Raw genomic sequence first — 57,671 nt, 5'->3', positions numbered from 1 at the left:
AAAAAAGCAATTTGGCTGTTTCCATTGTATTTATTGTTATTTAATCTGTTTGTTATTTTTATTGCTTGGGCAGGAAAATTAACTTTTGGAGATACTCAAAATGCAGAGTATTACTCACTATTAATACCATTAGAAAACGGAAATTCTTTTCTAGCAACACTAGTTTTTTTAGGAGGTTTCTCTGCTGTAATATCCATGGTAATTGTATCTACTTTGGCGTTGTCTACAATGGTGAGTAACAACTTGATTATTCCTTATGGTTTTTTAGATAAGTTTATTAAAAACCAACCAGAACGAAATTCAAAATACATTAAGAACATTCGTCGTATTTCTATTTTCACTATTATAATTTCGGCTTATTTCTTTTATGTTTCTTTTTCAAAAGAATTATCGTTGTACTCCATAGGGTTAATTTCATTTGTCATAATATCACAGTTAGCACCTTCATTTTTTATAGGATTATATTGGAATAGAGGTGCTTCTAAAGCAGCAATTACAGGTATAATTATAGGTTTTTTTATAGCAATTTATACTTTGGTGTTACCCTTTACATTACAGGCTTATACAGGTAAGGATGATTTTACTCAGTTAGGGTTATTCGGTATTTCAGCTTTAAAACCTTATGCTTTATTTGGTATCGATTTTTTAAGTCCACCTGCGCATGCGTTTTTCTGGAGTATGACATTTAATATTATGAGTTATTTAGTGTTTTCATTAACCTCAAAAGGTAATTACCGAGAGCGTAATTATGCAGAGATGTTTGTGGATAGTAATAATTTTACAACGCTTCAGGACAGTGCATTGGTCTGGAAAGGTGAAGCACATGTTGCAGATATTAAAAATGTATTAATTCGTTTTTTAGGTGAAAAAAGAGCCACTCGAGCATTAAATATATTCTTCACAAAATATAAGTTGCCTCAAGACACCCAATTGGCAGATGCAAGATTAATTAATTTTTCAGAAAAACTGTTAACAGGAAGTATTGGTTCGGCTTCAGCTAAAATATTAATTGCAAGTGTGGTAAAAGAAGAACAGATTAGCTTAGTAGAAGTGTTAAAGATTTTGGAAGAGTCTAAAGAAAACATTGTTAGCAACAAGGTACTTCTAGAAAAATCTAACGAATTGTCTCAACTGTCTTCAAAATTAAAAGATGCAAATGAAGAATTAATTAGTAAAGACAAACAAAAAGACGAGTTTTTAGATACAGTTGCACATGAGCTTAAAACACCAATTACAGGTATTAGAGCTGCAACCGAACTATTAATGGATGATGACGATGATATGCCAAAAGACATTAAAGCTCAGTTTTTAAAAAACATCTTGCAAGATACTGATCGTTTAGGACGGTTAATACATAATATATTAGATTTTGAAAAGCTTGAAACTGGTCGTTTACATTTAGACTTACAATATCACGATATTCAAAAAACAATCCACCAAGCTATTAGCAGTATCTCTCAGATTGCAGCCAAAAAAGAGGTTAAAATAATTAATAATAATCCACATACATTTAGTACTAAATATGATGAGGATCGCATCCTTCAGGTTTTAATTAATTTATTATCCAATGCAATTAAATTTTGTAATCCAAAAACAGGAGTTATTGAAATAGACTATAAGTTAGGAAATCAAACTGTAGAAATCTCGGTAACTGATAATGGTAAAGGGATTCCAGAAGAAGACCATAAGTTTATTTTTGATAAATTTTACCAGTCAAAACACCAAAATACTATTAAACCACAGGGTAGCGGATTAGGTTTAGCAATCACAAAACAAATCGTAGAAAAGCATAACGGAAAAATTTGGGCAAAAAAAGACGTTAAAAATGGCGCAACGCTTGTTTTTACCATACCTTTTAAGTAAATTGTTGTCGTAAAGTATGAAGAAGAAAATTTTAATTGTAGACGACGAACCTAATATTGTCATGTCGTTAGAATATACCTTCAAAAAACAAGATTTTGAAGTGTTTATTGCAAGAGATGGAAGTGAGGCTTTAGAGATATTAAAACATCATATTCCTAATGTAGTTTTGTTAGATATTATGATGCCAAATGTAGACGGTTATCAAACATTAACACATATTAAAAATACAGACAGTTTAAAGAATACTAAAGTGGTATTTTTAACTGCTAAAAATAAGGCTTCAGATATTGAAAAAGGTTTAAAACTTGGAGCAGATAAGTATTTAACAAAACCTTTTTCAGTAAAAAAAATAGTTTCAGAAATTATGGAGCTAGTTACTTAAAACAGTTTTTTAAGTTTATTTAAAATTGGTTTTGTGTGCAAACAAACTAAGTTTAATTAAAGTTTAAAGACATGAAATTTCACATCAATCCATTAGCGTCAGATATTATAATTAGTATTTATGTTATCGCTACGCTTTATCTTAGGTTTAAATTTGAAAGTCAAACCTATACAAGTCCAATGCTGTCTATAGTTTTAGGGCTTTGTTTTGTGCTTATAATCTATGCACTTGTCAAGTTAAAAGTACTTAATCCTAATTGGTTTGGCTTATTTAATTCTAAAAAAGCCTAGCTATGTATTATCAAGAATTTTATAAAAAAAGTATAGAGCAACCAAAGCAATTTTGGCAAGAACAAGCCTCACAATTGGATTGGTTTAAAGCACCAAAAAACATATTGTCTAAAGATAAATATGACTATGATCAATGGTTTCAGGATGGAGAACTTAACCTAAGTTATTTGTGTATTGACAAACATATCAAAGAAGGATTTGGAGATCAAAATGCAATTATTTACGATTCGCCAGTTACAAATGCAAAACAGCATATTACCTTTAATCAATTACACCACGAAGTATCAAAACTTGCAGGTGGATTACAAGGTTTAGGATTGCAAAAAGGCGATACGTGTATTATTTACATGCCTATGATTCCGCAAGCGTTATATGCTATGTTGGCATGTGTTAGGATTGGTGTAATACACTCGGTTGTGTTTGGTGGTTTTGCACCACACGAATTAGCAATTAGAATTAATGACTGTAAGCCAAAAGCAATTATTACTGCATCAAACGGAGTCGAAATCCAGAAAATTATTCCTTATAAACCTTTTGTAGATCAAGCAATCGCTAAAGCGGAAGTAAAGCCAGAACATGTTATAGTTTTTGATAGACAATTAGGTGTTGAGATTCCGAAGAAAAACTACGATGTAGATTATCAAACTTTAGTCGAAACATCTCCATCAATCGAAGCGATTTCGGTAAATTCCACACATCCTTCTTATGTATTATATACCTCAGGAACCACAGGAACACCTAAAGGAATTATTAGAGATACAGGTGGTTATGCAACTGCTTTAAAATTCTCTATGAAATATATTTATGGAGTAGATGAAGGTGAAACCTTTTGGGCTGCTAGTGATGTTGGTTGGGTTGTAGGACACAGTTTTATAGCTTACGGACCATTATTAAACAGAAATACAACTATAGTTTTTGAAGGAAAACCTATTAAAACACCAGATGCGTCTACGTTTTGGCGTATTATTAACGAGCATAATGTAAAAGCAATGTTTACTGCTCCAACAGCAATTAGAGCTATTAGAAAAGAAGACCCTAATGGTCAGATGTTAAAACGTTTTGATCTGTCAAGTTTAAAATATTTGTTTTTAGCAGGAGAGCGTTGTGATGTGGCAACCTTAAGTTGGACTGAAGAAAAACTTCAAATTCCTGTAATTGACCACTGGTGGCAAACCGAAAGCGGATGGCCAATGATTGCAAATATGGTTGGTGTTGCTTTACAAGACATAAAACCAGGTTCGGCTGGATTACCTGTATCAGGTTATGATATTAGCATATTAAATGAAGAAGGAGAGGAAGTAGAATCTAGTGTAGAAGGCTACGTTGCTATAAAATTACCATTACCACCAGGAACATTAAGTAACCTTTGGGGAAACCCAGAACGTTTTAAATCGGGCTATTTGGACCGTTTTCCTGGTTATTATTTTTCTGGAGATGGTGGTTACAAAGACGAAGATGGTTATGTGTTTATCACTGGTCGCGTAGACGATATTATAAACGTTGCTGGACATCGATTATCTACTGCCGAAATGGAAGAAATTGTATCCTCACATAAATCTGTAGCAGAATGTGCTGTATTTGGCGTGCATTGCCAACTTAAAGGACAAAAGCCATTAGGCTTAGTGGTTTTAAAAACAGAAACAACTTTAAATAACGATGCTATTCAAAATGAAATTATACAAGATGTGCGTCGTGAAATAGGAGCAGTAGCCTCCTTTAGAGAGGTATTAGTAGTAAACCGATTACCAAAGACTAGAAGTGGAAAAATTCTTCGTAAATTGTTACGTAATATCGCTGATGAGCAACAGTATAATATACCGTCAACCATTGATGATGTTACAATTATAGACGAAATAAAATTAGTATATAAAACCCATAGTATTGGGATTCATAAATAAGTTAATGGTGTAATAATTTTAAAAATATATCATTTAAACTAACGATATCAAAAGAGAACGTCACATCGAGTGATTTTTGAGGTACGATAAAATTGTATCGAGATGTAAAAAGATAAATAGCTATTTGTCACACTGAGCGCAGTCGAAGTGTCTAGAAAATAAAAACTAAATTAATAATATAAATATCCCAATAAACACAAGTAAAGTGTTTAATAAATTAAACTAATTATGAGTAATTATCACATAAAACATTTAGAAGAGTACTACCAAGTTTACCGTAAATCCGTCAGAAACCCAGAGAGTTTTTGGGAAGAAATAGCCGAAGAGCATTTTATGTGGCGTAAAAAATGGGACAACGTTTTAAGCTGGGATTTTGATAAACCTGAAGTCAAATGGTTTGAAGGTGCAAAATTAAATATAACCGAAAACTGTATAGACAGACATTTATATACAAGAGGTGATAAAACAGCTATTATTTTTGAACCTAACAGTCCAGACGAAGAAGCGCTTCATATTACCTACAGAGAATTGCACGATCGCGTTTGTAGATTTGCAAACGTATTAAAAGAAAACGGAGTTGCTAAAGGAGACAGAGTCTGTATTTACTTACCAATGATTCCAGAATTGGCAGTTTCTGTATTAGCATGTGCACGTATAGGCGCAATTCATTCTGTTGTATTTGCAGGATTTTCGGCAACAGCCTTAGCAACTAGAATAAATGATAGTGATTGTAAAATGGTAATTACAAGTGATGGATCTTATCGTGGTGCAAAAACAATAGATTTAAAAGGTATTGTGGACGAAGCACTTCAGGATTGTCCTGGTGTAAATACTGTTTTAGTTGCAAAACGTATTAACTCAGACATTAATATGCAACAAGGTCGTGACCAATGGTTACAACCACTTTTGGACGAAGCCTATCATGACTGCGTACCAGAAATAATGGATGCAGAAGATCCATTATTTATTTTATATACATCAGGATCCACAGGGACACCAAAAGGTATGGTGCACACCACAGGAGGTTATATGGTATATTCGGCATATACGTTTAAAAATGTATTTCAATATAGAGAGCAAGACGTGTATTGGTGTACAGCAGATATTGGTTGGATTACTGGACACAGTTACATTGTTTACGGACCATTATGTAATGGAGCAACAACCGTAATGTTTGAAGGTGTACCAAGCTATCCGGATTTTGGACGCTTTTGGGAAATTGTCGAAAAACATAAAGTCAATCAGTTTTACACAGCACCAACAGCAATACGTGCCTTAGCAAAAGAAGGTGTAGAGCATTTAGAAAAACACGATTTATCGTCACTAAAAGTGTTGGGTACAGTTGGAGAGCCAATTAACGAAGAAGCTTGGCATTGGTACGATGATAACGTTGGTAAACGTAAAGCTCCAATTGTAGATACCTGGTGGCAAACCGAAACTGGAGGGATAATGATTACCCCAATCGCATTTGCAACACCAACAAAACCAACCTATGCTACCTTACCATTTATCGGTATTCAGCCAGCATTAATGGACGAGCATGGAAAAGAAATTAAAGGCAATCAAGTCGATGGTCGTTTGTGTATAAAATTCCCTTGGCCAAGTATGGCAAGAACCATTTGGGGAAACCACCAACGTTATAAAGACACTTATTTCTCTGCCTACGACGGTAAATATTTTACAGGAGATGGCGCATTACGTGATGAGGTTGGGTATTACCGTATCACAGGACGTGTGGATGATGTCATTATCGTATCTGGTCACAACTTAGGTACAGCACCAATAGAAGATGCTATTAACGAGCATCCAGCTGTATCAGAAAGTGCAATTGTTGGCTTTCCACACGATATTAAAGGAAACGCTTTATACGGTTACGTAACCCTTAAAGAAACAGGAGAAAGTAGAGATCAAGACAATTTACGTAAAGAGATTAATCAGTTAATTACTGAGCAAATAGGACCAATCGCTAAGTTAGATAAAATACAGTTTACCAATGGATTACCTAAAACACGAAGTGGTAAAATTATGCGTCGTATTTTACGTAAAATAGCAAGTAATGAGACAGAAAATTTAGGAGATACAAGTACATTATTAAACCCAGAATGTGTGCAAGAAATCATGGATAATGTACTGTAGTATCATTGTAAAAAAGCATGACAAAGCAAACTTAAATAGTAATATATAATTATTTATTTGGGCATTACACTTTTCCGCTTAGGCTACAAAGTGTCGGGCTTTCCGTTATATCTTTTGCAAAAAAAACAAAAGGATGCCACTACAATCCCTAATGCAAAAAACGCAACCTTTTTAGGTTGCGTTTTTTATTAAAAAAGCAATAATTTAGTTTGCATAATTTATTAAAAAGCACTTTTTTGTAACAAAAACAGATTAAAAACGTCTTATTTTTAGGATAAATTAACCGTTAGCCTATATTCAAGTTAATTATTAGCATAAATCAAAACCATTACCAAAATGAAAAAACTAATAGTAATTCTTATCGTATTTATCATCAGCTTTCAAGCTAAATCACAAGACGTTCAAATTCCAGATGAAGTTAAAACATACATTCAATCAAGAGTTAATAATCAAGTTAATGTTGGTATCGTAGTTGGATATATTAATGGTCAAAATATAGACTATTATAGCTTTGGTAATACTGCAATTAAGGATGGAACACCTGTAAATAAAAATTCAGTGTTTGAGATTGGATCTATTTCAAAAACATTTACGACCACCATTTTAGCATTAAAGGTTAATAATGGCGAAATGAGTTTAAACGACCCAATTTCAAAATACTTACCAGAAACAGTCACAGTGCCAACAAAAAATGGCAAAGAGATTACATTACAACATTTAGCAACACATACGTCTGCTTTACCACGTATGCCAGATAATATGGCTCCAAAAGACGTAAACAATCCGTTTGCAGATTATACCTATAAACAATTATATAGTTTTATTTCTAATTACGAGCTAACTAGAGATATTGGTGCTATTAGTGAGTATTCAAATTTAGGAATGGGATTATTAGGTCACATTTTAGAGCTTCAAAGTGGTCAAACTTTTGAAGAGTTAGTAATACAACATATTGCTAATCCCTTACAAATGGATGATACCAGAATAGTATTAACTCAGCAAATGAAAAACCGCTTAGCAAAAGGACATGCAGGATTATCAGAAACTAATAATTGGGATATTATCACCTTAGCTGGAGCAGGAGGAATAAGGTCAACTACTAGTGATATGGTAAAATATATCCAAGCAAATTTAAACTGTGCTTCTGGAAACACACCATTAGATAAAGCGATGCAATTAGCACATCAGTCTACTTTTAAAAGTGAAGAACAGCGTATAGAAATGGCATTAGCTTGGCATATTGAAAACGGTAAATTTTTAATGCATAATGGTGCAACAGGTGGTTATTGTGCAATGTCTGCTATTGATAAAGCGGATAAAAAAGGCGTAATAGTTTTGACAAATAGTAATGAAAACGTGGATGCTATTGCTATTAAATTAATGGTACCAACATATCCATTACAACCTGTCAAACCATCAATAGCAAAGGTAATGGCTAAAAAAATTAAAGAGAGTAGTATAGCTGAGGCTGTCATGTTTTATAAAGATGCTAAGGTAAGTCAAGCCGATACTTTTAATTTTGATATAGACCAGCTTAACACTTTAGGTTATCAGTTTTTAGAAGAAGACCAAAATGAAATTGCTTTAGCATTATTTAAATTAAATGTAGCACAATTTCCGGAGGCTTCCAACCCATACGACTCATTAGGTGAAGCATATTTAAAATCAGGAGAACAAACATTAGCTATCACTAACTACAAAAAGTCTTTAGCATTAAATCCAGCAAACGACAATGCAAGAGACGTTTTAAAATCATTAGATGTGGTATTGGAAGAGGTTGTTATATCTCCAGAAATACTAAAAACGTATGTTGGTAAATATCAATTAGCACCAGATTTTTTTATTGCTATTTCAACAAACGATGGACGTTTATTTTTACAAGCAACTAACCAATCACAATTCGAAATTTATCCTTCAGAAGTAAATCAGTTTTATTTAAAAGTTGTGGAGGCTAAAGTGGAGTTTAAAGCAAATAAAGACGGTCAAATAGATGGTATGATTTTATTTCAAAATGGTCAAGTATTACCAGGTCAGCGCGTAGAATAATAAAATTAATTCGCGATATTTGCAGTGTACATGCAAATATGATTAATATTAGAGAATATATAGAAAAAACAGTGGTTATATCTGATCAAGATTGGCAATTGTTTTCATCTAAATTAGAGAATAGAACTTTTAAAAAGAAAAGCACAATACTAGACGTTGGCGATACAGAAAACTATATTTCGTTTATAGAAAAAGGTATCGCTCGTTTTTTAATTCCGAAGGAAGAAAAAGAAATAGATTTGACCTTTGGATTTTGTTTTAAAAATGAGTTTGTAAGTGCTTACGATTCTTTTTTGACCAGAAAACCTTCATTATATAAGTTACAAGCGTTAACGGATATTACCATGTGGAGCATATCTTATGACGATCTACAGGAAGTGTACGAAAAAAGTTTTGCAGGTAATGTAATTGGTCGTTTATCCTCAGAACGTTTGTTTTTAATTAAATCAAAACGTGAGCAATCGCTTTTAAATGAAACTGCTGAAGAGCGTTATTTAAATTTGTTTACAGAGCGACCAAACTTAATAAAGGAGATTCCGTTAAAATATATAGCATCTTACATTGGTGTTACTCCTCAGGCTTTAAGTAGGATTAGAAAGCGAATTTCTTAACTTAGGTTCATTGTATGAGCATAATAGTATGTAGACCTTTGTAAATAAAGTAAAGTCTATGGCTATTTTAATATTTATCATAATTTTATGGTATACAGGTTTGTTCTTTCAGACCTTCTTTTTACATCGTTACGCAGCACATCAAACCTTTACAATGTCCAAAGTGACAGAGCGTATTTGCTTTGTATTAACATGGGTTTTTCAAGGATCAAATTATTTAAGTGCCTATGGTTACGGAGTAATGCATAGGATGCATCATGCTTATGCAGATACTGAAAAAGATCCGCACTCACCTAAATACGATAGTAATTTATTTACTATGATGTGGCGCACAAAAAATATTTATCAGGATATTAATAAAAAACGTATTGCAGTAGCAGATAAGTTTACTAAAAATGTACCACAATGGAAGGCATTTGATAAGATAGCAAGTTCTAGAATTTCAAGATTATCATGGGCTGCAGCCTATATTGTGTTTTTTAGTGTCTTTGCAACTGCTTGGTGGCAATGGTTATTACTACCTATCGCATTTTTTATGGCACCAATCCACGGAGTTATTATAAACTGGTTTGCGCATATTTATGGTTATCGTAACTTTAAAGTTAGTGACACGTCTAAAAATTTACTGCCTGTAGATATTTTGATGATGGGAGAAGGATACCATAATAACCACCACTCGCATAGTGGACGTGCTAATTTTGGTGTACGTTGGTTTGAAATTGATTTTACATACTGCATAATGTATGTTTTAGATAAACTACATATTATAAAAATTAAAAAAACTGCTAATTAATTAGCAGTTTTTTTTTGCATAAATATTTAATCCAAAATGATTAATTTTTATATAAAGCTGTTTTTTAATGTTTTACAAATGGCTTGGGTTTAGCTAAATAAAAAGTAAAATAGGCTATTTAACTTTAGTGACTAAAAAGTAAATTTAGTACTTAAATAACTAAATATAAGTTTCTATTTTAGAGGTATGAAAACCAACCTAAAATTATTTCTTCTTATATATATAAGCGTTACTTGTCTTTTTAGTAATAAGGCTTTTTCACAGCATCAAACAGATAGCTTATCATACTACACAAATGCTATAGAGAAAGTAACCTCTGAAGAAACGCTAGCTAAGGCGTATCAATATTTAATTGAGCATTTAGAAATTAAAAAGAAAAAAAACAGCAAATTAGGTATAGCTTATGATTTATATTTTTTAGCAAGAATAGACTACAAAGTAGGTTTTTATGATGATAGTGAAGTAAGTGCTGTTGAAGCTTTAAAGATATTAGATGGTCTAAAAGTTAATGATTATAATACTAAACTAACAACAGGAGTTTTAAACCTTTTGGGACAAGTCTATAATCAAAAAAACATGTTTGATAAAGCTAATGAGACGTATTTAAAAGCGTTATCTATTACTGCAACTTCAAGAGATAGTTTGGTATTGTATAACAACATTTCTAATATTTATAAAAATCAAAAATTATATAATAACGCTCAGAGCACATTAATAAAAGCAACTAATTTATTTAATAGGGTAGAAGACTCAATAGAAAAGGCTAGAGTTATTGATAATTTAGGGTTTATAAAATTTAAATTAAATAATCAAGGTGCATTTGACGATTTTAGGACAGCTTATACCATACGTCAAAATGTTGATAATTTAGCCGAGTTATATCCAAGTTATAAAAATTTATCCGAATATTACTTAAGTAAAAAGGATACAGCCCAAGCTTTATCCTTTGCAATAAAAGCCTATGACGTTGCTAATAAGGTAAACAGTTTGTCCTACAAATTAGATGCAGTTAAAACAAGGTATAACTTAGGAGATAATACGGTATTTAAGGAGTATTCATTTTTAAACGATAGCTTATTAAAAGCGACAAAACTGAGTCAAAATAAGTTTGCTTTACTAAAATATAACGTTAGTAAAAGTCAATTACAGTCTCAAATAGAGAAAGCTCAAAAACAAATCTACCAACTATTAGCAGTTGTAATATTGATTTTAGCTTTGGGTTTACTCTATTTTTTTAGAGCTAAACATAAAAAAGAAAAATTAAAAGAGGTTTATACAACAGAAACTAGAATATCTAAAAAAGTACATGATGAGGTAGCAAATGATGTCTATCAAATAATGACAAAATTACAGAGTAAAGCCACTATAAATGAAGACTTTTTAGACGATCTGGAAAAAATTTACATTAAAACTAGAGATATTTCTAAAGAAAATAGCACAATAAATGTTAATCAAGATTTTGAAATCCTACTTACAGATTTATTAGCTAATTATAGTAGTAATCAGGTTAATGTGATTACAAAGGACATTGCAAAGGTAGATTGGAAAAAGGTGTCAGATGTTAAAAAGACTGCACTTTACAGAGTGTTACAGGAGTTAATGACCAATATGAAAAAACATAGTCAAGCTAATATTGTAGTCGTAGTTTTTAGTCAAAACAATAAAAAAGTGACTATTAATTACAACGATAATGGTGTAGGAACACTATTAAAAAAGAATAATGGTTTGCAAAATGTGGAAAACCGTATTCAATCTGTTAATGGAACAATTACTTTTACATCCACAGTTAATAAAGGGTTTAAAGCAAACATTATATTATAAAGTATGTTTAGTAAAGTAATTATATCAGATGATTTAGGTAGTATTAGTCAAGGCGTTTTATCTGTTTTGAGTAATTTATCCATAACTAATGTCACACAAGTACAATATTGTGATGATGCTTATCTTAAAATATCTAAAGCAATTCTAGACCAACAACCATTTGAGTTGTTAATTACAGATTTATCGTTTATTGCAGATCATAGAGACCAGAAATATAAATCAGGAGAAGAGCTTGTTGCTGCTTTAAAGCAACAGAATCCTGATTTAAAAATCATTGTTTATTCGGTAGAAGATAGATTACAAAAAGTAAGAATCTTGGTTAATAAACATAACATTGATGGTTATGTTTGTAAAGGTAGACGTGGTTTGATAGAACTTGATCAGGCTATTGTAACGACATATCAAAATGGTCAATATTTATCACCTCAAGTGCAACAGGCTTTAAGTCCAAAGTCTAATTTAGAGATTGATGATTATGACATTTTATTAATTAAACTACTATCTAATGGTTTGTCGCAAGAACAAATTAGAGAACAACTAAAAATAGATAATATTTCGCCTAATAGCTTGAGTACTATCGAAAAAAAGCTAAACAAACTACGTATACAATTTAAAGCTAACAATGCCATACATCTTGTCGCAATCGTAAAAGATTTAGGATTAATTTAAAAAAAAACAAGTCTTTACGGGAAACCGTAAAATACATAAGCTAACAAGTCTTAAAATTGTATGCTAATTAATTAATAATGTTTTTTCTAAGGGAAAAAACTTTAGGCAATCCTTAGTGATTGCCTTTTTTATGATTTGCTTTAACCAAGTAAATTGATTAGAGTTTACAGAAATAATTTTAGCTAATTGTCATGATGTATTCTCGATTAAAGCCTTGCAAATTTATTGTAGGGCTTTTTTATTTTGTATTAATCTTGTAATCAAAAATAAAATTCAATTAATTGTTTTAATTTTAATTTGTATGCTACTTTTCATTACATTTAATTAATATGTAATTCATTATTAAAAACAATAATTATGGCTAAATCACAAGACGCAAAAAAAAATGTAAAAAAGGAAGCGACCTTATCGCCTAAAGAAAAAAAGGCTGCTAAACTAGCTAAAAAAGCAACACGAAAATAATAGCTTATCTATAGACTGTTAAAACCACTCAAAAATGAGTGGTTTTTTAATTTAAAGCTATTACCTTTAGCTACGTTATAAATTTCAACTTAGCACTTATGGATATAAAATTAGCAGTACTTATTGATGGAGACAATATTCCCTCAGCATATGTAAAGGAGATGATGGAAGAAATTGCTAAATATGGTAATCCAACAATTAAACGTATTTATGGAGATTGGACCAAACCAAATCTTAATAAATGGAAAAGTTTACTATTAGAAAATGCAATAACTCCAATCCAACAATATGGCTATACTACTGGTAAAAATGCCACAGATTCTGCTATGATTATTGATGCAATGGATATTTTATATTCAGAGAAAGTAGATGGCTTTTGCTTAGTATCTAGTGATAGCGATTTTACACGTCTTGCAACGCGTTTACGTGAAGCTGGAATGAAAGTCTATGGTATTGGAGAAAAGAAAACGCCAAACCCTTTTATAGTCGCTTGTGATAAGTTTATTTACATAGAAATACTTAAAAACCTAACGGAAGACAGTACATTAGAACCCTCAACCAAATCTTCTAAGTCCAAAAATAATTACGACACCATCACACAAAAAGAAATTAAGCTTATTGCTACAACTATTGACGATGTTGCAGATGATGATGGTTGGGCATTTTTAGGTGATGTTGGAAGTTTATTACAAAAAAAGCAACCTAATTTTGATTCTAGAAATTATGGTTTTCAAAAACTAACACCTTTAATTAACAGTATTCCAGCGTTTGAAATAGATAGTCGTGAGGACACTAGAGGTCGCATGAAGCTAATTTATGTCAGAATTAAAGAGGTAAAACCTAAAGGCCGAAAGCGATAATTAATCACACAATTATTACTACTATAATTTAAGGTAATTGCGACACTTTATATCGTGCAGCTAATAAATCTTGTACTTCTTTAATAGGTTTAAAGCAACCTTTAAGTTTTAACTTGTTATTTTTACTAAGGTTTTTTACGTCAATAAACTGACCAGAATCATTATTTTTCAATCCTTGTTTTGTTCTAAAGCGTAGTAATACTCTAAATGCGTTTATGCACGAGTCAAACAAATCTTTGTGCTGAGGTTCGATTTCAACCAGTTTTTGGTAGCGTGCTATAGTATTGTTTACATCCTTAATATCATGCGACAAAATTAAAACACGTGCAGCATCAACAAGTGGCATAATAGCTCTGGATTTAATATCAAATTGATCTTTATGTTCTCCAGAATGCTCTACTAAAAAGCTTCTAAAAAAGCTTAAAGGTGCAGGTTTTTTTAAAGCATTTCTACCCATAAAAGTTAAGAAGATTTCATGACTATGTATGGCTCTAAAAATATTGTCAGACATACCACTAACTAGACTTTGGTTTCCATAAACAAAGTTATAATCAAAAAAAATGTTGCATAACATCATTTTATCTTCGTCAGAGTGGGTAATCCAATTGGTAAATTGAGATTTCCAATCAGAGACGGTTAAACACCATTTTGGGTTACTTGCCATCATGTTATCAGGACAAAACTTAAAGCCAACAATAGCTAGTTTTTTATTTACAGCAGTTGCTAATTTTAAAAAGTAAGCTTTTGTTTTATAGTCTTCTGTACTGTCTTCATACACTAAAGCATTGTCTTGATCTGTATATAATAGTTGCTCTTTCCTTCCTTGACTTCCAATAGCTAACCAAGCAAAAGATACAGGTGGTTCTTGGTTAAACTCTGCAATAGTTAACTCTAAAATACGCGATGTAATAGCATTATTTATTGCAGAAATTATTTTGGTTATAAAACTAATTGGGATACTTTGTTTAAGATACCCTTTTAATAAATCTTGCGCTTTTTCTCTAATATATTTTAACGACTCAGCAGAATTTGCTCGTTTTATTTCTTTAATTAAAACCGAAGGATTATTACCATAAATTACAATAATATCATGCTCTGATAGGATACCAATTAACTCAGAATATGGTGTCCCATCTTTGGTAATACATAGGTGTGAAATATCATTTTTAAGCATTGCAATTTGTGCTTCGGCAACAGATATACTGTCAGGAAACGTGATAACTGGAGAAGACATAATGGCTTCCACAGTGTCTGTTATGGTGTGTAATCCAGTAGCCACTTTATTACGCAAATCTTTGTCTGTAATAATACCAATTGGCTGTTTGTTATTAGTTATTACAATAGATCCCACTTTATTAGTGCTCATTATTTGCGAAGCTTCTTGTATGCTAATTAATGGATTGCATACCACAGGGTTTTTAGAAAACTTTGCCGATTGCATTTCGGTAAAACTAGAGGCTTCAGGTTTTAAAACACCAATGTTAGCAAATAATGTACCCTTGTCTTCATCACTATAAGGATTACGTGTATTAGTAGCAAAACTGGCAATTAAAAACTGATTGGCTTTTGGGTTATTTATTATAATATCTTCAATAACCTTAGCAGGAATACTATAAATAATACTTTGCTCAATAGCTCTTGCATCCAATAAATAATGATCTTTACGTATTAATGCTCGTAATCCAAAAATATCTCCAGCATCACATTTATCAACTAATTTATCATCTTTAAAAATACCAATTGCACCTGCCTTTACCACGTAAAATACTTCTTGTAAAGCTTCATTTTGTTTAAAAATAAAATTATCCTTTTCAATGTAAATTACCTCAATCTCAGACGCAATAGCTAACAATTGCTCATGACTTAAAGCATCAAAAGGAGGAAAGCCTTTTATGAAATCTAAAATACGTTCTGTAATGGCGTTTTTCATCTTACTAATTTATGCAAAATTAATAGGTTAAAATTGGACTATTACTATCATTTTGTTAAAATAATTAGCAAGATAAAAAGACATTTTATTTGATTAACTTAGTCTTCTAATTATCAAGTTTATGAAAACCAAACTATTTATTTTAAGTGTCTTGTCTTTATTATGTTTTAATTGTAAAAAGATAGAAGAAACAAAAAAGGTTGAGACTACTAATACTGCAGAAAATTATTTAAAACCCAATACTGAAGATCAATTTTTAGGAGGTATAAAAATGATACCAATTACAACACCTAAAGGCGAATTTAAGGTTTGGACTAAACGCGTTGGAAATAACCCAACAATGAAGGTGCTTTTATTACATGGTGGTCCAGGAATGACACATTAAATTTATGAATGTTTTGATGGTTACTTTCCGCAAGAAAATATAGAGTATTATTACTACGATCAATTAGGATCGTATTACAGCGATCAACCCAAAGATTTAAGTTTATGGGATTTAGATAGATTTGTAGAAGAGGTGGAACAGGTCAGAATTGCTTTAGGTTTAAATAAAGATAATTTTTACTTGTATGGTCAATCTTGGGGAGGAATTTTGGGTATGCAATATGCCTTAAAATATCAAGATAATTTAAAAGGATTAATTATATCTAACATGGTAGCTTCAATACCTGACTATCAAAAATATTCGGACCAGGTGTTAGCACCAAAATTAGATCCTGAAGTTTTAAAAGAAATTATGAGCTATGAGGATAAAGAAGATTATACAAACCAAAGATATTTAGATTTAATTGTCGAAAATTATTACACCAAGCATGTTATTAGAATGCCAGTCAAAGATTGGCCAGAACCAATTAACAGAGGCTTTAAGCATTTAAATCCTGATGTGTATGTAACAATGCAAGGACCAAGTGAGTTTGGTATTAAAGGTAATGCTACGCTTAAAAATTGGGATGTAAAAGACCGTTTAAAAGAAATAAAAACACCAACCCTTACCATTGGAGCAACGCATGATACTATGGATCCAGAACACATGAAATGGATTAGTACCGAAGTCCAAAATGGACGTTTTTTGCTTTGCCCAAATGGCAGTCATTTATCTCAATTTGATGATCAAAAGGTGTTTTTTAAAGGGTTAATTAGTTTTATTAAAGATGTAGATTCTGGTGCGTTTTAATACGTGTCAGGTACATCAGTTAAGGTTTTTAGATAAGCTATAATGGCTTGCTGCTCGGTTTCTGTAAGGTTTAAATTGTCAAAAGGAAGCGTTTGATGGTCCAAATCAAAACCTAATCCACCACCTCCACCAAGGTTGTAAAAATTAAGGACTTCCTCTAAAGTTGTATAGATGCCATTATGCATATATGGACCTGTTATAGCTACGTTTCTAACCGTTGGCGTTTTAAACATACCTTTATGTAAGGCTTCTTTATATTTATAATAAAAACCAGAATCGTCATCTAGTTTTTTATTTTGGGCTGTTTTTGGAACACCAATAACTTCTTTTTCTGTTTCAGTAAAAAAAGGCGGTACAGTTCCGCTAGTTAAAGGCATAAAATGGCATGTGGCACATAAGGCTTTTCCCATAAATAGGTTATAACCTAAGGTTTCTTCATCTGTAAAATTATTAAGTTCTCCTCTAATATTTTTATCAAATTTAGAGTCAAAACCGTTTAAAGTAGAAATATAAGCAGACAATGCTTTAATAACATTGGTATTATTTTTTGGAACTTGTCCATAGGCTTCTTTAAATAATGTAACGTAAGTTGAATCTTGTAAAATAGCTTCAGAAAAGGTGTGAACGTTAGTATTAAATTCTTTATCATTTAAAAACACAGATGAAATTTGTTCAATCATCGTTTCTGATTTACCATCCCAAAAAAAGCTTTTTTGAAAGGCACTATTTATTAAAGTTGGTGTGTTGCGCTGTAATGGCTTACCGTTATTATCTAAGTTAACAGTCATAGCATCTGCATACCCTAAAGCAGGACTATGACAGGTAACGCAAGCCATACTGTTGTTAGCAGAAAGTTGTGTGTCAAAAAACAATTTTTCGCCCAAAGCTATTTGTTTGTCTCTTGGGTTACGGTTAGTAGTTGGTGTAAAATAGTTTAAGTTGAAACTGTTACTTTCAAAAAAAGTAGGTGCATCAAAATTAAAAGCTTCTGTATTAGTAGGTTCCCAAATGTTAGCTGTTTTCCTGATAGAAACCCATTGACGCGTGATTGGATTTAAGTAATCTCTGGTAAACGTAAACCTATCAAAAGCATCAAAATCCTGATGTTGATTAATGTAATTTATTGCTTTTAAAATCGAGTTGTTAAACGCATCATCTAAGGATTTGTCTTTGTTTATAATAGAAGATTTTAAGGTGTTATTATATACGTTTTGAAGACTTTTTAATGAAACAGCACTTTCTTTTATACCTAAATGACTAACAGGAGTATCAAATCCTGACATACCCAAACTTACAATGCGCAAAAGCTGTTGGTGTGTAGCTATAAAAAACCGTTGTGGTGTTAACGCTCTGTTTTCCATATTTGCTTTTAATATAGCAAACAACCCTTGTGTAACATAGATTTCTTGATTAAAATCTGTGACAGACGTCTCTTGCTCATAAATACTTTCTTCTATTTTTTGAAGACCAATAGGTTTTAATATTTTGCCAGTATCTTCTTTATACACAGGAAGTGCAGGACCATTAGCTCTGTGTCCTACTTCAGGGTTTAAATATGAGGCATAAGGCTCTGCTTTTTTAAAAGCCTCTCGTGCTAATGTAAAATAGTGTTTGGTGCTTTTACCAGTAAGACCTTCGGTTTTTAAACTATCTAAGTATTTAGAAGCAAGGTCTATATTGTTTATATAGTACTTTTGTGCAATGTCCCAATTTATGACGTCTATGGTTTCGGTTTTATCCGATTTGCAAGCTGATAATGTTACTAATAATACTATTGTAATTAAAAATGAATGGTATGATTTCATGTTAAGATTGTAATAAACAAAATGAATCTCCATTGTACAATGGAGATTCATTATTAATAATAAAAGATGTCGTTTTATCTAGGTAATCCTTGTAGTAATACGATTTGTCCACCTTGGTTGTGTGGTAAGTTTGTAGATATAAAATCGTCACTTTTCCAGTAGTGTGGCTGTAAGTTTAGAATAAATGTGTCTGGCACACCAACTTTGTCAGAAATGTCAATTAAAGCACCAAACTCTCCAGATAAAGAAGAGCTTCCAGTAGGAGATAAGTTGCTTTCAATTTTTAAATCTAATACGTCTGTTGGATTATTTCCGTTTAAGTCTGTTTGGTAGATTCTAGCTGCATGACCTCTATCAAAAGAGTTAGGATCTTCTTGAATGTACACATAGTTTTCTGTTACACAAATATTATCTGGACTTTGTAAGCTAGATAAGTTACCATCTTGGTTGTTTGTGTCTGTGTTACCACTTACAATTTGTGTTAATTGACCTTGTAATGGGTTGTTGGCATCTAGGTTTAATTTGTAAATGGTTCCCCAATCATTATAAGTTCCTGCTCCAGGACCTCTTCCTGTAACTGCAAAATAAACGTTTCTAGCGTTTTCATCACTTCCTTTTTGGTAGTCAACATCTTCAACACGCATAAACTGTGAAGCAAAAACACCAGTACAAGCTATTTCCATTTCGTTTTTGGTCATGGCTGCACCATTTTCTATTTCAACAAATTCAACATTATAGGTGGCTCCAAAATCTAAGCTTCCTTCATTATAAACTGTATTTGCTGCAACATTTTGGATACCATTGGCACCATCAGATACTTCTTTTAAACGTAATACATATATTTTACCGTTAGTTAAATCTGCATCTCCATTTTCTGATAAATACATGATTACTTGACCTTCAGAGCCACTAGAATCGTCATCTCCACCAATAATCACTGTTTTTCCTGCATATGAATTTTGAGGTAATGGTACTGCGTTTTCCCAAGAAAATTCACCCAAAGCGTCCAAACCAAAGTCAGCATTTGGAGTAGGTGTTTCTATCCAAGGATCTATTGCTTTAACATCGTATGCGATACTTTCTGAAGCAGATAAAAAGAAATCTTGAGAGCCACCATGTATTGCAGCTTCCCACATTGTACCAGAACATTGTCTTGCAAAATCAGCAACTCCAGCGTTTAACAACCATTCACCTTTTATAGGTCTCATGTTTTCGTCAAATCTAATTCTAGAGACACTATAATCGTCTTCTGCATTGACAACATAAATATATTCGTTACCATCTTTTAATAAACCTGCACCATCTTGTGCACCAACTAAACGGAATCCATTTGGTAAATAATCTGTCGAGCTAATTAATGAGTAAGCTTTTACATTGTTAAAGTTAGCGCTAATATCTACTAAAGGATCTAAAGCCGATTTGTTACTAAAAAGCTCATCAGTAGGTGTAAAATCTTGACCATCCTGACCGTTAGTTCCGTCTAATCCATTTTCTCCTTCACAGCCTACTAATCCAAATCCTAGACTGGTAATTATGCATAATTGAAAAAAATGTTGTTTAATTAATTTCATTGTATTTGATTGTTTAAGTGGTTAATTTTGAACAAAACTAAGGTCAAGAGTTTTAAAGAGTATTAACTAAAAATGATTGAAGTTTTAAGAAAACTTTACGCTAATGTTACTATGTAAACTTTATGTTAAGTGAAGGTTTTTAGTTGATAATGTCTTGTTTGTTAATGCTTTATAGCTGTTTTGGGTGCTTTTTTTGTTTTACGTTTTATTTAAGATTAGTTAATCTAACGATAACTTTTAAACGTCAAAAAAGAACGGAATTTGCAGAAAAAACAATGGAATTATTTTTAGCAGTATTTGGAGCATTATTTTCAATTATGAATCCTTTAGGAACCGTTCCTGTATTTGTAGGCTTAACAGGAGAGCACAGTAAAAAAGAACGCTCTGTTACAGCCTTTTGGACAGCAATAGATGTTTTGGTTATTTTATTGCTTTCGTTTTTTGCAGGTCAGTATATCTTATCTTTTTTTGGAATTAGTCTTAATGCTTTAAAAATAGCAGGAGGATTAATAATTACATCCTCTGGCTTTGCGTTGTTGACCGGAAAATTTAGAGAACATAAAGGGATGAAACGTAAAAAGGTACAAGAAGATATACATACTAGAGATGGAATAAGTTTAACACCATTAGCAATACCTATGTTAGCTGGTCCTGGGACAATTTCGTTATTAATTACTTATAATCAAGAGTTTACTTTAACTTCCGAAAAATTAACAATAGTTGGTGCTATGCTTTTAGCAGCCATTACTATTTACGTCATTCTTAAAAGTGCGCATTTAATCGTTAAATTTTTGGGAGCTTCTGGGATTAATGCGCTGTCTAGAATTATAGGTTTTATAGTAATAGCTATAGGTGTGGAGTATATAATATCTTCGGTAGTAGATATACTTTCAACAATTAAAATATAGTAATGGTTATAAAATGATATTTCGTTTTCTAGTTCTTTTAATAAATAAAAATAAAATTAGAGACATAAAACCAAAAACCGTAAACCCTATAAATAATGGTAACGCTGTTGTGTCAACAAAACTACCAATGTAATTTGCAATTGGTACAGCCATTATTGTAGATATAAATCCTGTTATAGCAGCTCCAATACCAGCAATATGTCCAATTGGCTCCATAGCAATAGCTCGTAGATTTCCAAAGATAAAGCCTATGGTGAAAAATTGGATAGCCATAAATATTAATATAATTGGTAATGCAGGATTAGTTGTAGCATTCCAAAATAATATGACATACAGTAACGCATTAACGCTAAAAACAATGATAGCTAAATAGGATAAACGCCACATACCAAGACGCATAACAAAGCTTCCGTTTAAAAAAGTGGATAAACCAACACCACATGCCAATCCAGCAAAGATGTATGGAAACTCGTCTATTAAACCATATTGATTTTCAAAAATGACCTGAGAAGCACTTAAATAAACAATAAATGCACCAGAGATAAAACCAGAAATAATGGTAAATCCTATAGTTTCTTTATATTTTAATAATTCTTTTAAACCATCAATAAAAACATGTCTAGTAAACTTTATTTTATATTCAGGCTTTAAGGTTTCAGGCTGACGTTTCCAAAACCAAATAGCAACAACTAAAGCCATTATTAATTGAACATAAAAGATTCCTGTCCAATCGTAATGGTTTAAAATAAATTTACCCATTACAGGTGCAATAACAGGAACCAGAATAAAGAAGGTTGTAACAAACGACATTATTTTGGCCATATAATCTCCTTTAAACATGTCTCTAATAACAGCAATAGCGATAGTTCTTGGAGCTGCTAATCCAACACCTTGGATGATACGACCAACAACCATCATTTCTAAACTATGTGATAAAACACAAACTATACTTCCTATTGCAAACACAGTAAAACCAATATAAACAATGGGTTTTCTACCAAAACTATCCGATAAAGGTCCAAATAATAGTTGTCCAAATCCTAAACCTAGAAAAATCATGGTGATTAGTAATTGGTTGTTACTAGTGTCTAAACTATTAACTGTGATTCCTATTGCTGACATTGCTGGTAAAATAGCATCAATCGCTAAGGCAACAATAGACATTAAAGATGCCATTAGTAATATAAACTCTAACTTAACAGGTGGATTTTTTTGCATGCTGCAAAAGTAGTTTAAAAAAGAATTATCATTGGTTTTATTAGTGTGAAATAGGTGTTAAAATAGACCCAATTAATTTGATAATTATCAAACTTTTATAACAACTTTGCAAAACAATTATATATTGAATAAATAGTTATATTCGTATGTTGTATCTTGTAACAAACCTTTGATTTTCAATGAGAAATAGTGTAATCATTAGCCTGATTTTTGTGATGATTTCTAATCAATTATCAGCGCAACAAATTGCTTCGGATGTAATAAAGGAGCAAATTACTAAGTATAAAAACGATTTACGTGGTCCTTACAAGGATATTCGTTGGTTTTGTACTGATGGTAGCGTAAGGCAACCCAAAGATCCTTGTCCAGATAATGTTGGACCAGGAAATCAACATGCTAGATATAAAGATGAAGTCGAAAAATTAGCCTTAAGTAATCATATTTTTTTAGGTCAAATTTTGTCATTTTCTAAAACTGAAGCGTTTTGGGATGCATCAACTAGCTATTCAAGATTAAAACAATACCAATTAGATAAATATTTAAGAGGCGTTGACAATGGTTGGATTAACAGAAAAAGTCAATTTTATAGAGGTGCCATTCAGTCGGAAGATGAAGAAGCTTGGGGAATTGATTTTTACAAATGGCTGTTATCAAAAGACGATGTTATACAACAAAATTTCTTTTTAGTTAGACAATCCTTAAAGGATATTCCGCATAATGGAGACGATAATTTAGCGCAATTAATGCGTAGTCAATCCAAAGTGCTATCTGATGCTTATTTACCATTTATGGATTTACGTGTAAAAATCCATGCACAACCAGAAATTAACGATATTGAAAAAGTGAAAGCTTTTAGGGCAAAACATGTAACTAAACTGTCTGTTAATCAAATCAAGATGATTGACGATTTAATAGTTACAATGACCACCTTTTTTAAACCCATAGATTTAACTGCTTTATTGCAAAAGGCGACCTTGTTAAAAGAGACTACTTTTGGTAAAGCATTTAAGGATTATGTATCTGTACAGCATGAAACAAGTAATACTTCGGATTTAATCCAAAATACAGCAGAGGTATTAACGCTTTTAAAAACTTCTGTTTTAGAGGAAAAACGTCCTTTGGCACGTTTACAATTACTAGATATATCGTTAAAATTAGAGGAGATAATTTTTAAAAATGCACCTCTTTGGCAACCACAAACCGTAGCACAATTAGTGGATAAAATATGCTATTTAGGTATGGCAACTGCTGCAACTGGTTATATAGAACAGCATGAGTGGGAAGCGCTAAATCTAACATTATCTGGCAACACAACAAACGATACTACTTTAGGCGAATTAACCACTGTTTTACAAAACGGAAGAAGTTTGGTGGAATGGAGTTCTGGAATGGTTAAAGCTACTTATCAAGAAACCGTAAACACCTATACTGCTTTTGAGCCATTAGCATACGGTTTTATTGATGATAAAATTAGAGGATCCATTGCTTTGCATTTAGGTAAAGCGGTTGGAGAATTAGGTGATTTTATAGCCAACGAGTCTGCATTGACAAATAAAGTATTAAGTATTCCAAACCAAAGTACAATACGTGGTTTAAATCCAGGTTATGCGTTTGGTGAGTTAGTAGTAATAGCAGGATCTCCTGATGATATTGAGGTGTCTTCAAATAAAATATATATTTTCCAGCGTCCACCAGCAGATTTAAAACCTGTTGCCGGAATTGCAACAGTATCTGAAGGTAATATGGTGTCTCATGTACAATTATTAGCACGTAATTTAGGCATACCAAATACCGCTTTATCTGATCAAAATCTAGAGGATTTAATTGCCTTTAGCGGTCAAAAAGTATTTTATGCAGTATCTAATAAAGGCAATGTAATTATTAAAGTAGAACAAGACATGTCTGAAGAAGAACGTGCTTTATTTGCTAAAAAAGAACGTCGTGATGAAAAAATAGAAGTCCCTGTTGAAACCATTATTTTAAATGAGCATAACGTTTTAAATCTGCGAAATGTTGATGCTAGTAATTCGGGTAAAATTTGTGGCCCAAAAGCAGCTAATTTAGGACAATTAAAAAAAATGTTTCCAGAGCAAGTTGTAGAAGGTTTAGTAATTCCGTTTGGAATATTTAGAGATCATATGGATCAAGATATGCCAGACCAAAGTAAAACTTACTGGCAGTTTTTAGAAGCAATGTTTAAAGAAGCAATTGCTATGGAATCTAAAGGTATTGCAGAAGAAGAAATTGAACACTACCAGTTAAGACAATTAGAAACATTACGTGCTGCTATTAAAAAAATGCCTTTAAAAACAGAGTTTATAACCCAAATGGAAAATGATTTTAAAACTGTTTTAGGACAAGATTTAGGTGCCATTCCTGTGTTTTTAAGAAGTGATACTAATATGGAAGATTTAAAAGAGTTTACAGGAGCAGGATTAAACCTAACACTATTTAATGTGGTTGATAAATCCAAAATATTAGAGGGTATTAAAGATGTTTGGGCATCACCTTACACAGAACGTAGTTTTAAATGGAGACAAAAATATTTATTAAATCCAGAAAATGTATTTCCATCAATTTTAGTAATTCCTAGTGTGGATGTTGATTACTCTGGAGTGCTAATAACAAAAGGATTAACGTCTGGAAACGATCAAGATTTAACTATTGCTTTTAGTAGAGGAGCAGGTGGAGCTGTAGATGGACAATCGTCTGAAACCTATTTACTAAAGGATGCTGGTGGTTATCAATTTTTAGCACCTTCGCGAGAGCGTTATTACAATAGTTTACCAACCACAGGTGGTACGCTTAAACAGTCTGCAACCTTTGAGCAGCCTATTTTAAACGCTCAAAATATGGCAGATATTAAAGCGCTAGCTAAAACTATTAGACAAACTATGCCAAGTGCTACAGATGCAGACTATCAAGGCGCATATGATGTTGAATTAGGCTTTAAGGATGACAAACTCTGGTTGTTTCAAATTAGACCTTTTGTAGAAAATAAAAAAGCGTTAAGTTCTACGTATTTACAATCCATTACACCAACAGTAAACACTAATAAAGCGATCGCGCTTTCAAAAAAAATATAAATGAAAAAAGTATTAATTGTTCTAGTTTTAGTACTAATATGTTCTGCTTTTACAACAGCAACGTTATATCCAATTGATGGATATGAGTACACAGGTATTAAGCGTTTAAAACGTTTAGAATTAATTAAAAGTGGCGAAATAGTGGAGAAACAAACCTTACCTGAAGGTGCGTTTAAATCCTATTTGGATATTAAATTAAATTTAAAAGAAAAAGCAGCAGATAGTTTGCATTGTTTTTTTAAAGATAATGAAGCTTTTCAAAAGGAGATTAGCAATTTATTTAGAGGATTAGATAAAAGCTACTCGTTAACCGTAATGGATATTACAGACTTAAATAATATTAAATACGCGCATCGTAATGAAACAGCAGGTTACCAACCAGGAAGTGTAGGTAAGCTGGCGGTATTACTAGGTTTATTTGATCAATTATCAAAAATTTATCCTGATAATTTTGAAAAGCGTATCACGTTATTAAAAACTAAAGTAGTTAAAGCAGGAGTTTGGGGTTTAACAGATGAGCATACTATACCTATTTATAACATTGAAACTAAAAAATTAGTAAAACGTCAGGTTATAGCTAGTGATGAGTTTTCTTTATTTGAGTGGGCTGACCATATGTTATCTGTTAGTAATAATGGAGCAGCAAGTATTGTTTGGCGCGAAGTGTTATTAATGCAAGCTTTTGGCGAAAAATACCCAGAATTAACTGAAGCAGATGCCTTAACTTATTTTAAAACCACAGAAAAAAAGGTGCTAACAGACCTTGGTAACGATGTAGTAAATTTACCGTTACGAAACCTTGGAATAACTGCAGACGAATGGCGTTTAGGAAGTTTTTTTACTAGAGGAGCAAATACTTACGTTGGTGATAAAGGAGGAAGTATTGGAACGCCATTTGGTGTTATGAAATTTTTAGTACAATTAGAGCAAGGTAATGTTATTGATGAGCAGTCTAGTCTAGAGATGAAACGTTTGATGTACATGACAGACAGACGTATTAGATATGCACAAGCACCTGCTTTAAAGGAAGCAGCAGTCTATTTTAAATCTGGAAGTTTATATAAATGTGATAGAAGTAATGGACAGGTTTGTGGAAAGTATATGGGTAATATTCAAAATTTTATGAACTCTGTAGCAATTGTAGAGCATCCTGATAACACAACTTATATGGTTGTATTAATGACTAATGTATTGCGTAAAAACTCGGCAACAGACCACATGACTTTAGCAGCAAATATTGATAAATTAATCAGGAAGTAAGGCCTAAAAGACTTTCGGTTTTTGTTCTAATTTTTTTATTAGTTTCATTAATTAACACCAATTCTAATAGCGGTTTAAAGTTGGTGTTATTTGATTTTTCAATAAGATATAAAACAGCAAATTTTAGTTTTACGTCTTTTCGTTTTAAAAGCTCGTTATAGCATTCAATTTCGCTAAAAACTTTAAGGTTTAATTTTTTTAATTTTTCTTCTTGATTAGAATCTAGTAACACTGATTCGGCAACCGGAATTAATTCTTTTTTAAGCTGACTGTTTAGAATATTATCTAAAAACTCGATTGCATGAATGCGCTGCTCTTCTTTACCATGCATGATGGTGTTTAAGATAGGGTCAACATCATTTGGAGGATATTTAATGCCTAAAAATCTAAAAATACGTTGCAGTTGTCTATCCAATCGTTGTTCTAGCAAATGAATAAGTCCGTTTCTGGCTTCGTTTTCATCTTTAGACTCTATGGTTACCGATTTCATTTTATATTGTAACACAATTTGAGTGTGTATAACAGCTAATGTATTTTGATATAATTGACATTCGTCTAAAATTTTATCCACTATAAAGCGATCTTTAATTTTTAGATGTGGATACTTCCATTTTAATCGTTTTAAGGCTTCAATTGCCTCAATTTTAACTGTATGTTCTGTATCACCAGTTAGCAACATTAATGTGTTAATGGCTTTTTGTGATTTAAACTTTTCAATAACCAATATTACATAAGCAGCATCTTCAAAATCTATTGTTTCTTTTATAACCTTTTGATATAGGACGTCTATAACAGGATCGTTATAAAAAAACAAGGCGTCTACAGCAATTTGTCTGGTTTCTTTTATTGATAAATGCGAAATAATATGGTCAATAAATTCAGGATCTAAAGTTTTGGATGCACTGATTATTGCGGTCTTTACAACATCTAAATCTTTGGAAAGTAGTTGCGTTTTAAGCACATTGTAGTAGGTGCTGATTTTTGCGTTACCAATACTTTCTAAAACAGATTTAATAGTATTGTTTTTTAAATTGGCATCAGTAAGTTCTAAATATTTATTTAAAGCAGATTCTATTTTTTGTTCTAAGTTAAAACGATTTTGTAATAGTTGGTTGTTTCTTAACTCCAAAGATAAGCCTACTAAAGCTGCATTAGCAATGGTATTGTCTGTACTATTTATATGGTTTTCAAATAAAACGATTGTATTTTGCTTATAATTTTTTAAAAGATATCTAAAGGCAGACGTTGTAACTTGCTGGTTATCGTCATAAATCATAGCTTCAATTTGTGTTGATAAATTTTCCGTTTTCAAAAAATATAAATTATCAATAGCTAAGGCTTTTACTTTAGGAGAGTCGTGGTTTAATAGTGTTTTAATGGCAGTAAAAAAACGTTCGTCTTTAACTTCAAGTGTTTTTTCAAGCATGTTAATTATTTGGTTTTCTTTACCAGTATTTAAAACGCGTAAAACGGAACCAATGATTGAGGTGACTTTAAGTTCCTCTTTATGGACTTTACTTTTTTTGACTTCAGTGTTATCTAAAAGTTGTTTAAATGCGATGACATATTGCTGTCTTAAAAAATAGATTAAAACCAACCATATAATAATCAAGACGATAATAATAATACTAATAGATGTCGATGAAATATCTAAACCGTTAATAAAAAATATTAAAATAAAACCTGCTATTCCTGTAGCTATACTGTCCACAACAACATCTGTAAAAGTTTTAGTTTTCTTTTTAATATCCATTTGAATAGGTATGGATAACAACTCTGTAGAGGCTTTGTTTACAGACTGTTTTAAACTACCATCCACTACTTTTATAAATACAATAACCCATAACTCCGGAATAAAAAGTAGTAAAATAGAGCCTATTAAAATACCAGCAGGAAGCCATAAAAGGGATTTGCCAACACCAAAAGTACCAACAATACGTTTGGTTAAAAACAGTTGAATTAATAATGAAATAACACTTAAGGTAGAAAACCAAAAACCAAAAAATGACGTTAACTCGTCTTCCGTAGCTATAAATCTAGAGGCATAATCACTATATTGATAATCAATTAACTTGGCAATTAAAACACTCATCCCAATGACTAATGCAATTAAGCTTAATAATTTGGATTGTCTTATTAGTTTAAAAGGTGATTTAGAATTCGTCTCATTTTTAATAGATAACTGAAACTCGTTTAAACTTTTAACCTCATTTTTCCAAATATATCTAGATAATGGTACACATATTGAAACTAGTATTGCAGCTATAAAAAGTAAGTCTTCTGTGTATAAAATTTTAGTTAAAAAGGAAGTAAGGTAACCTCCAAAAATACCACCAGCAATAGCACCTGCACCAATAAATCCAAACACTCGTTTAGCTTCTCTAACATTGTAAACCACATTAGCCAATAACCAAAATTGAGACGCAGTAAGTAATCCGTAAATAGCGACCCATACATACGGAATGTATAAGAAAACGCCTGAAATGACATTAAATTTCAGTAAAATACCAAACGCTATTAATGAGGTAATAGAGGCTATTAATGTCCTATCAATTATGATATTTAAAGTGTATTTTTCTAGAGCTTTGGTATAAAAAAAAGATCCAATTATAGCCATTAACGCTGTTAGTACGTAACCTAAAGGTAAAGCGTTAGAGGTAAGCTCTGATAAAAACAGCGAATTTATTGTAGGCTTAATAACCAACAATGTTGTTATTAAAATAAAGATATTGAGTTGAAGTAGGAGCGTTTTGTTTAACTCTTCTTCTTTAATATCAAATGCTTTTAAAATAAATGTTTTAAGCTTTTTATTAATAGGAAGTTTGATTTTCAAGATGGTGTTTATAGGTCAAAAATTATTGTCAAATAACACTATAAAGGTATTGCTTTTTATGTTTTATATAGGCAATAATTTATCTAATTTAAGGGTAGACTATTGTGTTCTTAAAACTTTTTCAATAGGTTTAATTAAGTCTCTAATAATTTGCTCTCCAGCTGAATCTTCGATTAAAGCGACTAAAATATAGCGTCTATTGTCGTCTTTTCCCCAAACTAAAACAGAGTCTGAATGGTAATTTTTCCATGAGCCAGATTTTCTAAATATTCTAGCTTCAGGAGCAATTTTATCTAAAGTGTTTACAAATTTATGGTGTAACTCTGGGTTTTCCATAATATCTAACATTTGTTTAGATCGTTTTCTGTTTACTAATTTACCATTGGCTAGTAAGTAATAATATCTGCATACTTGTGTAACTGTAGCAGCATGACTAAGGTTTTTTAAAGGCTCTCTGTTAGTATTTCCGCCACCACCATAACGTTTTCCAACCCATAGACCACCTCCAAAGTTTTCGTCATAAAACTTATATTTTGGGCTTCTCATAACCGCTTCAATCTTGTCGTATCCTAAGCGATCAATCATTCTGGTTGTTGCTTGATTGTTGGATTTGCTAATCATTAGTCGCATATCCTTTCTAATATCTTTAGTCTCTATTAGTTCTTTTTTATCAATAGCATCCATTGCAGCAAGTAAAACAGCGATTTTTGGTAAACTTGCAGCATACATCATGTGGTTGCCATTAAGTCGTGCAAATTTTACATTATTAGTGTCTCTTAAGTCCACTAAACCAATTGCCATTTTTTTCTGATTAATTAAGGTTTTCCATAACGGATTAGAATTAATTTCTTTTTCTAATGTTTTTTGAAGATTATTATCAACCAAAGAAGTCAGTAATGCAATTCTGCCATCACTTGTAGGTAAAGGCAACTCATCTTGAGCAAAACTATTGGTTACTAACAAAGTAACTAAGGCAAGAAAAAAAAATTTTGTTTTCATCTTAAAATAACACAGTAAATATAATATAGCAAATGTATATAAATAACTAGTAGTTAAAGTGTTAAATTTTAATATTGAGCATTTTTATATTTATCAGCATTTGCAGTACTTGTCTGATAACTACTATAATTATTTAGTTAATTTATTATAATTTAAGGTGAAAAATAATCTTTACAAGACTTAAATTTTAAATATTTCTTTTAAAGTAATCAATCCATTTTTTATGAATATTAATTTACTTAAATTTGTTTGAAACACGACATCAAAGTTAGATTTTAATGATTTTTAAGCAGTTCAGAATTAATTCTTTTTTTACTTTATTTATAACGTTATTTCTATTTTGTGGTTTTGCAATTGGTCAATCTAAAAAGCAGCAAAATTATTATAGTTTATTAGACTCTGCACAAACATATTTGGATGTCGACCCAAAAATATCAGCTCAGTTTTTAGATAGTATTCCTAATCCAATTACTTCTAATATTACAGGACGGTTAGCATATTATTATCAATTAAAGGGACTTTTAAATGATAAAAATGAAGAACCTATCAAGCAGTTTCAAAATTTTGCTTTAGCTTTAAAACATGCTAAATTAGAGAAGGATTACGATATTGCAGGCATGGTATCTGTTGAGCTTTTTTATAATTCGTATCTAATTAATAAGGACTCTACTGCATTTAAATATCTAGAAGATGCTAAATCATTTTATACTAAAACTAATAATGCAAATGGCTTAGCAGAAGTAAGTCAAATGTACGCTTACATTCCTTTTGATCAAGGTGATTACGCCAAAAGTAACGCCTTATTATTGTCTAATTTACAGCAATATAAAAATATTTTAGAGGATCAATATTATTACATGTATGCCTTATTTATGTTGACCTCTAATTACGCACATTTAGATAATTTAAATACAGCACATTATTATTTTAATTTACTTAAAAATTTAGAAAATAATAGTACAATAGTAAGTGCATTGTACAAATCACATATAGTAACAATTAATAATTGTTTTGCACACATTCAGTTCAAACAAAAAGCAATGGATTCCGTAGCGTTCTATCTTGATGCATCTACTAAAATGCGTCAATCAATGAATAGCTATGATGTTAAAGAGTATTTTAAACTATATGCTGACTATTATGGACAATTGGGTAACGACGTTGCTAAAAATAACTATTTAGATTCTTTAAGTGTATTTAACGACCAGTTGTTACAAAAAGCATCTAACGCAAGTTTAGAACTAAATAATGCGTTGGTTAATACTGACGAAGCATTGCTAGAGGTTACCAAAAAAAGAAATACAAATAGAATATGGATTGAAATACTTATTGGTGCTATAATTGTGTTTGGTACTTTTATAGTATTACGCTACAAGAAAATTAAACTGAAGATTATCGAGTTTACTAAACGCAAAGACGAATATCAGTTTATGCAAACCAATCATGAAAAACTGAAAGTTAAGGTTAGAGGTTTGGAGGATTATATTACTGAACTTAAAAGAGAGTTGAGAACCATTTCTTCTATAGATAATTCTTCTGAACAAAAAGAAAAAACTAAAGCATTATATAAAAACATACACCATCAATCGTCAACATTTTTAGCAAAAGAAGAAAATTATTTAGATCTAATTAATGATGTTAATATCGAGTTTTTTACTCAAATAAAAGCGATGCATTCTAATTTAAATGATTCTGAAATCATCATCTGTTATTATTTGTTTTTAGGTTTTAAAAATAAAGAAATCGCAGCTTTTTTTAATACCTCTACTCGTGCTGTAGAAAGCAAACGCTATCGTATTTCCAAAAAAATTGAGGAATTAGACAGCACACTCACGCTAATTGATTACTTAAATGACACGTTTAAGGATTCTAAAATTAGTGCACTTTAACCTAGTAAAACCTTGATTTTTAGTTTTTTTATGATGTGCGTAGTTAATGCGTAGTTTATAATTTTATTAATGCAATTAGCCTTTAGTTATTTGTAGATATATAAATTATAACTCTAAAATACTAATGAAAAAAATCTACCTAATTTTATTACTATTATCAACGGGATCATTGTTTTCTCAATCTATTGATTATAGTGAAATGATTAATAAAGGAACTTATACAGTCCAAGAAATCCAGATAGCAGCTCAAGCCCATTTTGAAAATAAAGGTAAAGGAAGAGGCACTGGTTACAAACAATATAAACGTTGGGAATATCAAGCTTTAAGATCTATTAAACAAAATGGAGTTTTAAGATCTAATAAATTTTATTATAATGAATTAGAGCGTTATAATAATTATATTAATCAAAAAGCAATTAACAGCAGAAGTGCATCTTCTGACAACGGAAACTGGGAGCAATTAGGACCATATTCTTGGAATGCAACTTCAGGTTGGAATCCTGGAACAGGTAGAATTACTTCTATAGCTTTTGAAACAGGTAATCAAAACCATATTATTGTAGGTTCCGAAACAGGAGGTGTTTGGAAAACAATAGATGGAGGAACCAATTGGACGCCTTTATGCGATAATTTTTCTAACATGAAGGTTTATGCCTTAGCTATGCATCCATCAGACCCTTCAACTTATTTTTGGGGATCAGATAACGGAACAATCTTCAAATCTACAGATGCTGGAGCAACCTGGAATTTAGTAGCTAGTGCAATAGGCAGTGGAGAAGTAAACCGAATTTTGATTGATCCAACTACACCTTCAAAAATGTACTGTAGTATTGAGCATGGTGGACTTTTTAAGTCTACTAACTCTGGTAGTTCTTGGTCATTAATTCATCCTGAAGCAGATTCTAGAGGTTATGATTTCGAGTTTAAACCCTTTGATTCTAATACAATTTATGCTTCTGGAGTCTTTTTATTTAAATCTACAGATGGAGGTGTAACTTTTACCAAAGTTGAACCACCAACAGGCGTACCTAATTATGACACTGAGTATGTAAATGGGACTTTAAATTGGAAATCCATAAATCAAGGTTCGCAACATTTTGGTGTCACGTTAATTACGCCTAAAACAGGTTCTGGATTAGGACTGTTTGAAAAAGGTACATCTGGAGCTACTGGTAATAAGACTAAATTAGTGATACCAGCTTTAAACCTAGGGACAGCAACTAATCCAGTTTTAAAATTCTCATATGCGCAACCGGATTATTTTGGAGATGTTGATGCTTTAAAAGTGTATTACAAAACAACTTCAGCAAGTTCTTGGATTGAGTTAGCTAGTTACACAACCGCTCAAGAAGCATGGTCTGATATTACTTTAAGTTTACCAAATACTTCTGCCGATTACCATATTGCTTTTGAAGGAGCTGTTACAAACGCAGGAGGTGGAGGCGTTACATTAGATGACATTAAGGTGGAAACTTCCAATTTAGGAACGGTGTTTAGTGATGGCTTTGAGTCTGCAACACCTAATGTATTTAGTGTAGGAGCAAAAATGCTTGCAGTTACAAATGCTGATCCATCTGTTGTTTATATGGTAGAGGCAAGTGGGACGTCAGGAGCTTATTTTAAGGCATTATATAAATCTTCTAACAGCGGAAATACGTTTACAACATTAGAGCATTCTGGTAAAAATTATTTTGGCTATAATCTTGTGGCTACAGATTTAAGTGATGCAACAAGTGGTCAAGCACCAAGAGATATGGATATTGCAGTAAGTCATACTAATGCTAACGAAGTGCATATTGCAGGTGTTAATACTTGGCGATCTTTAGATGGTGGTGTTACCTTTAATCCAACAACTAACTGGAATATTTCTGATACGGAATCAAATAATTTAGGTTATTCTCATGCAGATGTCGATTTACTGACGTTTGTTGGAAGTACATTGTATACAACAACTGATGGAGGTGTTTTTAAAGCTACAAACAGTGCAGGACCAATAAGTACAACCTATTTTACAGATATAACAGCGGGATTAGGGATTAGACAATTTTACGCTTTTGGAATTAGCCAAACTAGTCCTGTGGTAGTTACAGGAGGTGCTCAAGATAATGGAAGTGCTACATTAACTTCAACAGGTGTTTGGAGAGATTGGATTGGTGGAGATGGTATGGAAGGTTTTGTAGACAAAACTAACAGTCAAATTATTTATGGTACAGCTCAAGATGGAAGCTTGAATAAATCTATTGATGGTGGTCAAACATTAGCAGCAATCACTATTCCGGATAATAAAACAGGAAATTGGATTACACCTTTTGAGCAAGATCCAATTGCTGTAAACGTTATTTATGCTGGTTACGATCAAGTATATAAATCTTTAGATGGTGGCTTAAATTGGATTGCTATTTCTCAGGTTTTTACTTCTAAATTAAACCATCTTAAAATTTCAGAGTCCACACCAAATACAATGTATGCTGCTTACTTAAATAAGCTTTATAAAACAACAACAGGATCAGGTACTTGGACGGAAGTAACTAGTTACTCTGGAGACTATATCAATTCTATAGCTATACATCCAACTAATCCTAATAAAGTTGCAATAGCAACGGTAGGTACAGAAAAGGTATATGTTACAAATGATGGAGGTACAACATGGACCTCCTACAAATTTGATTTACCAGATTTTAGTGCTTTAGCATTAGTATGGGATAACAATGGTAACGACGGATTATATTTAGGTATGGATTATGGTGTGTATTACATTGATAATACAACAAGTAACTCATGGAAACCTTTTATTAATAATCTACCTAATGTAAAAATTAGCGAGTTAGAAATTAATTATGCTGACAATAAATTATATACAGCTACCTATGGTCGTGGTGTTTGGCGCACGCCTAGATATGATATTACAACATTAGGAATATCAGAAAGCCCAACAGAAACATCTGGTATAAAAATGTATCCTAATCCAGCATCACAAACGTTTAATTTGGTATCTAATTCAAATGAAACAGTAGATGTTAGAGTATTTAATGCTCTAGGGAAATTAATGTTCTTTAAAAAGAATCTTAACCTAATCGAAAATTATAATATTGATATTTCGCAGTATCAAACGGGATTTTATTTTGTTAGAATCAATAACCAAAACGGAATATTTACATATAAGTTGATAGTTAAATAATAGCAATAATTAACTATGTCAGGAATCCTCAAGAGCAGCTGCTTTTGGGGATTTTTTTGTTTAAACTAGAACTGCGTAGTTATTGCGTAGTCTTTCTTAGCGCAACTATATAAAGGATATAGCATATTTGTGTTGTTTTAACCATTAAATAGAAAAACATGAAAAAAACAATTACGTTTTTATTATTGGTCTTCACGATTGTATCCTATGCTCAATCTATAGTCTATAAATCCACACCTTATATAAAAGGGAGCAATTATTATCAAATTATTAAACAAGTCCGAGAGGAATTAGGAGCATTTAATAAAAATGCATCTAAAACCGAAATTAAAAAGCATAAACAATTTGAACGTTGGGCTTATTTTTGGAAAGATAGAGTAGATATTGACGGTAATTTCCCTAACGCTTTCTCAGGGTATTATAATGCAGGTATTATTGATGCCAATGGAAAAGTAGAAAACAACACAAATGTATTTAATCAAAGTAGCAGATCTTTAAATACTGGTCAAACCTGGACTAATATTGGACCACAACAAGTCCCAGATGCTAATGGTTATCCTAATTATCCGCAGCTTGGAAGGTTAACTAATTTTTTAAGATATAAACACGCTACAGACCCAAATCAAAACGTATTGTTTGTAAGTGCTCCAGTTGGTGGTGTTTGGAAATCTACAGATAATGGTACATCATGGTCGCCTAAATTAGATCATTTAGCAGGTATTGGTGTTACTGATGTTAAAAGTAGTGCTACAGATATTAATAATCCTGGAACTATATACATTTCTACAGGAGATTATGACGCTAAGCATATTAAATCAATTGGGATTTATAAATCAACTGATTTTGGCGAAACCTATCAACCAACAAATTTGACATTTAGTTTAGACCAACAAGAGTCAACCTCTAATTTAATAGTTATTGATGCAAATACAGTAATTGTTGGAACTAATAAACACATTAAAAAAACAACAGATGGAGGTATCACTTGGACCAATGTTTATAGTCATAATTATGACGATGCTGTAATAGGTAAGTTTCATAGAAATGGTAATAATATTATGTGTTCGGATAGTTGGGGAGGATTGTTTTTCTCTTCAAATAATGGAAGTACATGGAGTGTTTTAATACCAGAAGGTAACAATAGTCAACATCATGCTATTACATCAGATCAATTAGGTGTATTTTATGTACAAAGCGAAAATGGACAGATTTCTACTTATAATACCACTTTAGCTTCACCAGTATTAACTACTATTGGTGTGCCAGCAGTAGGATATAATACGCAAGGTTCTTATAACCAATGTTTAACTGTAAAAGATGGATTGATTATTAGTGGAGTAGTGGATGGAATAAATTCTGATGACTCAGGTAATACTTGGTATGTAACTTTAAACAACTCATGGTCTGATAATAGTTCTGCAGGTTCTTATGGACATGCAGACATACATGAGATCGGACCTTTAGATGATGGCTATTCTTTTTGGAATGTAAACGATGGTGGTTTAAATTTTGTAACCTATAGCAATATTGCAGATGAAAAACCTACGGTAGAATATAAGTCAAACGGAGTAATAGTAACGCAGCTATATTCAGTAGCAATAACACCACAAACCACATCAGATAACATAATTATGGGAAACCAAGATAATGATGGATACAGTTTAGAGTTAGTTGGAGGTGTACCAACATGGGTAACAGCAGGTGCAGGAGATGGTACTTGTACAGCTGTAGATTATACAAATCCTCAAATTAGATATTTAGGGTCACAAAATGGTGGGTTAACAAGTGCAAATAATGGCTTTTTAGGAGATGTTTGGGGAACAAGTTTAACAACACCAACAGCAGGAGCTCCTTTTGTTTGGACGCTAAAAATGCACTCCACAAATTCTTCAATATTATATGGTGGTTTTGCAGATGTTTATAAATCGGCTAATAAAGGAGACACTTGGACTAACTTAAACTCTGGAGCAGGAGCTATAGAGTATATCGAAACTTTTGGAAATAATTTAATTGTTATTGGCGAAACTTCAGCTAGAAAATCTAATAATGATGGAAGTACATGGACCACAGTTAATCAACCTGAAGCTAGTGCTAAAATGAATTCTGTTTCATTAAATCAAAACAATACTAATATTTTATATGCAACAGTAAATGGTTATGTAGATGGATCAAAGGTTTTTAAGTCTATCGATGGTGGATCGACTTGGACTAATATTTCAGCAGGATTACCAAACATAGTTGCAAAACAAGTGGTTTTAAAACAAAATCAAGGTCAAGAAATTTTATTTTTAGGAACCGAAATTGGCGTGTATTTTAAAACAGGAACGGAAGATTGGTCTAAGTTAGGCGAAGGGTTGCCAAATGTGGTTATTAATGATTTAGAAATTAACTACACACAAGATAAATTGGTAGTTGGAACATATGGAAGAGGACTTTGGGAAATTAGTATTTTTAATGAAACCTTAGGTGTAGAAGAAGTACAATTATCTAATGAAGCTGCACCTGTAGTGTATCCAAATCCAGTAAATGCAGGTCTTTTAAATATTAAATTAAACACTGCTAATAGTAATTATGAGTACCAAATGTACAATGTGATAGGAGGTTTAGTCAAAAAGGGAAGCTTAACAACAGGATTAAATACTTTAGATGTTAGCACAATAGCGTCAGGGATTTATGTAGTAAGAATGACCGATGGTACAACAGTATCTTCTCAAAAAGTGATTATAGAATAAATAATAGCTAGTAATCTCTAATTTTTTAGGGAAACTAAAAAGAGCCTCAATTGAGGCTCTTTTTTTTACTTTATACTTTGTTTGTTCTATAACGGAATATTACCATGTTTTCTGTTTGGTAATACTTCTTCTTTGTGTTCCAGCATTTTAAACGCTTTTATTAATTTACGTCTTGTGTTTTCAGGAAGAATAACTTCATCTATAAAACCACGTTCTGCAGCTTTATAAGGGTTAGCAAACAACTCTGCATATTCGGCTTCTTTTTCTAAAAGTTTTTCTTCAGGATTGTCTGATTCTTTTATTTCTTTTCTAAAAATAATTTCGCTGGCACCTTTAGCTCCCATAACTGCAATCTCAGCACTTGGCCAAGCGTAATTTAAGTCTGCTCCAATGTGTTTAGAGTTCATTACATCATAAGCACCACCATAGGCTTTTCTTGTAATTACAGTTACTTTAGGTACTGTAGCTTCGCTTAAAGCGTATAATAGTTTTGCACCATGTACAATAATTCCGTTCCATTCTTGATCTGTTCCTGGTAAAAAACCTGGAACATCCACTAAAACTAATAACGGAATATTAAACGCATCACAAAAGCGTGTAAAACGTGCTGCTTTACGCGAACTATTTACATCTAAAACACCTGCTAAAAATAATGGTTGGTTGGCTACAATACCAACGCCTTTTCCGCCAATTCTTGCAAATCCTACGATAATATTTTCTGCAAAGTTTTTATGGATTTCAAAAAAGCTATCTGCATCAATTATACCTTTTATAACATTATGCATGTCATATGGTTTATTGGCATTAGTTGGAATAATTGTTTTTAGTTCGTCTCTAATTTCTTCACCTAACTCAAACGGTAAATCTTTTGGTTTTTCTAAGTTACTTTGTGGTAAATAACTAAGTAAACGTTTAACATCTTCAAGACATTCAATATCATTTGATGATGTTACATGGGCTACACCAGATTTAGTTGAGTGCGTACTTGCACCACCAAGTTCTTCACTAGTCACTTCCTCGTTTGTTACTGTTTTAACAACGTTCGGACCAGTTACAAACATGTAACTGGTGTCTTCTACCATCATAGTAAAATCTGTCATTGCAGGACTGTAAACAGCACCTCCAGCACATGGTCCCATAATTGCAGATAGTTGTGGAATGACACCAGATGCTTTTACATTTCTATGAAAAATATCAGCATATCCACCTAAGGATTTTACACCTTCTTGGATACGTGCACCTCCAGAATCGTTAAGGCCAATAAAAGGTGCGCCAACTTTAAGTGCTAAGTCCATAATTTTACAAATTTTCTCGGCATGTGTTTCAGACAAAGCACCTCCAAATACTGTAAAATCTTGTGCAAAAACATACACTAATCTTCCGTTTATTGTTCCGTATCCTGTAATAACACCATCACCATAAAATTTTTGGTTTTGCATTCCAAAATCAACCGTTCTGTGGGTTACTAATGCACCAATTTCTTCAAACGAACCTTCGTCCATTAAATAAGTAACACGTTCTCGGGCTGTTAATTTTTTCTTTTGGTGTTGTTTATCTATTCTTGCTTGACCACCTCCTAATTTGGATAGCTCAAGTTTTTCGTTTAAGGTTTTTATTTTAGATTCCATATCTCTATTTTAATCACGTATAATTGTAAACGCTATACGTTATGTATTTATCTAATTAGTTGGTAGTCTTAATTGCTTTTGATCCTCTAGATACTGTTTTACAGCAAAAAGAGCAGCTAATTTAGCTTCGTGTTCTGCATCTTGTTTTAAAGCTTCTGGAGAATAGTACTTTTTAACAAAATGTGTATCAAAATCACCCGATTTAAAAGCGTCGTGATTAAATACAAACGTCCCAAAAGGCAACGTAGTTTCAATACCTTTAACATCGTAATCCGCTATCGCTTGACGCATCAATTGCATGGCTTCTTCACGTGTTTTACCGTATGTAATTAGCTTAGCCAACATTGGGTCGTAATAGATAGGAATATCCATACCTTGTTCAAAACCATTATCAACTCTAATTCCTTTTCCTTCCGGAAGTTTATACACGTCTAAATGCCCAACGCTAGGTAAAAAATCGTTTAAAGGATCTTCAGCATAAATACGCAATTCTAAAGCGTGACCGTTAATTTTTAAGTCGGATTGTTGTATGTCTAAAGCTTCGCCACGAGCCACTTTTATTTGTAATTCTACTAAATCAACACCTGCTATAATTTCTGATACAGGATGTTCTACTTGAAGTCTTGTATTCATTTCAAGGAAATAGAAATTCTTGTTTTCATCTAATAAAAACTCGACTGTTCCAGCACCAACATAATCACATGCTTTTGCTACTTTAATAGCAGCTTGTCCCATTTCTTCTCTTAATTCTGGCGTTAAAACTACACTTGGTGCTTCTTCGACTACTTTTTGGTGACGACGTTGTATACTACATTCGCGCTCAAAAAGATGAATTACATTACCATGCGTATCTGCCATGACTTGAATTTCGATATGACGAGGAGATCCTACATATTTTTCAATAAAAACAGAACCATCACCAAAAGCATTAACAGCTTCACTGATAGCGCGATTCATTTGAGATTCAAATTCGTCTTCTTTTTCCACAACACGCATTCCTTTTCCGCCACCTCCAGCAGACGCTTTTATTAGAATAGGAAAACCAATAGTTTTGGCTATTTTTTTAGCTTCAGGAATGTCTGTAATCGCTTGATCCGTTCCAGGCACCATTGGTATATCGTAACCTTTAACAGCGTCTTTAGCTGCAAGTTTACTACCCATGACTCTAATAGCATGCGATTTTGGGCCAATAAAAGTAATGTTGTTTTTTTCGCAAAGCTCTGCAAAGTCAGCATTTTCACTTAAAAATCCATAACCTGGATGTATACCATCCACGTTTAAACTTTTGGCAACTTCTATAATTTTATCGCCTAATAAATACGATTGATTAGATGGTGCTTCTCCGATTAAAACAGCCTCGTCAGCAAATTTTACGTGAGGCGCATTACGATCTGCAGTAGAGTAGACTGCTACGGTTTTAATTCCCATTTTTTGGGCTGTACTCATGACTCTTATTGCGATTTCGCCACGATTGGCGACTAGTATTTTTTTCATGTTATTCAAATTCAATTAACAATTCACCTTTATCCACAGTACTTCCTTTTGTTCCCGTAACAGATTTTATGACACCATCTCTAGGTGATACAATGCTGTTTTCCATTTTCATGGCTTCAAGGATAAGTAATGGTGTATCTACAGTAACTTTGTCTCCTGGTTTAACCATAATATCCAATATTAGTCCTGGCATTGGCGCTTTTATGTTATCAATAACTTTGGAAGCACCAACTTCAAATCCCATTGCTTTTATTAAAGCATCTAACTGGTCTTCTATTTGGACTGTATATAGGTTGTTGTTAACTTTTACGGTGTACGCTTTTTTTAGAAAATCGCTGTCTGTGATTTTGACTTTAAAAGGTTTGTTGTTGTCTAAAAGATGAAATGTATTCTGTTTAACTTCAACAGAATCAATGCTTTTTATAACATCAGAGTCTATTTCAAATTGATTAAGACCATTTGTTTTTACATTAAATTTTTGGCTCATTTTGTCTAAAATTATGAACCATAAAGATAAGTAACTATAACGTTTTAGTAAAATTTAAACTTTAAAAATAAAAAATTGGGTTTAAGTTTTAAATACAGAGCTATTTTGATGGTATTTAATAGCTTTTTTAGAAAGAAAAATCCCAATTGCTAGCGATACAAAAGCACCAACCCAAATACCAGGTACAAAGTCTATAAATAAGAAAAAGTCGTAGGCACCATGAAATACAATAGCAAAAAATAAGCCTAATAAGTTTAAGTATAGTTTGTTAGGTGCAAATTTTGCTTTACCCATAAAATAACCCATTAAAATACCAAAAGTAGCGTGAGCAGGCACAGCAGTAAAAGCTCTGGCAATTGCTGTTGCTGGTCCACTTTGCATGACGTACATGATGTTTTCGGTTGCTGCAAATCCCATGGACACCATCACTGCGTATACAATACCGTCAAAGGGTTCATTAAACTCTTTATGGCGTTGCGCAAAAAGTAAAACGATTAAAAACTTACTTAATTCTTCAGAAAAACCAACCACAAAAAAGGCTTGTTTAAACTGTTCCCAAACACTTAGTTTGTCTTCTAATGGCACAAGTATGTTAAAAACAGAATAGAGTAGTGTAGTAATAATGATGCTAACAATAGCACCTAATAAAAACGAAATTATTAATAAGCGTTTAGGTTCTTTCTCGTATTTATCTTTAAGATAAATGTAAAATATGATAATAACAATTGGCGCTAAAGCCATTAATAGTAATTGCATAGGTCTAAATTATAATATTTTTTCAGAAATTTGATTTAGCACGAGTACATAATAATCTTTATTGCTTGCAACAAAATGACCATTTGCGTTACTATTTTCTAGAAGTGATTTAAACTGAGAAATAGTGACTAGCTTAAGTGCTTCAACTTCTTCTAACTGCGGTTTTAGTTTAGATATTGGCACTGTTAAAGGGGTTATATATGTATGATGAAACTCGTAATCTTTCATTCCGTTAGGGTAATTTTGAAAGCACTCAAAAACACCAATTTTTTGTAAATCACAAGAGTTTATTAGTAATCCAATTTCTTCCTTAATTTCTCTAATGGCACCTTTCTCAATAGATTCTCCTGCATCAATGTGGCCAGCAACAGATACATCCCAAAGTAAGGGATAGATTGCTTTTGACGCAGCACGTTGCGCTAATAGTATTTGACCTTGGTTAGTATAAAACCAAATGTGTGCTGTATTGTGGTAAAGCCCTTTGTTATGAATCTCACTTTTTAAAGCAGATTGTCCTGTGGGTTTACCATTTTTAGTGACTATATCTATTAACTCATCCATACTTTATACGATTAAAAAAGCCTCTTTTAATAAAGAGGCTTAATTATTAGTTGCTTATTAGCCAAGTTTGACTAAGCTATTATTTAAAATAAGAAAATGTTTCGCCATCTTCAATTTTAAGTAATGTTTCATAAATTAATTTAATTACGTTTTCTACATCATCTTGATGTACCATTTCTACAGTAGTATGCATGTAGCGTAATGGTAACGATATTAATGCAGACGCAACACCACCATTACTATATGCAAACGCATCAGTATCAGTTCCAGTAGCTCTACTTAAAGCAGCACGTTGGAATGGTATTTTATTATCATCTGCAGTGTCTGTAATTAAATCACGTAATTTTTGTTGTACAGCAGGTGCGTAAGCAACAACAGGACCTTTACCAATTTCTACATGACCTTGTACTTTCATGTCAATCATTGGTGTTGTAGTATCATGTGTTACATCTGTTACTATTGCTACGTTTGGCTTGATAGTTTCTGTAATCATTTGTGCACCACGTAAACCAATTTCTTCTTGAACAGAGTTAGTAATGTAAAGTCCAAATGGTAACGTTTTCTTGTTTTCTTTAAGTAAACGCGCAACTTCAGCAATCATAAAACCACCCATACGGTTATCTAAGGCACGACAAACAAATTTGTCTCCATTTAAAATATGAAACTCATCTGGATAAGTAATAACACAGCCAACATGCACGCCCATTTTTTCTACCTCCTCTTTATCTTTTGCACCAACGTCTATTGTAATGTTGTTTGGTTTTGGAGCTTCTTCCTTAGCTTTATTACGTGTATGTATTGCAGGCCATCCAAAAACACCTTTTACAATACCATTTTTAGTATGAATATTAACAATTTTACTAGGTGCGATTTGATGATCACTACCACCATTTCTTACTACATAAATTAATCCATTATCAGAAATATAGTTAACATACCAAGAGATTTCGTCAGCATGACCTTCAATTACCACTTTAAATTTTGCATCAGGATTTATAACTCCAACAGCAGTTCCGTAGGTGTCTGTAAAAAACGTGTCTACATAAGGTTTTAGGTAATTCATCCATATTTTTTGACCATCCCATTCGTAGCCAGTTGGTGATGCATTGTTTAAATATGTTTCTAAAAAGTCCATAGACTTTTTGTTTAGTATGCTTTTTGTTGCCATTTAATTTAATTTTTGTCTAAAATAACAATATTCACACTTATTTAATAGTTAGCAATACGTTAATTCTTAATTTTACAGTATAAGTTTCCGTTTTGGAATAGTTTTAGTAGTTATTTATTTATGAAATACATCCTTTTTATATTATTATGCATACCTACTTTTCTTGTTGGACAAGAAGATATTATTATAGAGCAAGACTCAACTGAAGTTGAGTATATTATAATAGAAGGCGATTCAATACCCCAAAAATCTATTTATTTAGATGAAGTAATGATTTTGGATAAGCTTTCATTTAAATCTAAAGAAGACAGAAGACGTTACCTTATTTTAGGTCGCAAAACTTTAAAAGTCTATCCTTACGCTAAGTTAGCAGCAGATAGGTTAAATGCTTTAAATACAAGATTGCAGTCTTTAGATAGAAAACGTGATAAGAAAAAGTATGCTAAAAAAGTTCAAAAATATATTGAAGAAGAGTTTTCTGAAGAGCTTAAAAAATTAACTCGAACAGAAGGTCAAATTTTAGTAAAACTAATACATAGACAAACTGGTAAAACGACTTTTGATTTAATTAAAGAATTACGTAGCGGTTGGAGAGCTTTTTGGTTTAATAGTACTGCTTATTTATTTAATATCTCATTAAAACGCGAGTATGACCCAGAAAATGTAGAAGAGGATTATTTAATTGAAGATATATTAATACGCGCTTGGCAAAATGGTCAATTAAAATTAGTAAAATCACCTTTAGATTTTGAATATTTTAAGTTGAATAATAAATGGTCAAAAACAGAATAAAATTTATAAAATGCGAAAACAAACTCCTTTTGAAGAAAAGCTAAACGCACTGACACATGGTATTGGTGCTGTTTTTGGGATTGTAGCTTTAGTATTATTAATTGTTTTTGAAACCAAGAAAACCGAATTTAGTTTATTTAGTGTCGTGGTTTATGGACTATCCATAATAATCTTATTTACAGCATCAACGTTATATCATATTATTACTGACGAAAAAAAGAAACACTATTTTAGAATTGTAGATCATGTTAGTATTTACTTACTAATAGCAGGAACTTACACACCTGTTTTACTAATTACTTTAGAGCAAAGTTTAGGTTGGATGCTGTTTTATATTGTTTGGGGAATCGCTGCTTTTGGAGTGGTATTAAAATTGTTTTTTACTGGACGCTTTAATACTTTTTCAACTTTACTGTACTTAGTAATGGGTTGGTTAGTGGTTTTTGATTTTTCAACACTATCTAGTTTAATGGATGCTAATGGTATTGTTTTACTTATGGCTGGAGGATTATCTTATACCGTAGGAATTGTTTTTTATGCTATCGAAAAAATACCTTATAATCATGTAATATGGCATCTGTTTGTGTTAGCAGGAGCTATCTGCCACTTTTTTATGGTGTTATTTTACGTCATTTAAACTTGTGATGTTTAAAACATGTAATTTAACTTAGTATTGCTTTTTAAAAGCCATAGGTGTTATGCCAGTTTTAGACTTAAAAAATTTAGAAAAATAAGCGTAATCAGAAAATTCTAAAGTATCTGCTATTTCAGTTAAGTTACTTTTAGAGTGTGCAATTAGTCGTTTGGCTTCCAATAATATCCTCTCAGAAATTAATTGACTAGTGGTTTTATTTAAGGTTTGCTTGACTACTCGGTTAAGATGTTTAGTTGTTATGTTTAGTTTATTAGCATAAAAATTAGGTAGTTTTTGCGTGTAAAAATTTTGATTAATTAAGATTTCTAGCTGCTCTAAAATTTTGGAATAGCTAGATGTTATTAAGTTTTCAGGTTTTACATTTGCGGTGTATGCTCTAGTTAAATCAATATAAATACTACTAATTATAGTAATTAGTTTTAATTCTTTTAACAGATTATTGTTAGAATACTCATTGTACAATACCTCAAATTTAGTGTTTAAATCCAAAGTTTGCATTGCGTCTAATTTTAGTGTTGGTGGATTTTGATAGGAGTAATAAAATGGAAAATTTTCCAATGCATGACTTAAAAAATTAAGATCATAAAAATCCTGTGTATGAAAAAAGATATAACCTTCCGGATTAGTGTCAAACTTCCAAGCGTGCGTTTGACCTGGTTTTAAAAAAAACACCTTACCAGGTGAAATACTATAACTATTAAAATCAATTTCATGCGTTCCTGTTCCTTTGGTAAATAAGACACACAAATAAAAATTATGACTATGTGGTTTTGTTATCAAGTCTTTGTTTATCTGTATGTGATTTAAAAAATCATTAACATACAGGTCATTAAAAGTCTTGATTTTCTGAAACTGATTTATTTTTAAAACAGGAATTTTCATATAAAATGTCTTAAAAGTACAAAAAATAGCGTTTTTATTATAGGTTTAAATATATAACATATACTTAATTTTGTGCTATAAATATGTAAGTTTTATGAATACCGTTTTAAATGTAATACAATGTAAATGTCCTAATTGTAAAAAAGGAAAAATGTTTAGCACTCGTGGTAATATATTGTTTTTTAAAATTCCTGAAATGAAAACTAGGTGTGAAGTATGTGATTTTAAATTTGAAAAAGAACCAGGTTTTTTCTTTGGAGCTATGTTTGTTAGTTACGCACTTGCTGTAGGACAAATGATTATCAGTTTAGTAGTATTCTGGCACCTAATAGATTTTTCGCCATTAAAAGTCTTTTTAATAATAGTATTAATCACGTTATTATTAAGCACCTTAAATTATAAAATGTCTAGAGCTATTTGGGTTCATATATTTTATAAAAAACCTTTAGAAAGTACAATTAACAAGGTGGACTAACCTTCAATAACATCCTTATATTCTTCAAAAAAAGCTTCTAGAAGCGACATATGTGTATTAAAAAACACCATAACTTCCTGCCATGTGTTTTTATTATGGATAGATACTTTGTGACCTAAAGGCACATAAATACGTGATATTTCTTTACCATTATCTAATAAAAATTCTTCATCATAAATAGCCTCAGGTAAGTAATCGTCCATTAAAATAGACTTTAAAGCCACTAGTTTTTCCCAATAATTTATGCGGTTTTCTAAGTCGTCTTCTAAGTCAAGCGCTATCAAGGCTTTTTTATTATCAAAATAAAACTTTAAGCTTAAGCCTTTTAGTTTAGTATTATATAAAATCCATTTTCTAGGAAATGACTTCCCAAAACTGGTCCAAAATAGTTCTTTAATTTGTCTGGATTCTTCTTTAGAAAACATAATTTTAATACATTATTGGATGAAATCTTTCTTGATATGATTTCAAATTCTTAAATCAAGAAATTACTAAAACATTAAATTAAATAAGCAATGACAATACCCAAAATAATGGTACTTAGTTTGGCTAAATTAAATTTATGACCTTCGCTACTTTCAAATAAAATGGTAGTACTAATATGTAAAAATATACCAATAACTAAGGCAGAAACTTCATAATAATAGTTTTCAAAAAACTGAAATTGTGTTGATAAAAACACACCTAAAGGCGTCATTAAAGCAAACAATAATAAAAATAAAATAATTTTATTTCGACTTAAATTAGACGCTAAAAAAAAGGTTGATAATATTATAGCAACAGGCAATTTGTGGATAATAATTCCGTAAATTAAATGCTCATGAGCTTCTATTGGAATGCCTTCTAAAACACTATGGATACTTAAACTAATAAATAATAACCACGGAAACTCTACACTGTTTTTATTAATATGCACATGACCATGCTCTGCACCTTTAGAGAAAAATTCTAAAATTATTTGCAACAAAATACCAATCATAATAAACAAACCAATAGGCTTGCCTTGACTATTATAAACTTCTGGTAAAAAATGAAATACAGTTATAGATAATAAAAAAGAACCACTAAACGCTAGTAGTAATTTAAGATTACGGTTATGTTTTGGTTTAAAAATTAGGACAATTAAAAAGCCTAAAACAACAGCGATAATTGGTAATAAAAAATTTTTCATGTCCTTTATTATTTAAAAATCATGATTAAACGTTCGGACGTTTTTTTATGAAACTTACTAAGCTTATAATCTCCAAAAACATCTAATAAATAAACACCAGCTTGCTCAAATAAAGCTTCAAAATCTGCTAGACTAAACGCTTTAACACGTTCTTGAAATTGGTAGTCTTCACCTTCAAAGCTAAAGCTTATGTCTTTAATTATGTAGCCATTTTCTACACGTCTTTTTTGTAAAAAGTCAATCCCTTCAACCGTTTTAGTATTCTCAGGCACTAAGTTTTCAATAATATATTCGGTATTCATAAAGTCAATAACACCAAAACCAAAATCGTTTAAATTAGCTTTAATCGCTTTTATCGTTGCTAAATTATCTGATTCGTTTTCAAAATATCCAAAACTGGTAAATAAGTTAAACACAGCATCAAAAGTTTCGCCAAAAGGCTGACACATATTATGTACGTTAAAGTGCAAGCTATCGTTTTCAAATTGTTTTGCGTAATTGATACTGTTTTCAGACAAATCTGCACCTGTAACATTGTAACCAATCGAGTTTAAATACACAGCATGACGACCTTTTCCGCAAGCCAAATCTAAAATTTTTCCTTGTTCCGGAATATTCAAATAATCCGTTAAATTGGACATAAAAGCCTCAGCTTCAGTATGATCTCTGTCCTTGTAAAGTATGTGGTAAAATGGACTATCAAACCAAGATGCGTACCATTTATTTTCGTTTTTATTCATATATTATTTTTGGGGTTTAAACTTCCGCTTAAGCTCCAGTTTAACAGGCTCTCGCAACTCGCTCTCTGCGAGGAGCTCAAACAAATTGCTCCATCCTTAACCCATTTATTTATAAAGGTTATATTTCCGACAAAAATAGAGTATTTTTGCAAGGTAATAGACGAAAAGAATGGAAGAAAATTTCAATATGGTTGCCAAAACTTTATTTGGCTTTGAAGAGTTACTATCAAAAGAGCTTAGACAACTTGGCGCACAGAACATTAAAATAGGTGTGCGTAATGTTAGTTTTTCTGGTGACAAAGGGTTTATGTATAAAGCAAATTTAGCTTTACGTACAGCCACTAAAATATTAAAACCAATACATAGCTTTAGGATAAAAACTGAGCAAGATTTATACGATCAAGTTTACAAAATGGACTGGACGCCTTATTTAAAGCCTACAGGTACTTTAGCAGTAGATGCAACAATAAACTCGACCGTTTTTACACACTCATTATATATTGCTCAAAAAACTAAAGATGCTATTGTAGATAGGTTTAGAGACGATACAGGAGAGCGTCCAAGTGTGGATTTAAAATTTCCGGATGTAAAAATTAATGTTCATATAGATAGAGAACAATGTAATATCTCGTTAGATTCTTCTGGAGATTCCCTACACAAACGTGGTTACAAATTAGCAACTAACATTGCGCCAATTAACGAAGTTTTAGCAGCAGGAATTATTATGTTGTCAGGTTGGGATGGACAATCAGATTTAATAGATCCTATGTGTGGTAGTGGTACCATTTTAGCCGAAGCAGCAATGATTGCATGTAACATACCACCAAATTTAATGCGAAAAGAGTTTGCTTTTGAGCGTTGGAACGATTGGGATGTTGATTTATTTGAAAAAATAGAGGAATCGTTAATTAAAAAAACTAGAGATTTTCATCATAAAATAATTGGTTACGATAAGTCTCCAAGTGCAGTAGCTAAAGCTAAAGAAAACATTGCAAATGCACATTTAGAAGATTTTATAACCATACAACACGAGGACTTTTTTAAGACCCAAAGGGGAGGAGAGGCTAAACTGCATATGGTATTTAATCCGCCTTACGGAGAACGTTTAGATATAGAAATGGAAAGTTTTTATAAAAACATTGGAGATACTTTAAAACAAAATTATCCTAATACCAATGCTTGGTTTATTACTTCAAATTTAGATGCCTTAAAACATGTTGGATTACGACCGTCTAGAAAAATTCATTTAATGAATGCAATGCTAGACTCGCGATTAGTTAAATACGAAATTTACGCAGGTAGTAAAAAAGGAAAGTACATGGATAAAGACTAATGGCAAATGAAATAACTAAAAATATCACATCGCTATTTAAGTTAGCAAGTATTATTAGCATCCCTTACTTTGGACTGATTTTATTAGGTTTTTTTGTAATACCTGAAAGTCTTATTTATATAAAAGAAGTTATTGGGTTTGGGTTTTTGACGCTTATTGTTTTTAGTATTACAGTTATATTTAGTAGTAATAAAATTAGACAATTTTTAAGTCTAATATTTTTAACGCTATTGTCGCTTTTAGTATTTGTAAAGCTTAGTTTTTATCACAATTATGGTGTAAAAATCAGTGCTTCGGCACTTTTTGTAATTTTTGAAACAGACACGACTGAAAGTTCTGATTTTTTATCAAATTATTTTGATGCATTTGTATTTGGTCTAGCCATTCTATTTTTAATAATTGTACCTATATTGGCTAAATTGTTATTAAATAAAACTATTATTTCTGGACGATTTAAATATATAAGTGTTTTAGCTATTAGTACTGTTGTCGCTTCTAGTTATGCTATAGACAAGCGTTTTGATGCTGAAAACATTGTCGTAACAAGTATTGCAAGTTATTCTGAGTTTATTAGTTTACGTAAAGATTTAAAAACAGATTTAGCTAAGCCTGTTTCTAACTATGTTAATGTGACCAAAATTGACACAACAGCACAAACACATGTTGTAATTATTGGAGAGGCGACTTCAAATTGGCATATGCAATTGTATGGTTATAATCGACCAACCAACCCTAAATTATCTAAAATTAGAGACCAGCTAATTGTTTTTGATAGTGTTATTTCTCCTCATGTACACACAGTAATGTCTTTGGATAAGATATTGACACTTTCTGATATGCAAGCACCTAATAAAAAAAATAATACGTCTATTGTGCAATTGGCAAATGCTGCAGGATATGACACCTATTGGATTTCTAATCAAAGACCAGTAGGTTTGCATGAGCGTATCTCGTCAATTATTGCTAATGCAGCCAAGGAAAAATATTTTGTCGCTACGGATAATTCTGATGACATTATTTATGATGAAGCGCTTTTACCAATATTAGATAAAGTATTAAAAAAGCCTAGTAAGCAAAAAATAATATTCCTGCATCTAATTGGTACGCATGGTCGTTATTCTAGTCGTTTTCCTGAATCGTATAGTTACTTTAAGGATAATAGCTTAAATACAAAATTTAAGCATGACAAAGCATTTAAATTAATTAATGAATACGATAATGCGATTAGATATAATGATAATATAGTTAATTCAGTTATTGATAAAGTTAAGCAGCAAAACACAAATAGTTTTGTCCTTTACTTTTCTGATCATGGAGATGAGTTATTTGATACTATAGATTTTATTGGTCATAATGAATATCAAGCGACTAGACCAATGTATGAAGTACCATTTATAGCATGGTTATCTGATGAATATAAATTAGATTTTAATCCAACCAAGCAATATAATAACTTTACAAAGCGTGCTTATAATTTGGAAGATTTTATCTATAGCTTTGCTGATTTGGCTAAAATAAAATTTAATCAAATGGATAGTACTAAAAGTATTTTTAGTGACCGTTTTTTTAGAAAACCGAGATTAATCAGGGATAATGAAGATTATGATTTAAGACTGAAAACACTGGAAAATTAATTATTCTATTTCCTTTTCCTCGTCTTCGTTTTTTACAGTTTTGGATTTATTCTTTTTAAATAAAGGTATTAAATAGGATACACTGTAGCCATATCCAACACCAATACGACCAGAATCAAACGTTTTATTAAAACCTGGAACAAATAAATTTTCAAAACCAACAGGTTGATCTTGTGTTATCATACCTTTTAGTTGTGCATTTATTCCAAAATACAAGTTGTTTAAAACTTCAGCTTTAATACCAATAATCAATTCAAACCATATGGCAGACAGTCCACTGTATTCTTCTGTTTCTGTACTAGAAAATTGAGGTTGCCAATATTGATCAGTGTTATAAATGGTATAATTATTTCTGGTTTGACTAAATGTACTTGCACCAAGTCTAAACCCTGTATAAATCATGTTGTCTAAACCATCCCAGTTGTTATGCATATTATAATCAACACCTGCTTTAAAGTAACTACCTTTAGCAGTAACGCTTAAATAATCATTAGATGTGATTTTTTCCTCAGTACCAATTTCTCCAGCTAAAAACCAATCTTTAGTAAGTCTGTAGTCCGCGTTTAGTTCAAACCCAGAATAATCATCATCTAAAGCGGTTCTAATTAACTTACTAGCGTCAGTTCCTATTCTTAAACCGTATTTTAACTTGACTGTATCTTTTTTAATAGTAAGATCTTCCTCTTGTGCTTGCAGTGAGAAACATAAGCACAATAAAAGACTAATGGTTAAAGTAATAGTGTGTTGTTGTTTCATCTTCAATTGTTAAATTATCGTTTTCTGGTTGCGCAAGTATTATCCAATTTCCGTCTGTTCCGCCATCTATAGCTACTATTACGTTATTAAATATGGTTTTGTAACCGCATGCTCTAGAGACGTAAACATCTTCAGTTTCATAAGTTATTGTAACGGTATCACTATTACCAGAGGTAACATTACCATCCGTATCTAAAACGGTATCACTAATTAAAGTATAGGTTGTGCTATTTTGGTCAGTTCTAAGCGGTAAAATTAATTCGTCTTCATCTACAACACTATAACCAGGTAATACATTGTCATTATCTAGACCAATTACATATAAATTATTTACAGTTTTTGGGTTTTCTGGCAAAGCATTATTAAAAAAGCCAATAATTAGACTAGGGGTTGTAGGTGTGGTTTCTGGACACAAATCGTCACGTTCGCAAGTCAAAAGACTTATGCAACAAATAGTAAGTAGAATTAATTTTATTTTTTTCATAAACTTAAAAAGCTATTTCTTTTCTAAAAGTACAATATTTTCAACATGATGAGTTTGCGGAAACATATCTACTGCTTGCACTTTAGTTATTACGTATTGCGCTTTCATTAAAGCCAAATCTCTTGCTTGTGTTGCACTATTACAACTTACGTAAACCACCTTTTTAGGTGCTATGTTTAATATTTGCTGTACAACATCCTTATGCATACCATCTCTTGGTGGATCTGTTATAATCACGTCAGGTTGACCATGTGTATTAATAAACTCTTGATTAAATACGTTTTTCATGTCTCCTACAAAAAACTCGCAATTTGTAATATTATTGCGTTTAGCATTTTCTTTTGCAGCACTAATAGCATCTGGAACAGCCTCTACACCAACTACTTTTTTTGCTTTTTTAGACACAAATTGTGCAATGGTACCAGTACCTGTATATAAATCGTAAACCAGTTCGTCTCCATTTAAATCGGCAAATTCACGAGTTAATTTATATAATTCAAATGCTTGATTAGAATTAGTTTGGTAAAAAGATTTAGCATTAATTTTAAATGTTAAACCTTCCATTTCTTCAAAAATATGGTCTTCCCCTTTATAGCAGATCACATCTTGATCGTAAATAGTATCATTAGCTTTTTCGTTAATAATATATTGTAATGAAGTGATTTCAGGAAATGTGCTAGCTACATAATCTAATAATAGTTCACGTTTAGCTTTATCTTCTTTAAAAAACTGAATAACAACCATAATATCCTTAGTTGAGGAAGTACGAATCATCATGGTACGAAGCAATCCAGTTTGATTTCTAGTGTTAAAAAATTCTAAATCATTTTTAATCGAAAAATCTCTTACCGCGTTTCTAATAGCATTAGAAGGATCTGCTTGTAAATGACATTTTTTAATGTCTAAAATTTTGTCCCACATTCCTGGAATATGAAAACCTAAGGCATTTCTATCGCCTAAATCGTTATCTGATTGTACTTCTTCTAAAGTTAACCATCTAGAATCACTAAATGAAAACTCCATTTTGTTTCTATAAAAATACTGCTCAGCAGAACCTAAAATAGGTGTTACTTCAGGTAAATCTAAGTGACCAATCCTTGTTAAGTTATTGGTAACTTCTTTTTGTTTGTAAAACAATTGATGCTCATAACCCATGTCTTGCCACTTACAACCACCACAAACACCAAAATGTTGACATTCTGGAGTAGTACGTTTATCACTAAGTTTATGAAACACGGTAGCCTTACCTTCAAAATAAGCCTTACGTTTTTTAAATGTTTGTACATCGACAATATCTCCTGGTACTGCATTAGGTAAAAATATAACGCGTCCATCAGGTGCTTTTGCTACAGTTTTACCTTTTGCAGCTGCATCAATTACCTCGACATTGGTAAATATTTGTTTTCTTGTATTTTTTCTAGCCATGTGGCAAAAGTACTTTCTTTTTTATTAGTAAAAAACTACACACAATAATTTTAATTAGCAAGTTATATTTATTAATTTGCAACTTCTTAGGGATGATTTCTCTCCCACGCTGAATTTTCGAGCTTTCGAAAGGATAAAGGTACAGAAGGAATGGCTACTTTATAACTTTTTAAATAATAAAAAAATGGCTGTTTTAAACCAATTAACGTCGCAAGAAGCGATGGACTTAGAAAACAAATATGGAGCACACAATTACCATCCATTACCAGTTGTATTAAGCAAAGGTGAAGGTGTATATGTTTGGGACGTAGAAGGAAAAAAATATTATGATTTTTTATCTGCATACTCTGCAGTTAATCAAGGACATTGTCATCCAAAAATAGTAGGAGCAATGGTTAAACAAGCACAAACATTGACGTTAACATCACGTGCTTTTTATAACGACATGTTAGGTAAATTTGAAAAATTTGCAACAGAAACATTTAATTATGATAAGTTATTACCAATGAATACAGGTGCCGAAGCAGTTGAGACAGCTTTAAAACTATGTAGAAAATGGGCTTATGAAGTTAAAGGAATTGACGAAAATGAAGCTGAAATTGTTGTTTGCGAAAATAACTTTCATGGTCGTACGACTACAATTATATCGTTTTCTAACGATCCTGTAGCACGTAAAAACTTTGGACCTTATACTAATGGATTTATTAAAATTGAATACGATAATCTTCAAGCTTTAGAAGATGTATTAACAAGTAACAAAAATGTTGCAGGTTTCTTGGTTGAGCCAATCCAAGGTGAAGCTGGAGTTTATGTACCAAGTGAAGGGTATTTAGCAAAAGCAAAAGCATTATGTGAAAAACATAACGTTTTATTTATAGCAGATGAAGTGCAAACAGGTATTGCTAGAACAGGACGTTTATTAGCAACTTGTGGTAACTGTACTTGCGCAGACAAACATTGTTCTGGAACACCAGAAGTAAAAGCAGATATTTTAATTTTAGGAAAAGCGTTATCTGGTGGTGCATATCCTGTAAGTGCTGTATTAGCAAATGATAATGTAATGAATGTTATCAAACCTGGTAACCATGGAAGTACATTTGGAGGTAATCCTGTTGCAGCAGCAATTGGTACTGCAGCTTTAGAGGTTATTAAAGACGAAAAATTAGCACAAAACGCTTTTGATTTAGGAGAATTATTTAGAGCTGAATTATCTAAATTTATTGAGACTTCAAACATTGTAAACTCGGTTAGAGGTAAAGGGTTGCTTAATGCTATTTTAATTAACGATACAGAAGATAGTGACACTGCATGGAACATTTGTATTGCTTTACGTGATAATGGTTTATTAGCTAAACCAACACACGGAAACATTATTAGATTTGCTCCACCTTTAGTAATGACTAAAGCGCAATTATTAGATTGTGTTAGTATTATTACAAGTACTTTAAAACAATTTGAAAAGTAATTTTAGTACTATTTGAAATAAAAAAAGACTGTCATTGACAGTCTTTTTTGTTTAGTATAATATTTTAATCTATTTATTAGAGATGATTACTTTTTTACTAATAGTACTTCCATCTTTAGTTTCAATTTTAGTAACATAAACACCATCACTTAAGTTTTTGGTAGAAAAAGTAACTCTTGTTTTGGTTTCCATATCTGATTTGTCAAAAATCTGTTTTCCAGTAATATCAAAAAGTTTAACCGATTTTAATGCAATAGCATTAGGGTTTTTAATAATTAGTTGATTTAAATTATTTTCTTGAAGAATTACAAACGAAGCTTCATCAAATGTTTGGTTAGATAATGTTTGTGCTTCTTGAAAAACAATCTCAAAACGTTCATTATAGTTTCCTTGTGGTAAGTTTACTTCAAGGTCTTGCACTTTTAGGTTAACGTAAAGATTTTGTACTTTATCATGTAAAAAAATAGGTTGTGAACTTTCAAAATTTTGAATATCAAATATTCTAAACCTAATTAATTGTTGATTATCTAGTTTAAGACCTATAGGTATAGTCAATTCAACTTCAAAGTTATCTGCTTTAGTATTGTAAGCCTCTTCATTTTGTATCCAATTGGCATCTGTATTTAACGCAGAAAACACCTTACTTTCCAAACCATAATCAAAATTAGGTGTTGCAGTTTCATGAAAATTATGTAGTAACTGTCTAGTATAAAGATTGTTAAAGTCAATATTTAATCTAAATCTTTTATAATCTGAAGGTAGTATTTGTAATCCATTACTATCGTACTGGATTTCGTACACTTGGTCTTCATTATTTGTTTGATTTTGTACTGAGGTTCTATAAAACTCACTGTTGGTTGCAGATTCTCTGTAAAAAACACGATGACTATCAGAGGTTAAAAGTGATCCAGTAGCTGCACCTTTTACCATAAAACCTTGTCCAATTGGTATATAGCGTCTGACTTGTTTTCCTGATGTTGACGAAGTACCTGTAGTATTTAATGTTCCGTCAGAATTGTAAGCGTTAAAGGTTGGAGGTACATAAGATCCAACAGTTCCGGAAGCGGTAATGGTAAATGACCCATATCCACCTCTGTAAGCCTCTAAAATATGAGAGCTTATCGTTTGGTCTTGTTCCCAAAAATAAAGTGTACCAGAGTCTAATAAAGGCGTATTATTAGCGTCATGTATAAAAGCACGAGCATCTAAAGCAGAAGGATAAGGGTTGCCAATTAAGGTTTCTTGTCCTAAAACAACAGCTGTATTAATTTCTCCTTCGTTAGGTTTACCTCTAAAATCATATTGCTGACCAGCAGCAGCAGTTGAGCCTATGGTTCCTTTCATGGAAAAA

General features: G+C 31.7%; 43 protein-coding genes and 1 pseudogene (2 of these 44 cut by a window edge). 24 read left to right on the top strand and 20 right to left on the bottom strand.

Annotated features, from left to right (window positions below; all coding sequences use genetic code 11):
* From B2989_RS12825 to B2989_RS12775, 11 genes are all read left to right on the top strand, one after another.
* Positions 1-1,863, top strand: the 3' portion of a protein-coding gene (locus B2989_RS12825; RefSeq protein ID WP_292949109.1) for a sensor histidine kinase. Its footprint begins 828 nt before the window's first position; only the last 1,863 of its 2,691 coding nucleotides appear in the window; the start codon falls outside the window, past its left edge; the stop codon is at positions 1,861-1,863.
* 16 nt (positions 1,864-1,879) lie between these two features.
* Complete coding sequence (locus B2989_RS12820) at positions 1,880-2,245, top strand: response regulator transcription factor (protein ID WP_145001464.1); 366 nt, start codon at positions 1,880-1,882, stop codon at positions 2,243-2,245.
* 71 nt (positions 2,246-2,316) lie between these two features.
* A complete protein-coding gene (locus B2989_RS12815) occupies positions 2,317-2,535 on the top strand; it encodes a hypothetical protein (RefSeq protein WP_292949106.1) in 219 nt (72 codons plus the stop codon).
* Between the two features lie 2 nt (positions 2,536-2,537).
* Entirely contained in the window at positions 2,538-4,433 is a 1,896-nt protein-coding gene (locus B2989_RS12810; protein ID WP_292949103.1) for an acetate--CoA ligase, read from the top strand.
* Between the two features lie 228 nt (positions 4,434-4,661).
* Positions 4,662-6,569: an acetate--CoA ligase gene (gene acs, locus B2989_RS12805; RefSeq protein ID WP_292949100.1), complete on the top strand. Its 1,908-nt coding sequence runs from the start codon at positions 4,662-4,664 to the stop codon at positions 6,567-6,569.
* 336 nt (positions 6,570-6,905) lie between these two features.
* On the top strand, positions 6,906-8,615 hold the full coding sequence (locus B2989_RS12800; RefSeq protein ID WP_292949097.1) for a serine hydrolase: 1,710 nt from the start codon (positions 6,906-6,908) through the stop codon (positions 8,613-8,615).
* Between the two features lie 38 nt (positions 8,616-8,653).
* Entirely contained in the window at positions 8,654-9,226 is a 573-nt protein-coding gene (locus tag B2989_RS12795; RefSeq protein WP_145001469.1) for a Crp/Fnr family transcriptional regulator, read from the top strand.
* 58 nt (positions 9,227-9,284) lie between these two features.
* Positions 9,285-10,019: an acyl-CoA desaturase gene (locus B2989_RS12790; RefSeq protein WP_292949093.1), complete on the top strand. Its 735-nt coding sequence runs from the start codon at positions 9,285-9,287 to the stop codon at positions 10,017-10,019.
* A gap of 186 nt (positions 10,020-10,205) precedes the next feature.
* On the top strand, positions 10,206-11,840 hold the full coding sequence (locus B2989_RS12785; RefSeq protein ID WP_292949090.1) for a tetratricopeptide repeat-containing sensor histidine kinase: 1,635 nt from the start codon (positions 10,206-10,208) through the stop codon (positions 11,838-11,840).
* Positions 11,841-11,843: 3 nt separating this feature from the next.
* A complete protein-coding gene (locus B2989_RS12780) occupies positions 11,844-12,509 on the top strand; it encodes a response regulator (protein WP_292949087.1) in 666 nt (221 codons plus the stop codon).
* Positions 12,510-13,069: 560 nt separating this feature from the next.
* Complete coding sequence (locus B2989_RS12775; protein WP_145001473.1) at positions 13,070-13,831, top strand: NYN domain-containing protein; 762 nt, start codon at positions 13,070-13,072, stop codon at positions 13,829-13,831.
* A 28-nt stretch (positions 13,832-13,859) separates the two neighbouring features.
* Here the strand turns inward: B2989_RS12775 and B2989_RS12770 are convergent, their stop codons facing one another.
* Positions 13,860-15,761, bottom strand: coding sequence for a DUF294 nucleotidyltransferase-like domain-containing protein (locus tag B2989_RS12770; protein ID WP_292949080.1), 1,902 nt, complete (start codon positions 15,759-15,761; stop codon positions 13,860-13,862).
* A gap of 121 nt (positions 15,762-15,882) precedes the next feature.
* Between B2989_RS12770 and B2989_RS12765 the strand changes: the two are divergent.
* Positions 15,883-16,935: pseudogene (locus B2989_RS12765) on the top strand (proline iminopeptidase-family hydrolase).
* Here B2989_RS12765 and B2989_RS12760 read toward each other — a convergent pair.
* Both B2989_RS12760 and B2989_RS12755 read right to left on the bottom strand, forming a co-directional pair.
* Entirely contained in the window at positions 16,932-18,740 is a 1,809-nt protein-coding gene (locus B2989_RS12760) for a cytochrome-c peroxidase (RefSeq protein WP_292949077.1), read from the bottom strand. The pseudogene B2989_RS12765 and the gene B2989_RS12760 sit on opposite strands and share 4 nt — an antisense overlap.
* A 74-nt stretch (positions 18,741-18,814) precedes the next feature.
* Positions 18,815-20,311, bottom strand: a complete 1,497-nt coding sequence (locus tag B2989_RS12755) for a hypothetical protein (RefSeq protein ID WP_292949074.1) — start codon at positions 20,309-20,311, stop codon at positions 18,815-18,817.
* A gap of 275 nt (positions 20,312-20,586) precedes the next feature.
* Here B2989_RS12755 and B2989_RS12750 point away from each other — a divergent pair, with 275 nt between their 5' ends.
* Entirely contained in the window at positions 20,587-21,219 is a 633-nt protein-coding gene (locus tag B2989_RS12750) for a MarC family NAAT transporter (RefSeq protein ID WP_292949072.1), read from the top strand.
* Between the two features lie 6 nt (positions 21,220-21,225).
* Here the strand turns inward: B2989_RS12750 and B2989_RS12745 are convergent, their stop codons facing one another.
* Positions 21,226-22,437, bottom strand: coding sequence for a multidrug effflux MFS transporter (locus B2989_RS12745; RefSeq protein WP_292949069.1), 1,212 nt, complete (start codon positions 22,435-22,437; stop codon positions 21,226-21,228).
* Between the two features lie 179 nt (positions 22,438-22,616).
* On the opposite strand from B2989_RS12745, the gene B2989_RS12740 reads away from it, so the two are divergent.
* Together B2989_RS12740 and B2989_RS12735 are read left to right on the top strand one after the other, a co-directional pair.
* Positions 22,617-25,523 (top strand): PEP/pyruvate-binding domain-containing protein, encoded by a 2,907-nt coding sequence (locus B2989_RS12740; RefSeq protein WP_292949066.1) that lies wholly within the window; start codon positions 22,617-22,619, stop codon positions 25,521-25,523.
* Positions 25,524-26,783, top strand: coding sequence for a serine hydrolase (locus B2989_RS12735; protein WP_292949063.1), 1,260 nt, complete (start codon positions 25,524-25,526; stop codon positions 26,781-26,783).
* Here the strand turns inward: B2989_RS12735 and B2989_RS12730 are convergent.
* Both B2989_RS12730 and B2989_RS12725 read right to left on the bottom strand, forming a co-directional pair.
* The gene (locus tag B2989_RS12730) at positions 26,773-29,616 is read right to left on the bottom strand and encodes an NTP/NDP exchange transporter (RefSeq protein ID WP_292949060.1); all 2,844 of its coding nucleotides are present in this window, start codon (positions 29,614-29,616) and stop codon (positions 26,773-26,775) included. The two genes, B2989_RS12735 and B2989_RS12730, sit on opposite strands and share 11 nt — an antisense overlap.
* A 99-nt stretch (positions 29,617-29,715) precedes the next feature.
* Positions 29,716-30,615 (bottom strand): serine hydrolase, encoded by a 900-nt coding sequence (locus B2989_RS12725; protein WP_292949058.1) that lies wholly within the window; start codon positions 30,613-30,615, stop codon positions 29,716-29,718.
* Between the two features lie 278 nt (positions 30,616-30,893).
* Here B2989_RS12725 and B2989_RS12720 point away from each other — a divergent pair, with 278 nt between their 5' ends.
* The 3 genes from B2989_RS12720 (at position 30,894) to B2989_RS12710 (ending at position 38,414) form a co-directional block, all read left to right on the top strand.
* A complete protein-coding gene (locus B2989_RS12720; RefSeq protein WP_292949055.1) occupies positions 30,894-32,504 on the top strand; it encodes a helix-turn-helix transcriptional regulator in 1,611 nt (536 codons plus the stop codon).
* Between the two features lie 124 nt (positions 32,505-32,628).
* On the top strand, positions 32,629-35,682 hold the full coding sequence (locus B2989_RS12715) for a T9SS type A sorting domain-containing protein (protein WP_292949052.1): 3,054 nt from the start codon (positions 32,629-32,631) through the stop codon (positions 35,680-35,682).
* Positions 35,683-35,840: 158 nt separating this feature from the next.
* The gene (locus B2989_RS12710; RefSeq protein WP_292949049.1) at positions 35,841-38,414 is read left to right on the top strand and encodes a T9SS type A sorting domain-containing protein; all 2,574 of its coding nucleotides are present in this window, start codon (positions 35,841-35,843) and stop codon (positions 38,412-38,414) included.
* 86 nt (positions 38,415-38,500) lie between these two features.
* On the opposite strand, the gene B2989_RS12705 is transcribed toward B2989_RS12710, so the two are convergent.
* The 6 genes from B2989_RS12705 to B2989_RS12680 all read right to left on the bottom strand — a co-directional run bounded on the left by B2989_RS12705 (position 38,501) and on the right by B2989_RS12680 (position 44,508).
* Complete coding sequence (locus B2989_RS12705; RefSeq protein ID WP_292949046.1) at positions 38,501-40,042, bottom strand: acyl-CoA carboxylase subunit beta; 1,542 nt, start codon at positions 40,040-40,042, stop codon at positions 38,501-38,503.
* 51 nt (positions 40,043-40,093) lie between these two features.
* The gene (gene accC, locus B2989_RS12700) at positions 40,094-41,536 is read right to left on the bottom strand and encodes an acetyl-CoA carboxylase biotin carboxylase subunit (RefSeq protein WP_292949043.1); all 1,443 of its coding nucleotides are present in this window, start codon (positions 41,534-41,536) and stop codon (positions 40,094-40,096) included.
* Position 41,537: 1 nt separating this feature from the next.
* On the bottom strand, positions 41,538-42,023 hold the full coding sequence (locus B2989_RS12695; protein ID WP_292949040.1) for an acetyl-CoA carboxylase biotin carboxyl carrier protein subunit: 486 nt from the start codon (positions 42,021-42,023) through the stop codon (positions 41,538-41,540).
* 81 nt (positions 42,024-42,104) lie between these two features.
* Entirely contained in the window at positions 42,105-42,779 is a 675-nt protein-coding gene (locus B2989_RS12690; protein ID WP_292949037.1) for a PrsW family intramembrane metalloprotease, read from the bottom strand.
* Positions 42,780-42,788: 9 nt separating this feature from the next.
* Positions 42,789-43,340, bottom strand: a complete 552-nt coding sequence (locus tag B2989_RS12685) for an NUDIX hydrolase (RefSeq protein ID WP_292949034.1) — start codon at positions 43,338-43,340, stop codon at positions 42,789-42,791.
* A gap of 79 nt (positions 43,341-43,419) precedes the next feature.
* Entirely contained in the window at positions 43,420-44,508 is a 1,089-nt protein-coding gene (locus B2989_RS12680; protein WP_292949031.1) for a M42 family metallopeptidase, read from the bottom strand.
* 120 nt (positions 44,509-44,628) lie between these two features.
* Here B2989_RS12680 and B2989_RS12675 point away from each other — a divergent pair, with 120 nt between their 5' ends.
* The gene (locus B2989_RS12675) at positions 44,629-45,300 is read left to right on the top strand and encodes a DUF4294 domain-containing protein (RefSeq protein ID WP_292949028.1); all 672 of its coding nucleotides are present in this window, start codon (positions 44,629-44,631) and stop codon (positions 45,298-45,300) included.
* 10 nt (positions 45,301-45,310) lie between these two features.
* Positions 45,311-45,937, top strand: coding sequence for a PAQR family membrane homeostasis protein TrhA (gene trhA / locus B2989_RS12670; protein WP_292949025.1), 627 nt, complete (start codon positions 45,311-45,313; stop codon positions 45,935-45,937).
* A 30-nt stretch (positions 45,938-45,967) separates the two neighbouring features.
* On the opposite strand, the gene B2989_RS12665 is transcribed toward trhA, so the two are convergent.
* Complete coding sequence (locus B2989_RS12665) at positions 45,968-46,837, bottom strand: AraC family transcriptional regulator (RefSeq protein ID WP_292949022.1); 870 nt, start codon at positions 46,835-46,837, stop codon at positions 45,968-45,970.
* A gap of 196 nt (positions 46,838-47,033) precedes the next feature.
* Here B2989_RS12665 and B2989_RS12660 point away from each other — a divergent pair, with 196 nt between their 5' ends.
* Complete coding sequence (locus B2989_RS12660) at positions 47,034-47,312, top strand: DUF983 domain-containing protein (protein ID WP_292949019.1); 279 nt, start codon at positions 47,034-47,036, stop codon at positions 47,310-47,312.
* On the opposite strand, the gene B2989_RS12655 is transcribed toward B2989_RS12660, so the two are convergent.
* The 3 genes from B2989_RS12655 to B2989_RS12645 form a co-directional block, all read right to left on the bottom strand.
* Positions 47,309-47,737 carry a DUF4268 domain-containing protein gene (locus B2989_RS12655; protein ID WP_292949015.1) on the bottom strand — a complete coding sequence of 143 codons (429 nt, stop codon included), beginning with the start codon at positions 47,735-47,737 and terminating at the stop codon, positions 47,309-47,311. The two genes, B2989_RS12660 and B2989_RS12655, sit on opposite strands and share 4 nt — an antisense overlap.
* A 74-nt stretch (positions 47,738-47,811) precedes the next feature.
* A complete protein-coding gene (locus B2989_RS12650) occupies positions 47,812-48,483 on the bottom strand; it encodes a ZIP family metal transporter (protein ID WP_292949012.1) in 672 nt (223 codons plus the stop codon).
* A gap of 8 nt (positions 48,484-48,491) precedes the next feature.
* Positions 48,492-49,223, bottom strand: coding sequence for a class I SAM-dependent methyltransferase (locus B2989_RS12645; protein ID WP_292949009.1), 732 nt, complete (start codon positions 49,221-49,223; stop codon positions 48,492-48,494).
* 169 nt (positions 49,224-49,392) lie between these two features.
* Between B2989_RS12645 and B2989_RS12640 the strand changes: the two genes are divergently transcribed.
* Together B2989_RS12640 and B2989_RS12635 are read left to right on the top strand one after the other, a co-directional pair.
* The gene (locus B2989_RS12640; RefSeq protein ID WP_292949006.1) at positions 49,393-50,556 is read left to right on the top strand and encodes a THUMP domain-containing class I SAM-dependent RNA methyltransferase; all 1,164 of its coding nucleotides are present in this window, start codon (positions 49,393-49,395) and stop codon (positions 50,554-50,556) included.
* Positions 50,556-52,190, top strand: coding sequence for a sulfatase-like hydrolase/transferase (locus tag B2989_RS12635; protein WP_292949003.1), 1,635 nt, complete (start codon positions 50,556-50,558; stop codon positions 52,188-52,190). The genes B2989_RS12640 and B2989_RS12635 overlap by 1 nt, the downstream gene beginning before the upstream one ends.
* On the opposite strand, the gene B2989_RS12630 is transcribed toward B2989_RS12635, so the two are convergent.
* Genes B2989_RS12630 through rlmD form a run of 3 tightly spaced genes read right to left on the bottom strand, consistent with a single transcriptional unit; the run spans position 52,191 to position 54,855 of the window.
* Entirely contained in the window at positions 52,191-52,946 is a 756-nt protein-coding gene (locus B2989_RS12630; RefSeq protein WP_292949000.1) for a DUF6048 family protein, read from the bottom strand.
* Complete coding sequence (locus B2989_RS12625) at positions 52,912-53,430, bottom strand: DUF6452 family protein (protein WP_292948997.1); 519 nt, start codon at positions 53,428-53,430, stop codon at positions 52,912-52,914. Before B2989_RS12625 ends, B2989_RS12630 begins: the two co-directional genes overlap by 35 nt.
* 12 nt (positions 53,431-53,442) lie before the next feature.
* Positions 53,443-54,855: a 23S rRNA (uracil(1939)-C(5))-methyltransferase RlmD gene (rlmD, locus tag B2989_RS12620; RefSeq protein WP_292948994.1), complete on the bottom strand. Its 1,413-nt coding sequence runs from the start codon at positions 54,853-54,855 to the stop codon at positions 53,443-53,445.
* A gap of 184 nt (positions 54,856-55,039) precedes the next feature.
* On the opposite strand from rlmD, the gene rocD reads away from it, so the two are divergent.
* On the top strand, positions 55,040-56,320 hold the full coding sequence (rocD, locus tag B2989_RS12615) for an ornithine--oxo-acid transaminase (protein WP_145001503.1): 1,281 nt from the start codon (positions 55,040-55,042) through the stop codon (positions 56,318-56,320).
* Between the two features lie 69 nt (positions 56,321-56,389).
* Here rocD and B2989_RS12610 read toward each other — a convergent pair whose 3' ends face one another.
* A protein-coding gene (locus tag B2989_RS12610) for a T9SS type A sorting domain-containing protein (RefSeq protein WP_292948989.1) crosses the window boundary here: on the bottom strand, positions 56,390-57,671 show its 3' portion. Its footprint extends 515 nt past the window's final position; 1,282 of the gene's 1,797 nt are visible here — the last part of the coding sequence; its start codon lies off the right edge, out of view; its stop codon occupies positions 56,390-56,392.

Origin of the sequence: Olleya sp. UBA1516 (genome assembly GCF_002323495.1) — a bacterium.
GTDB lineage: Bacteria > Bacteroidota > Bacteroidia > Flavobacteriales > Flavobacteriaceae > Olleya.
This window is presented reverse-complemented; position numbering and strand designations above follow the sequence as displayed.

Bases quoted from the DNA above. Each gene is read 5' to 3' on its own strand.
- B2989_RS12800 (WP_292949097.1), top strand. From the start codon at position 6,906: ATGAAAAAACTAATAGTAATTCTTATCGTATTTATCATCAGCTTTCAA.
- B2989_RS12755 (WP_292949074.1), bottom strand. From the start codon at position 20,311: ATGAAATTAATTAAACAACATTTTTTTCAATTATGCATAATTACCAGT.
- B2989_RS12710 (WP_292949049.1), top strand. From the start codon at position 35,841: ATGAAAAAAACAATTACGTTTTTATTATTGGTCTTCACGATTGTATCC.
- B2989_RS12740 (WP_292949066.1), top strand. From the start codon at position 22,617: ATGAGAAATAGTGTAATCATTAGCCTGATTTTTGTGATGATTTCTAAT.
- B2989_RS12635 (WP_292949003.1), top strand. From the start codon at position 50,556: ATGGCAAATGAAATAACTAAAAATATCACATCGCTATTTAAGTTAGCA.
- B2989_RS12695 (WP_292949040.1), bottom strand. From the start codon at position 42,023: ATGAGCCAAAAATTTAATGTAAAAACAAATGGTCTTAATCAATTTGAA.
- B2989_RS12785 (WP_292949090.1), top strand. From the start codon at position 10,206: ATGAAAACCAACCTAAAATTATTTCTTCTTATATATATAAGCGTTACT.
- B2989_RS12815 (WP_292949106.1), top strand. From the start codon at position 2,317: ATGAAATTTCACATCAATCCATTAGCGTCAGATATTATAATTAGTATT.
- acs (WP_292949100.1), top strand. From the start codon at position 4,662: ATGAGTAATTATCACATAAAACATTTAGAAGAGTACTACCAAGTTTAC.
- rocD (WP_145001503.1), top strand. From the start codon at position 55,040: ATGGCTGTTTTAAACCAATTAACGTCGCAAGAAGCGATGGACTTAGAA.
- B2989_RS12750 (WP_292949072.1), top strand. From the start codon at position 20,587: ATGGAATTATTTTTAGCAGTATTTGGAGCATTATTTTCAATTATGAAT.
- B2989_RS12795 (WP_145001469.1), top strand. From the start codon at position 8,654: ATGATTAATATTAGAGAATATATAGAAAAAACAGTGGTTATATCTGAT.
- rlmD (WP_292948994.1), bottom strand. From the start codon at position 54,855: ATGGCTAGAAAAAATACAAGAAAACAAATATTTACCAATGTCGAGGTA.
- trhA (WP_292949025.1), top strand. From the start codon at position 45,311: ATGCGAAAACAAACTCCTTTTGAAGAAAAGCTAAACGCACTGACACAT.
- B2989_RS12680 (WP_292949031.1), bottom strand. From the start codon at position 44,508: ATGGCAACAAAAAGCATACTAAACAAAAAGTCTATGGACTTTTTAGAA.
- B2989_RS12820 (WP_145001464.1), top strand. From the start codon at position 1,880: ATGAAGAAGAAAATTTTAATTGTAGACGACGAACCTAATATTGTCATG.
- B2989_RS12640 (WP_292949006.1), top strand. From the start codon at position 49,393: ATGGAAGAAAATTTCAATATGGTTGCCAAAACTTTATTTGGCTTTGAA.
- B2989_RS12745 (WP_292949069.1), bottom strand. From the start codon at position 22,437: ATGCAAAAAAATCCACCTGTTAAGTTAGAGTTTATATTACTAATGGCA.
- B2989_RS12650 (WP_292949012.1), bottom strand. From the start codon at position 48,483: ATGAAAAATTTTTTATTACCAATTATCGCTGTTGTTTTAGGCTTTTTA.
- B2989_RS12655 (WP_292949015.1), bottom strand. From the start codon at position 47,737: ATGTTTTCTAAAGAAGAATCCAGACAAATTAAAGAACTATTTTGGACC.
- B2989_RS12720 (WP_292949055.1), top strand. From the start codon at position 30,894: ATGATTTTTAAGCAGTTCAGAATTAATTCTTTTTTTACTTTATTTATA.
- B2989_RS12685 (WP_292949034.1), bottom strand. From the start codon at position 43,340: ATGGATGAGTTAATAGATATAGTCACTAAAAATGGTAAACCCACAGGA.
- B2989_RS12645 (WP_292949009.1), bottom strand. From the start codon at position 49,223: ATGAATAAAAACGAAAATAAATGGTACGCATCTTGGTTTGATAGTCCA.
- B2989_RS12790 (WP_292949093.1), top strand. From the start codon at position 9,285: ATGGCTATTTTAATATTTATCATAATTTTATGGTATACAGGTTTGTTC.
- B2989_RS12735 (WP_292949063.1), top strand. From the start codon at position 25,524: ATGAAAAAAGTATTAATTGTTCTAGTTTTAGTACTAATATGTTCTGCT.
- accC (WP_292949043.1), bottom strand. From the start codon at position 41,536: ATGAAAAAAATACTAGTCGCCAATCGTGGCGAAATCGCAATAAGAGTC.
- B2989_RS12625 (WP_292948997.1), bottom strand. From the start codon at position 53,430: ATGAAAAAAATAAAATTAATTCTACTTACTATTTGTTGCATAAGTCTT.
- B2989_RS12705 (WP_292949046.1), bottom strand. From the start codon at position 40,042: ATGGAATCTAAAATAAAAACCTTAAACGAAAAACTTGAGCTATCCAAA.
- B2989_RS12665 (WP_292949022.1), bottom strand. From the start codon at position 46,837: ATGAAAATTCCTGTTTTAAAAATAAATCAGTTTCAGAAAATCAAGACT.
- B2989_RS12715 (WP_292949052.1), top strand. From the start codon at position 32,629: ATGAAAAAAATCTACCTAATTTTATTACTATTATCAACGGGATCATTG.
- B2989_RS12690 (WP_292949037.1), bottom strand. From the start codon at position 42,779: ATGCAATTACTATTAATGGCTTTAGCGCCAATTGTTATTATCATATTT.
- B2989_RS12630 (WP_292949000.1), bottom strand. From the start codon at position 52,946: ATGAAACAACAACACACTATTACTTTAACCATTAGTCTTTTATTGTGC.
- B2989_RS12760 (WP_292949077.1), bottom strand. From the start codon at position 18,740: ATGAAATCATACCATTCATTTTTAATTACAATAGTATTATTAGTAACA.
- B2989_RS12810 (WP_292949103.1), top strand. From the start codon at position 2,538: ATGTATTATCAAGAATTTTATAAAAAAAGTATAGAGCAACCAAAGCAA.
- B2989_RS12780 (WP_292949087.1), top strand. From the start codon at position 11,844: ATGTTTAGTAAAGTAATTATATCAGATGATTTAGGTAGTATTAGTCAA.
- B2989_RS12775 (WP_145001473.1), top strand. From the start codon at position 13,070: ATGGATATAAAATTAGCAGTACTTATTGATGGAGACAATATTCCCTCA.
- B2989_RS12770 (WP_292949080.1), bottom strand. From the start codon at position 15,761: ATGAAAAACGCCATTACAGAACGTATTTTAGATTTCATAAAAGGCTTT.
- B2989_RS12660 (WP_292949019.1), top strand. From the start codon at position 47,034: ATGAAAACTAGGTGTGAAGTATGTGATTTTAAATTTGAAAAAGAACCA.
- B2989_RS12675 (WP_292949028.1), top strand. From the start codon at position 44,629: ATGAAATACATCCTTTTTATATTATTATGCATACCTACTTTTCTTGTT.
- B2989_RS12725 (WP_292949058.1), bottom strand. From the start codon at position 30,615: ATGAAAACAAAATTTTTTTTTCTTGCCTTAGTTACTTTGTTAGTAACC.